Annotated in this window: 45 protein-coding genes, 1 tRNA gene and 1 riboswitch (1 of these 47 running past the window's edge); of the genes, 21 read left to right on the top strand and 25 right to left on the bottom strand. The window is 74.5% G+C overall.

Annotated features, from left to right (window positions below; translation table 11 throughout):
- Both AC6CH9_RS14985 and AC6CH9_RS14980 read right to left on the bottom strand, forming a co-directional pair.
- On the bottom strand, positions 1–2,075 hold the 5' portion of the coding sequence (locus AC6CH9_RS14985; RefSeq protein WP_498155600.1) for a glycoside hydrolase family 94 protein. Its footprint begins 382 nt before the window's first position; only the first 2,075 of its 2,457 coding nucleotides appear in the window; the start codon lies at positions 2,073–2,075; its stop codon lies off the left edge, out of view.
- Between the two features lie 68 nt (positions 2,076–2,143).
- Positions 2,144–4,390: an NTP transferase domain-containing protein gene (locus AC6CH9_RS14980; protein ID WP_498155599.1), complete on the bottom strand. Its 2,247-nt coding sequence runs from the start codon at positions 4,388–4,390 to the stop codon at positions 2,144–2,146.
- Positions 4,391–4,569: 179 nt separating this feature from the next.
- Here AC6CH9_RS14980 and AC6CH9_RS14975 point away from each other — a divergent pair, with 179 nt between their 5' ends.
- Positions 4,570–5,202 carry a 5-formyltetrahydrofolate cyclo-ligase gene (locus tag AC6CH9_RS14975; RefSeq protein ID WP_498155598.1) on the top strand — a complete coding sequence of 211 codons (633 nt, stop codon included), beginning with the start codon at positions 4,570–4,572 and terminating at the stop codon, positions 5,200–5,202.
- A 43-nt stretch (positions 5,203–5,245) separates the two neighbouring features.
- Here the strand turns inward: AC6CH9_RS14975 and AC6CH9_RS14970 are convergent, their stop codons facing one another.
- Positions 5,246–7,789, bottom strand: coding sequence for a penicillin acylase family protein (locus AC6CH9_RS14970; RefSeq protein ID WP_498155710.1), 2,544 nt, complete (start codon positions 7,787–7,789; stop codon positions 5,246–5,248).
- Between the two features lie 285 nt (positions 7,790–8,074).
- On the opposite strand from AC6CH9_RS14970, the gene AC6CH9_RS14965 reads away from it, so the two are divergent.
- From AC6CH9_RS14965 to mscL, 3 genes are all read left to right on the top strand, one after another.
- Entirely contained in the window at positions 8,075–8,377 is a 303-nt protein-coding gene (locus AC6CH9_RS14965; protein WP_498155597.1) for an FmdB family zinc ribbon protein, read from the top strand.
- Between the two features lie 157 nt (positions 8,378–8,534).
- On the top strand, positions 8,535–9,263 hold the full coding sequence (locus AC6CH9_RS14960) for an SAF domain-containing protein (protein ID WP_498155596.1): 729 nt from the start codon (positions 8,535–8,537) through the stop codon (positions 9,261–9,263).
- Between the two features lie 156 nt (positions 9,264–9,419).
- Complete coding sequence (mscL, locus tag AC6CH9_RS14955; RefSeq protein WP_498155595.1) at positions 9,420–9,887, top strand: large conductance mechanosensitive channel protein MscL; 468 nt, start codon at positions 9,420–9,422, stop codon at positions 9,885–9,887.
- A 224-nt stretch (positions 9,888–10,111) separates the two neighbouring features.
- On the opposite strand, the gene AC6CH9_RS14950 is transcribed toward mscL, so the two are convergent.
- Both AC6CH9_RS14950 and AC6CH9_RS14945 read right to left on the bottom strand, forming a co-directional pair.
- Positions 10,112–10,351, bottom strand: coding sequence for a hypothetical protein (locus AC6CH9_RS14950; RefSeq protein WP_498155594.1), 240 nt, complete (start codon positions 10,349–10,351; stop codon positions 10,112–10,114).
- A gap of 353 nt (positions 10,352–10,704) precedes the next feature.
- Positions 10,705–14,829, bottom strand: coding sequence for a PDDEXK-like endonuclease domain-containing protein (locus tag AC6CH9_RS14945; protein WP_498155593.1), 4,125 nt, complete (start codon positions 14,827–14,829; stop codon positions 10,705–10,707).
- Between the two features lie 782 nt (positions 14,830–15,611).
- On the opposite strand from AC6CH9_RS14945, the gene AC6CH9_RS14940 reads away from it, so the two are divergent.
- A complete protein-coding gene (locus AC6CH9_RS14940; protein WP_498155592.1) occupies positions 15,612–16,727 on the top strand; it encodes a hypothetical protein in 1,116 nt (371 codons plus the stop codon).
- Between the two features lie 21 nt (positions 16,728–16,748).
- Here AC6CH9_RS14940 and AC6CH9_RS14935 read toward each other — a convergent pair whose 3' ends face one another.
- Both AC6CH9_RS14935 and AC6CH9_RS14930 read right to left on the bottom strand, forming a co-directional pair.
- Entirely contained in the window at positions 16,749–18,563 is a 1,815-nt protein-coding gene (locus AC6CH9_RS14935) for a glycerophosphoryl diester phosphodiesterase membrane domain-containing protein (RefSeq protein ID WP_498155591.1), read from the bottom strand.
- A 68-nt stretch (positions 18,564–18,631) separates the two neighbouring features.
- Positions 18,632–18,704: transfer RNA gene (locus AC6CH9_RS14930), tRNA-Arg, on the bottom strand.
- Between the two features lie 119 nt (positions 18,705–18,823).
- Between AC6CH9_RS14930 and uriH the strand changes: the two genes are divergently transcribed.
- Positions 18,824–19,786, top strand: coding sequence for a uridine-preferring nucleoside hydrolase UriH (gene uriH / locus AC6CH9_RS14925; RefSeq protein ID WP_498155590.1), 963 nt, complete (start codon positions 18,824–18,826; stop codon positions 19,784–19,786).
- Between the two features lie 4 nt (positions 19,787–19,790).
- On the opposite strand, the gene AC6CH9_RS14920 is transcribed toward uriH, so the two are convergent.
- The 4 genes from AC6CH9_RS14920 to AC6CH9_RS14905 form a co-directional block, all read right to left on the bottom strand.
- Positions 19,791–20,342 carry a dihydrofolate reductase gene (locus AC6CH9_RS14920; protein WP_498155589.1) on the bottom strand — a complete coding sequence of 184 codons (552 nt, stop codon included), beginning with the start codon at positions 20,340–20,342 and terminating at the stop codon, positions 19,791–19,793.
- 5 nt (positions 20,343–20,347) lie between these two features.
- On the bottom strand, positions 20,348–21,187 hold the full coding sequence (locus AC6CH9_RS14915) for a thymidylate synthase (RefSeq protein WP_498155709.1): 840 nt from the start codon (positions 21,185–21,187) through the stop codon (positions 20,348–20,350).
- 104 nt (positions 21,188–21,291) lie between these two features.
- Positions 21,292–22,302 carry an aldo/keto reductase gene (locus AC6CH9_RS14910; RefSeq protein WP_498155708.1) on the bottom strand — a complete coding sequence of 337 codons (1,011 nt, stop codon included), beginning with the start codon at positions 22,300–22,302 and terminating at the stop codon, positions 21,292–21,294.
- 2 nt (positions 22,303–22,304) lie between these two features.
- Positions 22,305–22,748, bottom strand: a complete 444-nt coding sequence (locus AC6CH9_RS14905) for a MerR family transcriptional regulator (RefSeq protein ID WP_426309479.1) — start codon at positions 22,746–22,748, stop codon at positions 22,305–22,307.
- Between the two features lie 153 nt (positions 22,749–22,901).
- On the opposite strand from AC6CH9_RS14905, the gene AC6CH9_RS14900 reads away from it, so the two are divergent.
- The 4 genes from AC6CH9_RS14900 to AC6CH9_RS14885 all read left to right on the top strand — a co-directional run bounded on the left by AC6CH9_RS14900 (position 22,902) and on the right by AC6CH9_RS14885 (position 26,492).
- The gene (locus AC6CH9_RS14900) at positions 22,902–24,326 is read left to right on the top strand and encodes an NAD(P)/FAD-dependent oxidoreductase (RefSeq protein WP_498155588.1); all 1,425 of its coding nucleotides are present in this window, start codon (positions 22,902–22,904) and stop codon (positions 24,324–24,326) included.
- A gap of 161 nt (positions 24,327–24,487) precedes the next feature.
- On the top strand, positions 24,488–25,006 hold the full coding sequence (locus AC6CH9_RS14895) for an OsmC family protein (RefSeq protein WP_498155587.1): 519 nt from the start codon (positions 24,488–24,490) through the stop codon (positions 25,004–25,006).
- Between the two features lie 32 nt (positions 25,007–25,038).
- The gene (locus AC6CH9_RS14890; RefSeq protein ID WP_498155586.1) at positions 25,039–25,959 is read left to right on the top strand and encodes a hypothetical protein; all 921 of its coding nucleotides are present in this window, start codon (positions 25,039–25,041) and stop codon (positions 25,957–25,959) included.
- Positions 25,960–26,009: 50 nt separating this feature from the next.
- A complete protein-coding gene (locus tag AC6CH9_RS14885) occupies positions 26,010–26,492 on the top strand; it encodes an SRPBCC family protein (protein ID WP_498155585.1) in 483 nt (160 codons plus the stop codon).
- A 121-nt stretch (positions 26,493–26,613) separates the two neighbouring features.
- Here AC6CH9_RS14885 and AC6CH9_RS14880 read toward each other — a convergent pair whose 3' ends face one another.
- A complete protein-coding gene (locus tag AC6CH9_RS14880) occupies positions 26,614–27,456 on the bottom strand; it encodes a PadR family transcriptional regulator (protein WP_498155584.1) in 843 nt (280 codons plus the stop codon).
- Positions 27,457–27,760: 304 nt separating this feature from the next.
- Here AC6CH9_RS14880 and ddaH point away from each other — a divergent pair, with 304 nt between their 5' ends.
- The 5 genes from ddaH (at position 27,761) to AC6CH9_RS14855 (ending at position 33,449) form a co-directional block, all read left to right on the top strand.
- The gene (gene ddaH / locus AC6CH9_RS14875; RefSeq protein ID WP_498155583.1) at positions 27,761–28,675 is read left to right on the top strand and encodes a dimethylargininase; all 915 of its coding nucleotides are present in this window, start codon (positions 27,761–27,763) and stop codon (positions 28,673–28,675) included.
- The gene (rocD, locus tag AC6CH9_RS14870; RefSeq protein WP_498155582.1) at positions 28,672–29,931 is read left to right on the top strand and encodes an ornithine--oxo-acid transaminase; all 1,260 of its coding nucleotides are present in this window, start codon (positions 28,672–28,674) and stop codon (positions 29,929–29,931) included. Before ddaH ends, rocD begins: the two co-directional genes overlap by 4 nt.
- 10 nt (positions 29,932–29,941) lie before the next feature.
- Positions 29,942–31,225 carry an aspartate aminotransferase type Ic gene (locus AC6CH9_RS14865; protein ID WP_498155581.1) on the top strand — a complete coding sequence of 428 codons (1,284 nt, stop codon included), beginning with the start codon at positions 29,942–29,944 and terminating at the stop codon, positions 31,223–31,225.
- Positions 31,226–31,596: 371 nt separating this feature from the next.
- A complete protein-coding gene (locus tag AC6CH9_RS14860; RefSeq protein ID WP_498155580.1) occupies positions 31,597–32,598 on the top strand; it encodes an ATP-binding cassette domain-containing protein in 1,002 nt (333 codons plus the stop codon).
- Positions 32,598–33,449 (top strand): ABC transporter permease, encoded by an 852-nt coding sequence (locus AC6CH9_RS14855; protein WP_498155579.1) that lies wholly within the window; start codon positions 32,598–32,600, stop codon positions 33,447–33,449. Before AC6CH9_RS14860 ends, AC6CH9_RS14855 begins: the two co-directional genes overlap by 1 nt.
- Before the next feature lie 12 nt (positions 33,450–33,461).
- On the opposite strand, the gene AC6CH9_RS14850 is transcribed toward AC6CH9_RS14855, so the two are convergent.
- The 3 genes from AC6CH9_RS14850 to AC6CH9_RS14840 form a co-directional block, all read right to left on the bottom strand.
- Positions 33,462–34,409: a universal stress protein gene (locus tag AC6CH9_RS14850; RefSeq protein ID WP_498155578.1), complete on the bottom strand. Its 948-nt coding sequence runs from the start codon at positions 34,407–34,409 to the stop codon at positions 33,462–33,464.
- 186 nt (positions 34,410–34,595) lie between these two features.
- The gene (locus AC6CH9_RS14845; protein WP_498155577.1) at positions 34,596–35,405 is read right to left on the bottom strand and encodes a C40 family peptidase; all 810 of its coding nucleotides are present in this window, start codon (positions 35,403–35,405) and stop codon (positions 34,596–34,598) included.
- A gap of 2 nt (positions 35,406–35,407) precedes the next feature.
- Positions 35,408–35,568, bottom strand: a riboswitch (cyclic di-AMP (ydaO/yuaA leader).
- A 167-nt stretch (positions 35,569–35,735) separates the two neighbouring features.
- Positions 35,736–36,446: an iron-dependent transcriptional repressor DtxR gene (locus AC6CH9_RS14840; protein ID WP_498155707.1), complete on the bottom strand. Its 711-nt coding sequence runs from the start codon at positions 36,444–36,446 to the stop codon at positions 35,736–35,738.
- Positions 36,447–36,693: 247 nt separating this feature from the next.
- Between AC6CH9_RS14840 and serC the strand changes: the two genes are divergently transcribed.
- Positions 36,694–37,836: a phosphoserine transaminase gene (serC, locus tag AC6CH9_RS14835; protein ID WP_498155576.1), complete on the top strand. Its 1,143-nt coding sequence runs from the start codon at positions 36,694–36,696 to the stop codon at positions 37,834–37,836.
- Positions 37,837–37,942: 106 nt separating this feature from the next.
- On the opposite strand, the gene AC6CH9_RS14830 is transcribed toward serC, so the two are convergent.
- The 6 genes from AC6CH9_RS14830 to AC6CH9_RS14805 all read right to left on the bottom strand — a co-directional run bounded on the left by AC6CH9_RS14830 (position 37,943) and on the right by AC6CH9_RS14805 (position 45,063).
- On the bottom strand, positions 37,943–39,289 hold the full coding sequence (locus AC6CH9_RS14830; RefSeq protein WP_498155575.1) for an MFS transporter: 1,347 nt from the start codon (positions 39,287–39,289) through the stop codon (positions 37,943–37,945).
- Positions 39,286–39,744 carry a MarR family winged helix-turn-helix transcriptional regulator gene (locus AC6CH9_RS14825; protein WP_498155574.1) on the bottom strand — a complete coding sequence of 153 codons (459 nt, stop codon included), beginning with the start codon at positions 39,742–39,744 and terminating at the stop codon, positions 39,286–39,288. The genes AC6CH9_RS14830 and AC6CH9_RS14825 overlap by 4 nt, the downstream gene beginning before the upstream one ends.
- An 83-nt stretch (positions 39,745–39,827) precedes the next feature.
- Entirely contained in the window at positions 39,828–41,192 is a 1,365-nt protein-coding gene (manA, locus tag AC6CH9_RS14820) for a mannose-6-phosphate isomerase, class I (protein ID WP_498155573.1), read from the bottom strand.
- Positions 41,193–41,201: 9 nt separating this feature from the next.
- Positions 41,202–42,677: an NCS2 family permease gene (locus AC6CH9_RS14815; protein WP_498155572.1), complete on the bottom strand. Its 1,476-nt coding sequence runs from the start codon at positions 42,675–42,677 to the stop codon at positions 41,202–41,204.
- Between the two features lie 85 nt (positions 42,678–42,762).
- Positions 42,763–43,509 carry a hypothetical protein gene (locus AC6CH9_RS14810; protein ID WP_498155571.1) on the bottom strand — a complete coding sequence of 249 codons (747 nt, stop codon included), beginning with the start codon at positions 43,507–43,509 and terminating at the stop codon, positions 42,763–42,765.
- Positions 43,510–43,548: 39 nt separating this feature from the next.
- Positions 43,549–45,063 (bottom strand): sugar transferase, encoded by a 1,515-nt coding sequence (locus AC6CH9_RS14805; protein WP_498155570.1) that lies wholly within the window; start codon positions 45,061–45,063, stop codon positions 43,549–43,551.
- Between the two features lie 447 nt (positions 45,064–45,510).
- Here AC6CH9_RS14805 and AC6CH9_RS14800 point away from each other — a divergent pair, with 447 nt between their 5' ends.
- A complete protein-coding gene (locus AC6CH9_RS14800; protein ID WP_498155569.1) occupies positions 45,511–45,774 on the top strand; it encodes a DUF2530 domain-containing protein in 264 nt (87 codons plus the stop codon).
- Here the strand turns inward: AC6CH9_RS14800 and AC6CH9_RS14795 are convergent.
- From AC6CH9_RS14795 to AC6CH9_RS14780, 4 genes are all read right to left on the bottom strand, one after another.
- Positions 45,750–48,890, bottom strand: coding sequence for a sacsin N-terminal ATP-binding-like domain-containing protein (locus AC6CH9_RS14795; protein ID WP_498155568.1), 3,141 nt, complete (start codon positions 48,888–48,890; stop codon positions 45,750–45,752). The genes AC6CH9_RS14800 and AC6CH9_RS14795 overlap by 25 nt on opposite strands.
- On the bottom strand, positions 48,887–49,894 hold the full coding sequence (locus AC6CH9_RS14790) for a DUF3027 domain-containing protein (RefSeq protein WP_498155567.1): 1,008 nt from the start codon (positions 49,892–49,894) through the stop codon (positions 48,887–48,889). The genes AC6CH9_RS14795 and AC6CH9_RS14790 overlap by 4 nt, the downstream gene beginning before the upstream one ends.
- A gap of 1 nt (position 49,895) precedes the next feature.
- The gene (locus tag AC6CH9_RS14785; protein ID WP_047232420.1) at positions 49,896–50,279 is read right to left on the bottom strand and encodes a cold-shock protein; all 384 of its coding nucleotides are present in this window, start codon (positions 50,277–50,279) and stop codon (positions 49,896–49,898) included.
- A gap of 123 nt (positions 50,280–50,402) precedes the next feature.
- The gene (locus tag AC6CH9_RS14780) at positions 50,403–51,131 is read right to left on the bottom strand and encodes a TetR/AcrR family transcriptional regulator (RefSeq protein ID WP_498155566.1); all 729 of its coding nucleotides are present in this window, start codon (positions 51,129–51,131) and stop codon (positions 50,403–50,405) included.
- A gap of 121 nt (positions 51,132–51,252) precedes the next feature.
- On the opposite strand from AC6CH9_RS14780, the gene AC6CH9_RS14775 reads away from it, so the two are divergent.
- From AC6CH9_RS14775 to AC6CH9_RS14760, 4 genes are all read left to right on the top strand, one after another.
- Complete coding sequence (locus AC6CH9_RS14775) at positions 51,253–52,191, top strand: NAD-dependent epimerase/dehydratase family protein (RefSeq protein WP_498155565.1); 939 nt, start codon at positions 51,253–51,255, stop codon at positions 52,189–52,191.
- Positions 52,192–52,402: 211 nt separating this feature from the next.
- Positions 52,403–53,356, top strand: coding sequence for a hypothetical protein (locus tag AC6CH9_RS14770; protein WP_498155564.1), 954 nt, complete (start codon positions 52,403–52,405; stop codon positions 53,354–53,356).
- 116 nt (positions 53,357–53,472) lie between these two features.
- Positions 53,473–55,953 carry a helicase-associated domain-containing protein gene (locus AC6CH9_RS14765; RefSeq protein WP_498155563.1) on the top strand — a complete coding sequence of 827 codons (2,481 nt, stop codon included), beginning with the start codon at positions 53,473–53,475 and terminating at the stop codon, positions 55,951–55,953.
- 62 nt (positions 55,954–56,015) lie between these two features.
- Positions 56,016–57,671 (top strand): DNA repair helicase XPB (locus tag AC6CH9_RS14760; protein ID WP_498155562.1); only part of this gene is annotated, 1,656 nt, incomplete at its 3' end.

Here is a 57,671-nt window from a genome sequence, read left to right as displayed (position 1 = left end):
TTGTCGTTCTGGTGGTACGGCAGGATCGCGTCGTAGAACTGCACCGCCTCGTCGCCACGCCCGAGCATCGCCTCGGCGATGATCGGCCACGCGTTGGGGTGCGAGAAGATCGCGGCGTTCTCCTTGATGCCCGGGTAGACGCGCGTGACGAACCCGACCGTGTCGTCGACCTTGGTGAACGCCGGCCAGTTGAGGTGGTTGCCGTACTCGGAGCCGAGCAGCTCGCGCACCGCGTCCATCGACGCCTCGCCGCGCTCCTGGCTCGTGATGCCCGCGATGACGGGCCATGCCTGGTGCTCGAGGAAGATCTTGCCCTCCTCGTTCTCGGCCGAGCCGATCTTCACGCCGTCGCGCGTGTACCCGCGGATCCACCAGCGCCCGTCCCAGAGCTGGGCGTCCGCGACCTTGGCGATGCGCTCGCGCTCGGCCGTGAACCGCGCGACGTCCGCCTCGGCCCGCTCGTCGCCCGCCGCGGCGAGCGGCTCGGCGATCTCGAGGAACGCGCCGATCGCCCACGCGTGCAGGAAGGTCACGAGCGACGTCTCGCCGCCGCCGAGGTTGAGGCAGTCGTTCCAGTCCGCACGCAGGCCGAGCGCGACGCCGTTCTGGCCCACCTGCTGCGCGGAGAACTCCAGCGCCCTGACCAGGTGGTCGTAGACCGTGCCGGGCGTGCCCTCGGCGAACGGGATCTCCAGGTCGAGGAACGAGCGGTCGCCCGTCTCCTTGACGTACTCGACGACCGACGGCACGAGCCACAGGTGGTCGTCCGAGCACGTGTCCTCGAGCCCGTGGATGAGGTCCTTCGGGTCGACCGTGGGCACGATCGTCGGCGACGGGACGTCGGGCAGCTTCTCGGCGTCGGGGTCGAACGCCTTGGGGTCGAACAGGTGCAGGCCGTACCCGGCCTCCGTCTGCGCGCGCAGGAGCTCCACGATGCGCCGGCGCGTCTTCGTCGGGTTCGAGTGGATGACGCTCATGACGTCCTGCGCGGTGTCGCGGTACCCGAGGCCCGCGCGGCCGCCCACCTCGACGAACGAGGCGAAGCGCGACCACTGCACGCACGTCTCCGCCTGGAGGAGGGTCCACGAGTTGATCATCGTGTTCATGCCCTCGTGGGGCGTGCGGATCCGCAGCTTGTCCTGCTTGGTGCGCCAGAACGCGCGGAGCCGTGCGCGCTCGGCGTCGACCGTCGCGACGTCCGAGTACTTCGCCTGGATCGCACGGCCGGCCGCGTCGCGCGAGCCGTAGCCGAGCATGTAGACGAGGCGCTTGGTCTCGCCCGGTGCGAGCGTGATCGTGTGCTGGAGCGAGCCGCAGTGGTTCTGCGTCGTCGCGGACTCGTTCGACCCGTGCCCGCGCTCGATCGCGATCGGGTTGGCCTCGGAGCGGTACGGGCCGATGAAGTTGTCGCGCAGCGAGTCGTACGACGACGGCGTCTCGCTCGACGCGAAGAAGTGGTACGTCCACGGCTCGTAGTAGAAGTCGTACTCGATGATGCCGTCCTCGTAGGACGAGCCGGACGCGTAGAGCGACATCTGGAGGTTCTGGTTGTCGATCGTGATCGTGTGGAAGCTGAACTCCACGTACGACCCGACGGTGAGCTCACGCACCTCGTCCGTCGTGTTCGTCAGCCGGACGTCCCAGACCTCGACGTCGTCGTCCACGGGGATGAAGACCGTCTGCTCGGCGTCGACGCCCTTGTACTCGGCACGGAACGTCGAGTAGCCGAGCCCGTGCCGGGTCGTCCAGCGGCCCGCCCCGCCCGCGGGATCGAGCTCGTCGTCGGGGCCGACGAACGGCTTGCCGACCGGCTGCCACGACACCGACCAGTAGTCGCCGTCCGCGTCGTCGCGCAGGTACACGTAGTGGCCCGGCCGGTCGACCGGGACACCGTTCTGCCGGAAGCGCGTGATCCGGCCGTACTGCGAGCTCTTGTAGTACGAGTACCCCCCGCCGGTGTGCGACAGCACGGTGCACAGGTTCTTGCTGCCGAGGTAGTTCGTCCACGAGACGGGGACGTCGGGGCGCTCGACGACGTACTCGTCGTGCGCGGTGTCGAAGTGGCCGTAGCGCATCGTTGCTCTGGTTCCTGTCGTGGGGGGTGGGGCGAGGGCTTGGGGGGCGAGGGGAAGGTCCGGTGCCGTCAGACGCCGGCGGTGACGAACCCTTGGAGCCACTCGAGGAGCTCGGCGGCCTTCTCGGGGGAGTCCGCCTCGACGAACATGCGCAGGACGGGCTCGGTGCCGGAGAACCGCAGGAGCGCCCAGTTGTCGTTCTCGAGGAGGATCTTGGTGCCGTCGAGGTGGGAGACCGAGACGACAGGGTACGGGCCGACGTGCGTGAGCGGCTCGGCCTCGAGGCGCCGCGGCACCTCGACGCGCATCTCCGGCGTCGCCGGCACGCCCGCCTCGAGCGTGTGGAGGCGACCCGTGATCTCGTAGATCATCGCGCGCAGCTCGGAGATCCGCTTGCCGGTGCGGGCCAGCATCTCGGCCACCAGGGCGCACGCGAAGATGCCGTCCTTGCCGAGGATCCAGCCGCGGATCGTCAGACCGCCGGACGACTCGCCGCCGAGCACGGCGCCGATCGCCTCCATACCCGCGGTGACGTGCTTGAAGCCGACCTTGACCTCGCGGGACTCCTCGCCGAAGTGGGCTGCGAGGCGGTCGAGCAGGTGCGTCGTCGCGAGGTTGCGCACGACGCCGCCCTTCTCGCCACGGACCTCGTGCAGGTACCAGTACAGGAGGAGGAGCAGGTCGTTCGTGGAGATGTACTCGCCGGTCTCGTCGACGATGCCGATGCGGTCGGAGTCGCCGTCCGTGGCCATGCCGAGGTCGTAGCGCCCCCCGCCCTGCTGGATCATCGTCACGAGCGTGCTCAGGCGCTGCAGGTCCGGCGCGGGCGCGACCCCGCCGAACAGCGGGTTGTGGGTCGCGTGGATGAACTCCGAGCGCACGCGCATGTCGGACAGGATCGTGCCGAGCGTGAGCTGGCTCGTGCCGTACATCGGGTCGACGATCACCTGGAGGTCGGAGCCGCGCACGGCGTCCACGTCGATGATCCTCTCGATCGCGTCGACGTACGGGTCGGTGAGCGACCGGTCGACCACGACGCCGGCGCGGCGCGCCACGTCGATGTCGAGCGTGATGACGTCGTCGACCGACAGCGCGTTGGCCTCGTCCTGGTACCGGTCCGTCTCGTCGTCGAGCGGGAGCGAGCCGTCCTGGCGGAACACCTTCATGCCGTTCCACTCGGGCGGGTTGTGGCTCGACGTCACGATGACGCCGTACGCCGCGCCGAGGTAGGGGGCCGCGAACGTCACGAGCGGGGTCGGGACGTCGTCGGGCAGGAGGGTGACGGCGATGTTGTTGCCCGCGAAGACCTCGGCCGCCGCGATGGCCGACTCGCGCGAGAGGAAGCGGCGGTCGCCGCCGATCACGACGCCCTTCGCGTCCAGTCCACGGCGGATCGTCTCGTTCGCGATCGCCTGGCACAGCCGGCGCACGTTCGCGAGCGTGTACCCCTCGCCGATGACCGCGCGCCAACCACCCGTCCCGAAGACGATCTTGGTGTCGGTGTTCTTCTTCGGGACGAAGAGGCGCTTGAGGACGATGTCCGCCGCCTGCGCGAGCTCGTCCGGCGTGTTGATGCCGCGCACCTCGTCGACGTCGACGATCCGGTACGACGAGATCCGCTTCCCCGCACCGATGACGCGGCGGGCGAGCTCCGTGAGGCGGTGCTCGCCGTCGGCCGCCATCCGCTCGAGCTCTCCGAACAGCAGGCCCGGCGCCGCGACGTACGCACCGACGTTGATCTCCGTGCGCGGCTCGGCGACTCCGCCGGCCTCGGAGGACTCGAGGATCGCCGCGATCTCGCCCTCGGCGCGCACCACGCGGCCGTAGCCGTCCGGGTCGTCCACGACGGCGGAGAGGAGCGACAGGTCCGCACCCGTGAGCGTGTGGCGCGTGAGCAGGCCCAGGAGCGACTCCGAGCGCAGCAGGGGCGTGTCCGCGTACGCGACCAGCACCGGTTCCTCGACCCCGAGCCCCAGCACCGAGGCGACGGCCCCCTGCGCCGCGAGGACCGCGTCGCCCGTGCCGAGCGGCGACTCCTGCTCCACGTACACGACGTCCTCGCCGAGCAGCTCGCGCACCGTCGGGTCGTCCGGTGCCACCACGACGACGATGCGGCTCGCGTCGACCACGCGACGCACGTTCGCCACGGCCAGCTCGACGACCGTCGAGCTGCCCAGCGGCCGCGACAGGAGCTCGCGCGACGCGGCGTCGTGCCCCGCGGCGAGCACGACGGCGGTCCTCGCGGTCCGGCTGTGCGCGCCACCGCGCGGTCGCGGGGTCGTGGCGCTGGGCTTCGCGGGCGTCGTCGCGGTCATGGCGTCCTCACTGGTCGACCTCTGCCGGACAACGACTCATTTGTCAGGAGTCCGAACTACTGGCTCTCCCCGATCATAGGCACCCGAGACCCGTCGAAGGAACCCGATCCAGCCCACCAGGGCCGAAGGTCACCCGCGCGGCGTCCGCGGGGAACCCCGAGCCGGGTGACAATAGGGACATGAGTGGCCCGGTCCAGCCGTACCCCCTGCACGGAAGCATCGAAGCCGAGGACGCGAAGGAGATCCTCCGCAAGGCCATCCGCACCAACCGCCAGGCGCGGTCCGAGCGGCTCCGCAAGGAAGCGGCCGCCGCGATCGCCGACGTCGTCGAGACCATCCCCGAGGTCGCCGCCGCCACGTGCGTCGCGACCTACGCGGCGCGCCCCGCCGAGCCCGGTACCACGGAGATGCTCGAACGCCTCTCCGCACGCGGCGTGCGCGTCCTGCTCCCCGTGCTCGGGGCCGGCCTCCAGAGGGACTGGGCCCTGTACGACGGCCCGGCCGACCTCCAGGTCCGCGCCCCCGGCCGACCGCCCGAACCCGGCACCCCGCCGCTCGGCGCCGAGGCCATCGCCCAGGCCGACGTCGTCATCGCCCCCGCGCTCGCCGTCGACTCGCACGGTGTCCGGCTCGGCCAGGGCGGCGGCTGGTACGACCGCGCCCTCGAGCACCTGCGCCCCGGGACCAAGGTCGTCGCCGTCGTCTTCCCCGAGGAGGTCTACGACGCCTCCGACCGCCCGCTCCCGGTCGAGTCCCACGACAAGACCGTCGACGCCGTCGCGACCCCCCTCGGCTGGCGCTGGCTCCCGTAGCGCTCCCGGCTGCGGATCTCTCCCTCGCGCAGTGACGAGAGGTCTACGGGACGAGCGTGAGCTCGTCCTTGCTGGCCTCGGCGACGGCCTGGGTGGAGAACGGCCAGTCGTAGGTCTCGCCGCGGGCCCAGGTCTTGAGCTGGTCGGAGTAGTGCGCGGACGCCGGGTGGCCGGAGGTGCCGGTGACGGTGACCCAGGTGGAGCGGTCGAGGTCGTCGAGGTCGACGACCATCCGCATCGACGGGCCGGCCGTCACGTCGAACGAGCCGGAGGCAGCGTCCCAGGCCGTCGCGTTGACGATCGACGAGCCGCCGGGCATGCCGACGGGGTCGGGGTTGACCCAGTTGCGGACGGGACCGGGAATGGACTCGCCGCCGAGGATCGGGTGCTCGAGCGCGAGCACGTGGAGCGTGCCCCAGGCCCAGTCGGAGGGCTGCTTGCTCTGCTCGACGGTCAGGTCGAGGCGCGCGGAGACGAGCGCCTGGGTGAGGACCTCGTCGCGCGTCTCGACGACGCTGACGGTCTGGCGGTCGTCCCAGAACGGGTCGGTCGGGTTCTCGAGGAGGTTCTGCACGACCGCGAGCCAGCGGCTCCCGCCGTTCGGCCGCGCCGACTCCGGCAGGTCGTCCCAGAAGGTGAGCTGGAGCAGGTTGCGCCAGACCGCGGCGAAGTACGCGGCCGCGGCGGAGTCGGTGTCCGTCCGGTAGTCCCAGTCCGCGAGGAGCGCCTGGCCCTCGGCCTCGAAGCTGTCGTCGATCTCCTGGTCGAGCAGGAGCGGCACGAGCACCTCGGCGTAGGGGCTGCGGTCGTCGGTCTGGATCTCGTTCATCGTGTCGACGTCGACCGGTCGTCCCGCGGAGATCTCGGCCTCGAGGAGCTGGCGGATGCGCTGGGAGCGGTAGCCGTAGTCCCAGTCGGTCGTGAGGAACGGCGCGACGCCGGTCGGCAGGACGGCCTGGTTGGCGGCGACGACGAACCCTTCGGCCGGGTCGACGACGCGAGGCATCTGCTCGCTCGGGACGTAGCCCTGCCAGTCGTAGCGCTCGTCGGAGCCGTCGCGGGGCCATGTGCCGTCCGACGGCACCTCGGCGTCGGGCACGGCTTGGCGGACCGGGATCTTGCCGGGCGCCTGGTAGCCGATGTGGCCGTCCGCCGTCGCGAAGACGATGTTCTGCGCGGGCACCTCGAACAGCGCCGCGGCGGCCTGCATGTCGTCGGCGTCCTGCGCGAGGTTGAACGCGAAGACCGCGTCGGCGGTGCGGCCCGGCTCGAGCGCGGTCCACTGGAGGGAGACGGCGTACTCGCCCAGGCGCGTGTCGAGGGCGGGGGTGTCGACGGCGGACTCGGTCGCGGGGATCGCCTCGGAGACGATCGGCCCGTGCACGGTCGAGCGGATCTCGAGCTCGACGTCCTCTCCCCCGGCGACGCTCAGCGTCTCGGTCCGGGTCTCGAGCGGCACCCACTCGTCGCCGCGCAGGTAGGTGTCGTCCCGCACGCGCTCGACGAAGAAGTCGGTGACGTCGGCGCCCATGTTCGTCAGCCCCCACGCGAGCTGCGCGTTGTGGCCGATGATGACGCCGGGGAAGCCGGCGAACGAGAAGCCTGCGACGTCGAACGCGCACTGCGGCCCGACCTCGTTGCAGTGCAGCCCGACCTGCGCCCAGATCCCGGGGGCACCGAGGGCCAGGTGCGGGTCGTTCGCCAGGATCGGCTTGCCGCTCGCGGTGTGGTCGCCGGAGACGACCCACGAGTTGGAGCCCGTGCCCTCCCCGCGCCCGATGAGCACGGGGACGGCGTCGAGCGCGCGGTCGGCGGCCTCGAGCGCGCCCTGGAGATGGTCCGAGCCGTACGCGGCGCGGGCTTCGGGGCCGAGCTCGAGCGCGACCTGCTGAGGGTTCTCGAGCTCACCGGGGTCGAGGATCGGCGCGTTGACGTCGGACGGGTAGGCGGGGAAGAGCGCGGCGACGCGCCCCGCATCCTGGAGGGTGCTGTACGACAGCGCGCGCTCCAGCTCGTCGTCGTAGTTGCCGCGGAGGTCCCACGCCATCGCCTTCAGCCAGGCGAGCGAGTCGACGGGGTCCCAGGGCTCGGGCTCGGCGACGTCGACCTGGAGCCCGAGCACGGTGTACTCGATCGCGATCTCGGACGGGCTGCGGTTCTCGAGGTAGGCGTTGACGCCCTCGGCGTAGGCCTGGAGGTAGGCCTTCGTCTCGGGCGCGACGACGTCCCACTCCTCCTCGGCGACCTGCCGCCAGCCGAACGTCCGCGTCACGGTGTCGGCGGCGATCGCGTCGGGGTTGTCGCCCACGAGCTCCGCGAGCCGACCCGCGGTGACGTGCCGGCGGTAGTCCATCTCGAAGAAGCGGTCCTGCGCCTGGACGTAGCCCTGCGCGCGGAAGAGGTCCTCGGGCGTGTCCGCGTAGATCTGCGGCACGCCCTGGGCGTCGCGCAGCACCGTGACCTGACCCTCGAGCCCGGGGAGCTCGACCTCGCCGGACGTCTGCGGCAGCGGTCGGCGCACCGTGACGACGACGAAGGCGGCACCGGCGACGATCGCGAGGACCAGGAGCACGGCGACGCCGATCAGGACGCGCCGTCGTGCCGAACGCCGGCGCCGGGGCGGAGCCGGCGCCTCGGCCGGCGTCGCGGGGTCGGCACCGGGGACGGAGTCACCGGCGGGGGCCTCGGCGGGTTCGTGCACAGACACGGATGCGAGACTACCCGGCCCGGGGCGGGCACCGAGCCGCGTATGATTAGCACTCGGAAGTTTCGAGTGCCAGGCGGTGTTGACACCGTACGACCCGGCCGAGACCGACCCGATCCCGACCTGCCGGTGGCCGCCCGACGGCCGTCTCGTGAACGAGGAGAACCCGTGCCCACCTACGCGTACACGTGCACCGCCTGCGGTCACGCCTTCGACATCCACCAGTCGTTCAGCGACGCCGCCCTCACGGTGTGCCCCGAGTGCTCGGGTCGCCTGCGCAAGGTGTTCTCCTCGGTCGGCGTGACGTTCAAGGGCTCGGGCTTCTACCGCACCGACTCGCGATCGGGCGGGAAGTCCTCGACGACGCCCGCCGCCTCGAAGCCGGCCTCCTCCTCCGCCACCTCCGGCGCGAGCGGCACGTCCGGCAGCTCGAGCACGTCATCCTCGTCGGGAAGCTCGACCGCCTCCTGACCTGACGCCCGGGGGCGTGGTCCGCGGCGGGTCTGCCACCGGAGGCCGACCACAGCGTCGTTCCGGACGGCGCGTCCGGGCGCCGACGCCGCGTCCTGTCCACAGGTCCGCACCGGTCGGCGCCGGCTCTCGCCGGCGCGCGGCTACGGTCACGCGCATGCTGCGCTCGCCCCGCCTCCCGGATCCCCAGCCGCGACCCGACCGCTCGCCCGCGCGGCGACGGCTGCTGCGCGGGGTGTGGTGGCGGTCCCGCTTCGTCGTGGCCGCGCTGTGCTGCGGCGCCGCGTCCTCCGTGGTCGTCGGGGCTCTCCGCCCTCCCCCTCCACCGACCGCACCTGCCGTCGTCACCACGCGAGAGGTCCCGGCGGGGGCCGTGCTGACGGAGGCGGACCTCCGCGTGGACCCCGTGTCCGCGGAGGTCGTCCCCGCGGGCGCCGCGGCACTGCCCGAGGACGTCGTCGGGCGCCGCGCGACCGTGACCCTGCCCGCGGGCACCCTGCTCCAGGACGCGCTCGTCGCCGGCGGCGAGCTCGCCGCCGCGGCTCCTGCGGGCACGGTCGTCGCGCCCGTCCGGCTCGACCCCGGCGTCGCGTCCCTCCTCGGCCCGGGAGACCGCGTCGACCTCCTCGCCGCGGGTGACCAGGTGCTGACGACGGCGCTCACGGACCCGCCGGGAGACAGCCAGGACCGGGCGACCGTCGACCCCTACCTTGCCCGCGCGGCCGTCGTCGTCCCGGCACCCGAACCCGAGGGCGGGGGCGGGCTGCTCGGGACGGGCGGGGCGGGCGCGGACGTCGTGACGCTCGTCGCCGTGCTCCCCGAGGAGGCGGTCCGGCTCGCTGCCGTGAGCGGGCAGACGGCCGTGACGGCGGTCCTCGTGCCCTGACGGGCGACCCGAGCGGCGTGACGGGTGAACCCGACGCCGGTGCCCGACCCGCCGGGCCAAGCCGTTGCCCCTCGGTATCTCCGTTGGGAGGATCGCGCGTGCACCTGTCGTGGCACCGCCGCCACGCGGACCACCGACTCGAGAGGGAAGCAGCACATGAAGGGCGTGTTCCAGGGATTCAAGGAGTTCGTGCTCCGAGGCAACGCGATCGACCTGGCGGTCGGCGTCGTCATCGGCGCGGCGTTCTCCTCCGTCGTCGACGCGATCGTCACCTACCTCATCAACCCGATCATCGGCGCTATCTTCGGCAAGCCGGACATCTCGAACCTCTGGGACATCACGCTGCGCCCGGCCCACGGCAACGTCGAGGCCTCGGTCCTCTCCGTCGGCGGCATCCTCAACGCGATCCTCCAGTTCCTCATCATCGCGATCGCGCTCTACTTCGTCATCGTCCTCCCGATGAACAAGCTCGCCGAGCGCCGCAGCCAGGACGTCGAGCCGGAGCCCGAGGCACCGGCAGAGGACGTGCGCGTCCTCCAGGAGATCCGCGACCTCCTCGCCGCCCAGGCGGGCAGCGGCCCCGGCGCGGCACCGGGCGGCCCCACGCCGCCGCGGGGCTTCTGATCCCGAGCCGCCCGACCGCCGCCTGAGATCCCGCGGCACGGCGACCCTCGGACGAACCCGGGGTTGCTCCTCACCTCACGCCGTGAAGGGGGAACGACCCCGGGTTCGGCACCTCAGCGAGCAGCGCGGCGCCGACGACCGCCACGACGGGCCGACCGCGGGACTCGCCCGTGTCAGTGCCGGCAGTGCTGCGCGGTCAGCGCCCCGCCGTCCGTGCCGCGCGGTCAGTGCCGCCCGTAGTGCGGCGGGACGTCCCCGAGCAGCCGGTCGTCGTTCTCGCCGCGGCTGCCACGACCGGGCTGCGCCCCGTCACCCCAGCCTTCGGACCGCTCGTCGGCGCTCACCCCGGACACGACCTCGCTCTCCGTCCCCCGTCGCACGGCCCGCCGCGGCCGCCGACGCCGCCCCGCGCCGTCGGGCACGTCGTGCGGGCGGTCAGGACTCGGGTCGGACGCGGTGCTCACGCCCCCATCGTCGCACCGCGGGAGCGCCCGACGTCAGCCCTCACCCGCCCCAGCCGGCAAGACACGCGAGGACACCCCGCACGAGAGGCGCGCGACAAGCGGACCTGTACGACGACCAGCACGCGCGATCGCCGGCAGCACGGCCCACGGTGAGACGCCGTGGCGGGGTGGGAGGCGGCGCCGGGTCGTGGCGGGCCTGGCGGGAGCCGCGAGGAACGAGCGGCGGATGGTAGACCCGGCGCCGCCTCCCACCCCGCGCCCAGCCCGACCACGCGGGCAGTTCGCCCGGCCCCGCACCCAGCCCGGCCCCCGCACCCAGCCCGACCACGCGGGCAGTGATCACACGCCGACGGCTACAGGTCGTCGGCGCCGTGCTGCTCGTCGTCGTCGATCACCGGCACGACGACGATCCTGTCGCCCCCGCCGGTCTGCGCGACGCCCCCGGTCTCCGGGAGCCGCGCGTCGCGCACCGCCTGCACGACCCGCCGGATGCGCTCGGCCTCCTTGGCGGGGTCGAGGAACGCGGCGGCGGACCACACCTGCGCGACGGTCCACCCGATGCGCTCGAGGCGCTCGGCGACCTGCCGGTCCCGCACGCGCACGCTGCGCTCGGCGACGTACGCGGCGTCGTCCGTGAGGACGGCGACGAGGAGCTCGCCGGGCAGGTCGGGGTGGCCGACGACCAGCGGGATACGGTCGCCGTCGCCGATGCCGTAGTCGGTCTCGACGACGAGGCCGGCGCGCCAGAGGCGCTCGGCGAGGTCGAGCACGAGCCGGTCGGGGCTGCCGCCGAGGTCGACGCCGTTGCCGAGGGTCACCTGGTCGGCGGCGCCGCTGCGCTGCTCCGCGAGGTCGAGGACCTCGGCGAGCAGCCGGGCGCCTGCGCCGCGCAGGCGCTCGGGGTCGAGGTCGCCCGCGGTGAAGCAGGACACGACGTGGAGGCGACGGCGGGTCGCGCCGACGGAGTCGAGCAGCATCGCCTCGGCGCCGGGCGTGTTGAGGATGCCGAACCGGTGCAGCACGCGTCCGTGCGGCGTCCGGCCGAACCCGACGGACAGGACGATGGTGTCGCGCACGAGCCCGGCGACGCCGGACACGTCGGCGACGACGACGGGCTCGGCGCGGGAACCGGAGAAGAAGCCGGCGAGCGCGGGGTTCTGGCGCACCTCGACGAGGAGGGCGTCGCGGATGCGGTCGGCGTGCAGGGGCGTGACGGTGACGATCGCGAGGGACTCGTCGGGCCGCGTGAGAGCGTGCTCGATCGCGACCTCGACGACCCGGTCGACCTCGGCCTGGGTGCTCTCGACCGCGCCGGACGTCGGGTCGGGCATGCCGGCCCCGTCGACGACGTCGAGCTGCACGAGGACCTCGGCGCGCGGCAGGGGCGCGGGGCGCAGGACGCCGTCGTAGCCGTGCTCGGCGAGGAACGTCGTGACGAACGGGTCGCGGCGGGAGCCGTCGGCGAGCAGCTCGACCGACGGCAGGAGCTCGGCGAGGTCGCGCACGGTGTCGGTCGACGCGGCGCGCGGGTCTCCCACCGCGACGACCTGGCGTCCGCGGGCGAGCGCGGAGAGCACGAGCTCGACGGGCGCGTGCTCGATCGCGTCGAGCACCACGAGGTCGACGGTGCGCGTCGCGGGGACGAGGTGCGGCACGAGGGTCGGCGTGGCGACGAGCACGGGGCGGAGGCGTCGCAGCACGGCGGGGTGCTTCTCCGCCGTCTCCCGCAGGCTCACGAGCCGACCCTCGAGCAGCTCGGTGAACAGGTCCTCGGCCTCGTCGCGGTGCTCGCGCATCGCCGTCCCGAGGTGGTCGCGGACCGCTGCGCGCACCGGCGCCGCGAGGGACGCGACGTGCGTGCGGTCCAGGTCGCGGAACCGCCGGGCGAGCGCGTCGAGACCGGCGCCGTCCTGCCCGGCCAGGGCCTGGTCCTGGGCGAGCACCTGCTCGAAGACCGAGCTCCACCACGCGAGATCCAGCTCCGGGCCCACGAAGTCGGGCTCGACGCGGCGCGCTGCGAGGTCGGCGAGGAGCTCGCCGAGGCCGAGGTCGGTGAGCCGGCGCAGGATGGCGGTCCGCGCGGGCAGGGAGTCGAGGGACTCGGCGTCCTCGGCGAGCGCGTCCAGCCGGGTTGCGAGCGCGTCGAGCGGGGCGTCGAGGAGGTCGTTGCCGCCGGGGGTGCCGTCGAGCGTGGGCGTGAGCTCCTCCACGTCGATGCGCACGGCCTCGTGCGTGTCCTCGATCGCGGACAGCCCCTCGGGCAGGACGGGCCAGCCGCCGCGCGGGCACTGCTCCTGCCAGACCGCGCGCTGCGCCTGCACCTCGACGAGCGCGGCGTGCAGATCCGGTACGCGGACGCCGGGGCGGACCATGTCGCGAGCCTGGCGGCGCAGCCGGCGCCGGGCGAACCAACCCATCTCGACGCCGCGCTGCTCGCGCCACTGCTTGGTCGCGGTCGCCTCGACCATGTCCTGGGCGGTGCGCTCGAAGATGAGCGGCTGGAACACGTCGAGCGTTCCCCGCATCCCGCCGAGCATGGCGAGCTGGTCGCCCCACTGGCGCAGCGTCGTCGCGGGCGTGAGCCCCGTGCGCTGCGCGACCTGCTCGACCTGCGCGCGCAGCTGCGGGAGCGTGTGCGTGCGCAGCCGCTCGACGCGCACGAGCGCGTCGTGCGCCTCCTGCGCCGTGGTGAGGGCGGCGCCGTACCAGGGGGTCGACGTCGCGCGCGCCGTGAAGGCGCCGAGCAGCGCTGCCTCGCGCAGCTCGGCCGCGATCCGCTCCCGCTGCGGCCCGACGCCGAGCACGACCTCGGTCGTCAACCGCACCCGGGTGTCGGGGGCCGGGCGCTCGGCGGTCAACCGGGCGAGCGCCTGGAGCGCGTCGTAGGCGGAGACGCCCCACGGGTCGCGCACGAGGTGCAGCGCCTCGATGTACCCGGCGAGCCGGGCGCGCGCGCCGAGCAGCGCGTCGCGCGTGCGCGCGAGGTCCTCGTCCTCGCCCGGCTCAGGCTCGGTCGCCATCGCGGACAGCAGGCGGTGCGACGCCGTCTCGCGCCACGTCGGCTCCGGGACGATGTCGAGCACGAGGCCGCCGAGGCCCAGCTCGTCGAGCCGTGCGAGGAGCGCGTCCGCGGCGCGGCGGTGGCCGGGGACGTACAGCACGTGGCGCCCCGACGCCGCCGCCTCGGCGACGACGGCCGCGAGCGTGCCCGCGACGTCGGAACCGGCCGGCGCGTCGACGAAGAGGTGCGACCCGCTCGCGAGCACGTCGACGACGTGGCGCTGGGACGGGTCGAGGTCGCCGACGCCGCGCTCGTGCACGGGGTCGGCGTCGCCGACGCGTCGGGCGGGCAGCTCGGCGCGCAGCGCGGTGGCGGACCTCTCGTCCCCGGCGAGCGCGGCGACGACCTCGTGGCGCTCCAGTGCGGGCGCGAGCTCGTCGAGGTCGTCGACGAGGACCTGCCCCGGGTGCACGAACGTGCCGACGAGGACGCGGTGGGTCAGGTCGAAGTCGTCGAGGACGGCCTGGCCGAGCGCGGTGATACGACGGGTCGCGTCGCCGGGGTCGAACCCCGCGCCGGTGAACGTGGAGCGCGCGAGCGTCACCGGGTCGAGGAGCGCGCCGTGCGCGCGCAGCGTGCGTGCGAGGAGCGGGTTGATCTCGGCCGTCGGCTCGAGAGTCAGCTCGTAGTCGGTCTCGCCGTCCCCGCGCGGCGTCACGGTCAGGGGTCGTAGGAGCACCGGGGCGCGCACGGTCCGGGACGTCGGTTCCTGCTCGGAGTCCTCGACCGTGCTCCCGGGGCGGTCGGGGACGCGTGCGCCGTCGTGCCCCGCAGGCTCGCCCGGCGCGCTGGGCACCGCGGGACCCTGCTCGTCCCCGTCCGCGGCGTCGCCGGGTCCGGCGGCTCCCGGGGCGGACGCGTCGTCACCCACGCTCGGGACGATCGTCGCGGGCGTGCGGCCCGCGACCCGCGCGAGCGCCGCGACGTCGTCCTCGGCCAGCGGGGCCGCGAGGCTCTGGGTCCAGGTCGCGACGCCGATCGCCAGGTACGTGGGCGCGACGCCGTAGCGCTGCGCGTGCTCGGCGGCGCGGACCACGACGGCGCGCGCGCGGCGCCGCGCGGCGGGCAGCGACCCGCCCTCGCGGAACAGGTTCGAGAGCCGGGTCGGTCGCCCGGCGAAGAGCTGGGCGACGCCGGAGGGGTGGGCCGCCGTCAGGTCGACGACGGCGTCGCCGAGGAGCGAGACGTCGGCGAGCGACGACCCCCCGGCGAGCTCGACCAGGCCGGCGCGCCACCGCGTCACGGCCTCGTCGACGAGGTCGGCGGTGGTGGGGTCGGGGACGAGCACGGGACGGGGCGGCGTCACGTCGTCGTCCGGTGCGTCGGCCTGGTCCGTCCCGTCGGGAGCGGTCGCGGGCAGCCGAGCAGGATCGGCCACGCTCCGGGCGGCTGAGCTGGTGCGGGCTGCGGCATTCACCCTCCGACGCTAACCGTCCGCCTCGCGAGGCCCGGCGCGGCGCGCCGGAGGGTCGGCGACCCGGTCCGCCGGGCGTCGCCGGGCCGAGGTCGTTCGCCGTCGGGTCGAGCGTGGGGCGCGTCGGCGGCGGGACGACGAACGGCCCCGGATCACGAGAATTCGTGTTCCGAGGCCGTCGTTCCGAACAATTCCGGGGTTTCTCCCGGAGAAGTATGAAACAGCGCGCACCGCGCAGGGGGCAGGCGATGCGCGCTGTCGAGGACTATCTTGCACGGCGCGATGCCGGGCGTCAACACGGGTCCACGGTCCTGGACGGGTGAATCGCCCCGGTTCCCCAGAGACGTCTGAGAACCACCTGGACGAGCGTCCACAACATGCGCGGGATTCCGCGAATACGAGGCCCCGGCCGGTCGCCTCCGCACTGTGGCGCACGCCACACCGCGTGCCGCTCGATCAGGCTCCCGCGCCACCCGGCGGCGACCGAGCGACCTCGGCAGGATACGTCGCCGCCGTCGGGCCGACCTCCCCGTCGCCGCCGGTCGCCACCCGCCAGGGCATGACGACAGGGGGTGCGCGCCCGCCGCAGCGCCCCGACCGGCGGCGTCACAAGATCTCTCCCGTTCCTCTGAGCCCCCGGCACGACGCCCCTGAGCGAGGTCCACACGAGCGACCTACCGTGGGAGGACGCCCGTGGCCCGACGCCGGTCCCTGGCGCGCGGTCGTCGTCCACGGCCGGTGGCGGCGGGTGGTCCTGCCCGCCGACGACCGGAAACCCGCACCACGTGACGACACCCCCCGTACCCCGCCCCGACAGCGACGACTCCCCCGCACCCCGCTCCGCGCCTCACGACGCCGGCCGCGAGGCAGGGCGCGCCGCCGCGGAGACCGCGCCCGCGAAGGAGCGCGAGGCGCCGGCCCGGCTCTCCCTCACGCAGGTCGTCGCGAGCGCGCTCGCCGCCGTGAGCACCACGGTGCTGCTGTCGTACTTCGGGACCGCCGGCACGATCATCGGCGCCGGCATCGCGAGCGCCCTCACCGTCGTCGCGAACTACGTCTACACGCGCTCGATCCAGAAGACGCGCGAGCAGCTCGTGCCCGTCGTCGGCAAGGTCGTGCAGGTGACCACCGGCGGGAGCACCCCGCGCGACCGCGCGACGACCACCACCGTCACGACCGCCGTCGCGAGCGTGCCTCGCGGGACGGTCGTCGTGGCGGACACGGCATCGGAAGCCGCGTCGGACACGATGCCGGACAGGGCGCCGGACGCCGAGACGACGGCCGCCGTCGTGCCCGCGGGCGACGATGCCGGAGGCGCCGACGGCGATACCGTGCCCGCGCAGGACACGGAACCGGAGCAGCCGCAGAACGCCTGGCTGCGGCTCGTCGACCGTTACGGCCGCGGCCGGGTGCTGACCGTCTCGGCGCTCGTCCTGTTCGTCGTGGTGATGGGCGTCGTCCTCGTGGTCGAGCTCGTGATCGGCAAGCCCCTCTCCGACGCCGTGCGTGGCGTGGAGGGATCGGGGACGACGATCAGCCGCGAGCGCTCGACCGGCACGGACGATCCCGCGACGCCCGCGCCGTCGAACCCGGCGGTGGACCCGTCGACCGTGCCGACGCAGGAGCCGGACCCGGCGCCGTCGACGACGCCGACCGAGGAGCCCTCCACGACCCCGACGCCGGACCCGACCGAGAGCCCCGCGCCGGAACCGTCCCCCGAGCCGACGACCCCGGACCCGGATCCCTCGACCACGCCCGACCCCGGCACCGGCGAAGGGCCCGCCGAGGACGCGGAGGCCGGGACCGGCGTCGGGACAGGGGCCGACGGGGGCGCCGGGGGTGCCGCCACGGCGCCCACGCCCGCCCCGTCGACCGGAGCGTCGACCGGCGGCTCGGCGTAGCGCCACCGTCGGTCGGTCACGTCACCAGCGGAGCGTCTCCCGGACCCGGTGCTCCAGCCGCGGGGCGACACCCGTCTCGGCCTCGACCTCGCCGCGCACCCGTACGGCGGCCTCCGGGGCGCTGGTGATGACCGCGTCCACGTCGCCCGCGCGCAGGACGGCCCGCAGACCCGCGGCGTCGTTCACGGTCCACACGAGCAGATCGACCCCCGCCGCGCGGGCCACGGCGCGCGTCCGCGGGCCGAGCGAGGACTGCTCCACGGCGAGGAAGTCGACGTCCGGGACCTCGCGCACGCCCCGCACGAGCGGGATGACGTACCCCACCTCGATCTCCGGGGCAGCGGCGCTCACCGCATCGGCGAGCTCCGGGTAGATCGCCTGGACGAGGTACTCGTCGGCGACGCCCTCCTCGCGCAGCAGCGCGACGACGTCGGGCACGTACGACGCCGTCTCCCGACCGTGGAGCTTCAGCTCGACGAGGAGCGGCTGGTCCAGCTCCTTCGCGCGCCGCACGAAGTCCCGCAGCGACGGGATCGTCGCCTCGCGCCCGCCCTGCCGGATCGTCGTCGCGGTGAGCTCGTCGAGCGTGAGGTCCGCGACCGCGCGCCCCGACCCGGCGAGGCGCCGCAGCGTCGTGTCGTGGAAGACCACGAGGCCCCCGTCGGCGGCCTGGAGCACGTCCAGCTCGACGTAGTCCACGCCCAGCGCGGCCGCGGCCTCGAGCGACGGGATCGAGTTCTCGACCGCGGCGGCAGGGTGCCCGCGGTGGGCGACGACGCCGGGCAGGTGCTCCGGGAGCTGAGAGACCGCCAGCGTGTTCGTGGCGACGAGCGCCAAGGCGCCGAGGACCGCCCCCACGGTGAGGACGGCGCGCCCCGGGCCGGGCGAGACGACGGCGTCCCCCACGCCGACAGGTGACGGCACGGGGGGCGTCGCCGCCGCTCCGTCGATCCTCGCAGGCCGCCGTTCCCCCGCCACGGCGACGAGCACGTGGGCCACGGTCGCCGCGACCGCGCCTGCGAGGACGACCGCCAGGACCTGCACGAGGGCGAGCCCGACGCCCGCCACGACCGCCGCCGCACCGGGCGCGTGCGCGTCGGCGACCCGGGTCGGGACCACGACCAACCCCGCCGCCGCGCCCGCGACGACGAGGGCGGCGAGCCCGACGGGCACCAGCAGGACGAGCACGCGCAGCGTGGCCCCGCGTGTGGCGCGCCAGCTCGCCCGCATCGCGGCCGCGACGGTGCCGCGGTCCTCCACCAGGAACGTGGTCGTGAGGACCAGCCGCAGGTTCGTCCACAGCACGGCGGCGAGGAAGGCGACGTAGACCAGGAGCCCGCCCCGGAACTTCAGGAGCTCGGCGACGACGAAGTCCGGGATCGCGATCCCCCGGACGAGGAGCGCCGCCGTCCCGAGACCGCCGAGCGGGACCAGGACGACCGCGTAGACCAGGAACAGGGCGAGCTGCGGGCTGCGCAGACCGCGGGCGGCGCGGCCCAGGTCGTGCAGGACGCCGCGCAGCGTCACCGGGCCGCCCTGGTCGGCCCGCCACGCGACGGCGACGAACGCCCCGTGCTGCACGAGGACGACGACGCCCACGACCACGGCGAGGACCACGAGCAGGACCACCGACCCCGGGGTCGTCAGGACGTGGACGACGTTCTGGTGCGTCAGTGCCTGGGCGCCTGCTGCCGCCGCGCTCGCCCGGGCGAGCCACGACACGACCGGAACGGTCACCGCGGTGAGCGCGACGCCGAGAACGAGCACGCGGACGGTCACGGCGCGCAGCGCGTACGCCCGCCGCGCCGCGTCACGCAGCAGTGCCCACGGGCTCATCGGACCTCGCTCCCTGTCTGGTCGTGCGAGGTGACGGTCGGCCGGGACGGCCCGTGCCGGACTCTCGGTGCGCCTGGCCAGATTCGAACTGGCGACACCCGCTTTAGGAGAGCGGTGCTCTATCCCCTGAGCTACAGGCGCGCGGCCCCGGGGAACGGGCCGGGGGACAGCCTAGCCGTCGGCGCCGGTCGGAGGCGAAGCGCGCCCGCGCCGGCAGTGCCCGTCGGGCCGGAGCCGGGTCGGCGCGCGAGGATGGGCGCATGCCCACCGGACGTGCCGACGCGCCACGCCGCGTCCTGCTCGACTGCGACCCCGGACACGACGACGCGATCGCGATGCTCCTCGCGCACGGCAGCCCCGCCGTCGACCTCGTCGCCGTGACGACGGTCGCGGGGAACCAGACGCTGGAGAAGGTCACGCGCAACGCGCTCGCCGTCGTCGAGCTGGCCGGGATCGACGTCCCGGTCGCGGCGGGGTGCCACCGCCCGCTCGTCCGACCGCGGATCGTCGCACCGGACATCCACGGCGACTCCGGCATGGACGGGCCGGCCCTGCCCGCCCCGCGCCGCGCCGTCGACCGCCGCCACGCGGTGGACCTCATCGTGGACACGGTCATGGGCGCCGAGCCCGGCGAGATCACGCTCGTGCCCACCGGGCCGCTGACGAACGTCGCGATGGCGGCGCGCAGGGAGCCGCGCATCGTGCCGCGCGTGCGGGAGGTCGTGACGATGGGCGGCGGCTACCACGTGGGCAACCGCACGCCGGTCGCGGAGTTCAACGTGCTCGCCGACCCGGAGGCCGCGCACGTGGTGCTGAACGAGCCGTGGCCGGTGACGATGGTCGGGCTGGACCTCACGCACCAGGCAGTGGCGACGCCCGACGTGCACGACCGGCTCGCGGCGCTCGACACCGCCCCGGCCCGGCTCGTCGGGGAGCTGCTCGACTTCTACGGGGCGACCTACCGCTCGGTGCAGGGCTTCCTCTACCCGCCCGTCCACGACCCGTGCGCCGTCGCGTACGTCATCGACCCCGAGGTCATGACGACGCGCCGCGCACCGCTGGACGTCGAGCTCCACGGCGCGCTGACCACGGGCATGACGGTCGCAGACCTGCGCGGCGACGAGCCGAGCCCCGACGAGTGCCGCACCCAGGTCGCGGTGACCCTCGACCACGCCCGCTTCTGGGACCTGGTCCTCGACGCCCTCCGCGACGTCCCCGCCTGACTGGTCAGGGGCGCATCGCCGTGACGAAGCGGTAGCGCAGGCCGGTGGACGACGTCGCCCAGTCGGCCTCGTGCGCAGCCCACCCGTCGGGGATCTCGGGCGCGAACGTGTCGCCCTCGACGACGGCGTCGATCTCCGTGACGACGCACCGGTCCGCGAGCGCGACCGTCGCGGCGTAGAGCTGCGCGCCGCCCATGACCCACACCTCGCCCGACCCGGTGTCGCCCGCCGCCTCGCGGGCGACCGCGAGCGCCTCGGCGACCGACCCGGCCACGCGCACGGGCGCGTCGGCCTGCTCGGGCGTCCACCCGGGCTGCCGCGTCACGACGACGTTCACGCGCCCGGGCAGGGGCCGGAACCGGGGCGGGAGCGAGTCCCACGTGCGGCGTCCCATGACGACGGGGTGGCCCGACGTGATGCGCCTGAAGTGCGCGAGGTCCTCGGGCAGGTGCCAGGGCATGGTGCCGCCCGCGCCGATGACGGAGCGCCCCGCGGCGTCGCGCGCCTGGGCCCAGACCAGCCCGAGCGTCGGCTCGCCGGGCGTCTCCTCCCCCACCGCCGTCAGACCGCGATCGGGGCCTTGATCGTCGGGTGGTGCTGGTACCCGACGACCTCGATGTCCTCGTACTCGTACGCGTCGATCGAGTCGCGCGGCGCGAGGCGCAGGGTCGGGTACGGGTAGGGCTCGCGCGTGAGCTGCTCGCGCACCTGCTCGACGTGGTTGTCGTAGATGTGCACGTCGCCGCCGGTCCACACGAAGTCGCCGACCTCGAGCCCGGTCTGGGCGGCGACCATGTGGACGAGCAGCGCGTACGACGCGATGTTGAACGGCACGCCGAGGAAGAGGTCGGCAGAGCGCTGGTAAAGCTGGCACGACAGCTTCCCGTCGGCCACGTAGAACTGGAAGAACGCGTGACAGGGCGGCAGGGCCATGTTCTCGATCTCCGCGACGTTCCACGCCGAGACGACGTGCCGGCGCGAGTCGGGGTTCGCCTTGATCTGCTCGATCACCTGCGCGACCTGGTCCACGTGCCGCCCGTCCGGCGTCGGCCAGGAGCGCCACTGGACGCCGTAGACCGGGCCGAGCTCGCCGTCGGCGTCCGCCCACTCGTCCCAGATGCTCACGCCGCGCTCCTGGAGCCAGCGCACGTTCGAGTCGCCGCGCAGGAACCACAGCAGCTCGTACGCGATCGACCTGAGGTGGACGCGCTTGGTCGTGATGAGCGGGAAGCCCTGGGAGAGGTCGAAGCGGAGCTGGCGCCCGAACACGCTGTGCGTGCCCGTCCCGGTGCGGTCGCCCTTGTGCGTGCCGTGGGCGAGGACGTCGCGCAGGAGGTCCTCGTACGGGGTCGGGACGGGCCCGGGAGCGGTGCCCGACGGCGCAGGCTCGCCGGTGCTCACGGGTGCGGTCGGGGCGTCGGTCGCGTCGAGTGCCACACCCGTCAGTGTGTAGCTTTGCCGGGGCCGTGTCGAACCTACACACCGCGGCGTTCGTCACCCCTCGCTCAGCGGTCCTGGCCGTCCGGCGTCGGGGCGTAGTCGCGGTGGCCCGCGACCTGCGCCTGCGGCACGGCGTCGGCGAGACGACGCAGGTCGTCGGCGGTGAGCTCGAGGCGCGCCGCCGCGGCGTTCTCGTCGAGGCGCTCCGGACGGCGCGTGCCGGGGATGGGCACAGCGCCCTGCGCGACGACCCACGCGAGCGCGACCTGCGCCTCCGTCGCGCCCCGCTCCGCGGCGATCTCGCGCACCCTGTTCACGAGCCGCAGGTTGGCGGCGAACGCGTCGGGCTGGAACCGGGGCAGGCCGCGACGCGCGTCGTCGGGCGCGAGGTCGTCGAGGCTGCGCACGCTGCTCGTGAGCACGCCGCGCCCGAGCGGGGAGAACGCGACGAACCCGATGCCGAGCTCGTCCATGACGGCCTTCTCGCCGTTGCGCAGCACGTCCGGGGAGAAGAGCGAGAGCTCCGACTGCACGGCCGCGAGCGGGTGGACGGCGTGCGCGCGCCGGATCGTCTCGACCGACACCTCCGACAGCCCGAGGTGACGGACCTTGCCGGCGGCGACGAGCTCGGACATCGCGCCCACGGACTCCTCGATCGGCACGGCCGGGTCGGCCCGGTGCAGGTAGTAGAGGTCGATCACGTCGGTGCCGAGGTGACGCAGCGAGCGGTCGGCCGCGCGGCGGATGTACTCGGGCCTGCCGTTGCGCCCGTGGACCGTGCCGTCGTCGTCCGTCTCCGCCGAGGCCTTGGTCGCGAGCACGACCTCGTCGCGCCGGTCGCCGAGCGCGCGCCCGAGGAGCTTCTCGTTCTCGAACGGCCCGTACGCCTCGGCGGTGTCGAGGAACGTCACGCCGACGTCGACGGCATGGCGGAGCGTCGCGACCGCCTCCGCCTCGTCCGTGGGCCCGTAGAACGCGCTCATGCCCATCGCGCCGAGGCCGATCGCGGAGACGTGCAGGCCGTCGCCGAGCGCGACGACGGGCGGTCGGGTCGTGGCGGGGTGGTGGGTGCTCATGGTCATCGGGAGACCTCCTGGTCGTGATCGGTCCGGTCGTGGTCGGTGGTGGCGCGGCGGTACGACGCGATCTTGGCGTCGAGGGCCGCGAGGTGGCGGCGCGTGCGCTCGAGCTCGGCGAGCACGCGCTCGCGGTGGCCTTCGAGGACGACGAGGCGCTCGGCCTCGGTGCCCGCCCGGCGGCTGAGGTCCGCCATGACGCGCACGTCCGCGATCGACATGCCCGTCTCGCGGAGCATGACGAGCCCGGCGAGCCACGCGACGTCGTGCGGGCCGTAGCGGCGCCGCCCGCCGCCGTCGCGCGGCGCGGGATCGAGCAGCAGCCCTTCCTTCTCGTAGTACCGGAGCGTGTCGACGCTCAGCCCGACGGCGCGCGCCGCGTCGCCGATGGACAGGCCCTCGGGCGGCACCTCGACGGGTGGGACGGGGATCAGCAGCTCGGACATGCCTCGAGCATGCGACCTGGAGCGCGCTCCAGGTCAAGGGGAGCCGGCGTGACGCACGTCATGTCACGGAACGGTTCTCCGCCCGGTCGACAGGGTGAGCGCGCCGGAAGGGCGCACCAGGCGCCCGGCACGCTCACGTCACAGGAGGCAGTGATGGAACGCATCGTCGTCGTCGGTGGGGGCTACGCCGGGTTCACGGCGGCCCGGGAGCTCGAGAAGCGCCTGCGGCGCGAGCTGCGCCGCGGCGAGGTCGAGCTGGTCCTCGTCGACCCTCGCCCGTACATGACCTACCAGCCGTTCCTGCCCGAGGTCGTCGCGGGCTCGGTCGAGGCGCGGCACGCCGCGGTCGCGCACCGCAGCCACCTGCACCGCACGCGCCTCGTCGACGGGAAGGTCGAGCGCGTCGACCACGCGCGCCGCGCGGTCGTCGTGCGGCCGCGCTCGGGCGAGCCGTACGACCTCGCGTACGACACGGTCGTCGTCACGGCCGGCGCGGTGACGCGCGTGTTCCCCGTGCCGGGCGTCGCCGAGCACGCGATCGGCATGAAGCACGTCGAGGAGGCCGTCGCGATCCGCGACCGGCTGCTCACGTCGTTCGACCGCGCGGCGAGCCTGCCCGCCGGACCCGAGCGGGAGCGGCTGCTCACGGTGACGTTCGTGGGCGGCGGGTTCTCGGGCGTCGAGGGGTTCGCCGAGCTCCTGTCGCTCGCGCACGACCTCACGCGCGTCTACCCCGAGATCGACCCGGCGGAGCTGCGGTTCCACCTGGTCGAGCGCAACGCGCGCATCCTGCCGGAGGTCACCGAGCGTCCGGGGCGGTGGGTCGTGCGCGAGCTCGAGCGCCGCGGCGCGCACGTGCACCTGGAGGCCGGCCTGGTGTCCGCGGAGGGAGGCGTCGTGACGCTGTCGACGGGCGAGTCGTTCGCCACGGGGCTGCTCGTGTGGACCGCAGGCAACGCGGCGAACCCCGTCGTCGCGACGCACACGGACCTGCCCGTGGACCCGCGCGGCTACCTCGTCACCCGGCCCGACCTGCGGGTCGGCACCGTGGACGACACGGTCCCTGACGCGTGGGCCGCGGGCGACGGCGCCGCCGTCCCCGACCTCGCGGTCCCGCGACCGGGCGCGCTCACCGTCCCCAACGCGCAGCACGCGGTGCGGCAGGGGCGGCGTCTCGCCCGCAACCTCGTCGCCGCCCGCCGTGGCCGCCCGACGCGGCCGTACGTGCACGGGAGCCTCGGCGTCGTCGCGACGCTCGGCCTCGGCTCGGGCGTGTTCGAGTACCGCCGCCTCGTCGTGCGCGGGCGCCTCGCGTGGCTCATGCACCGCGGCTACCACGTGCTCGCGATCCCGACGTGGGAGCGCACGGCCCGCGTGGTCGCCGTGTGGGCGACGGGCGCGCTGTTCGGGCGCGACGTCGTCTCCCTCGCTGCGGTGCAGCACCCCCGGGAGGCGTTCGTGGCGGCCGCCCCGACCCCGCGCGCCACGACCGCGCGATCGGCCGAGCGTCCGGCCGAGGAGGACACCGCCACGCCGGCCGAACCGGTCCCCGCGCCGGAGCCCGTCCGGGCGGCCTGAGACCGCCGTCCGGGTCGCGTCGGCCCGCCCCGACCGACGCGACCCGGGCGGCTCGACCGACCTCGCCCGGGCAGGACGGGGGAATCGCCCGCGCCCGCCGCGCGTTCACCGGAGGGCGGACCTCCCGGACGCCGCGACCCGACGAGTGCGAGGATTCACGCATGACGACGCAGCCTTCCGACACCAGCCTGAGCCCCGCCGACGAGGCGGAGCACGACGTGCCCGCACCGTCCCCCGCGCCGGCCGACGCGCTGTGGGTCGAGCGCACCGGCACCCGCACGTACACGGGGCGCTCGGCGCGCGGCGCGCAGGTGTCGATCGGCCCGGCGAGCGAGGGCGCGGTGTTCACCCCCGGGGAGCTGCTGAAGATCGCCCTCGCCGCGTGCGCGGGCATGAGCACGGACCGGACGTTCGCGCGGCGGCTCGGCGACGACTACGCGGTGACGATCCACGTCGAGGGCGCGAAGCTCCTCGAGGAGGAGCGGTACCCCAAGATCACCGGTACGTACGACATCGACCTGACCTCGCTCGACGACGACGCGCGCGACCGTCTCGTCACCGTCGCCGCGCGAGCGATCGACAAGGCGTGCACGGTAGGGAGGACGGTCAAGGCCGGGGCCGAGGTCGAGTACCTCTTCCAGCCGGAGGGTGCCGGCCGGGAGGTCGAGACACCCGCCTGACGCGGGACCGGCACGCGATGACGGGAGGCGCCATGGCGCAGCAGCAGGACCCCTCGAGAACTCCAGTGCCGCGCGGCGGCACGCCTGTGTACGGCACGGCGCCCCCGGAGGGCACGCGCGCGGACGTCTCGACGCAGGACGCCGTCGACTGGGCCGCCTACCGGCCCACCCCGCTGCTCGACGCGGCGCTCGACAAGGCCGTGACGATCCCGTCGCACGTCATCCGGGCGCACGTCGACGGGGTCCGCCGTCGGAACCCGGAGGCGAGCCCCGCCCAGATCGTGCGGATCCTCGAGCGCGAGTACCTGCTCGTCATCCAGGCCGCGGGCGGCGCCGTCGGTGCGGTGGCGGCGTTCCCGGCGGTCGGGACGGGGGTCGGGATCGCGCTGACGTCCAGCGACATCGCGACGTTCTTCGCGTCCTCGGCGGCGTTCGCGCTCGCCGTGGCGGACGTGCACGGGATCGCCGTGGACGACGTCGCGCGCCGCCGCGCCCTGCTCCTCGCCACGGTGCTCGGCGAGAAGGGCGCGCGCGACGTCGAGCGCGCGACCCAGGGCTCCGGTCTCGCGTGGGGCAAGGTCCTGCTGACGAGCATGCCCGCCGGGACGCTCGTCAAGGTGAACAAGGCGCTCGGCAACCGCTTCCTGCGCACGCAGCTCGCCAAGCAGTCCGGCCTCGCGATCGGGAGGCTCGTCCCGTTCGGCGTCGGCGCCGTGGTGGGCGTCGCGGGGGCGCGCGCGCTCGGGCACGGCGTGATCGGCCAGTCCCGGCGCGCGTTCGGTCCGCCGCCGTCGGTGTTCGGGCGGCTCCTGGAGGTCGTGGAGTCACCGGTCGAGGACGCGCCGCCGCGGCTCGTCCCCGTGCCCGACGACGCGACGGCACCCGGGCGGCGCCGTCGCCTCCTGCCGGGGCGCGCGCGGCGGGACCGCTCCTCCGCGCGCGACGCGGAGTGACGGGCGGCGACGCGGCGCCCCGCCCGGGTCGGCCCGTCCGGCGGGTCGCCGTGGCGCGCGACCTCGGCGTCGACGCGTCCGTCGCGTTCGCGTGGGTGGCCGACCCGCGCACGCACCCGCGCTGGATCCCGCTCACCGTGATGGCGACCCCCGCCGCCCGCGGGCCCGAGGTCGGCGACCGCTTCACGATGGTGAGCGGACCGCGCGTCGGGCGCACGGGCCGCGGGTTCACCGACCGCATGGTCGTCGAGTCGCTCGACCGTCCGTCCGTCGCGGCCGAGCGCACGGGGACCACGCGCGTGCGCAAGCTCGGGCCGGTGCTGCTCGGGGACGCCGGGTTCGACGTCGTGCCGCACGGCCGCGACCGCTGCCGTGTCGTGTGGTGGGAGGAGGCGTACCTCGCCGGCCCGATACCCCGGGCGGTGACCGCACCGCTCGTCGGCGTCGCGCTGCGCGTGATGATGCACGTGTCGCTGCGCCGCCTCGAGGCCCGTCTGTCCGCCCGCCGCTCGGGACCGGCAGCCGCGCGGTGACCGCGGAGACGGTCGGGCTGCCCACGAGTCCAGCCGACGCAGAGACGTCGAACCCGGGGTTGCCGGCCACCCATGGCTGCGGGTGGCCGGCAACCCCGGGTTCGACGGGGTGCGGCGAGGGTCAGGCCGTGGACTCGTCCTCGTCCGAGGCGCCCGCCGGGCCGGCGAGGATCAGGTAGAGCTCGCGGCGGGTGCGCTCGAGGAGCTCCGCCGCGGCCTTCGCCTGCTCGTCGGTGCCCGTGCGGGCGACCTGGTGGACCGCCGCGGCGACGGCCTCGACGGCCGCGCGCAGCTCGCGCCGCGAGCGCCCGCCGCGACCGGCGGCGTCGGCGAACGGGTCGCCGAGCTCGGCGGCGTGCTCCGCGACGTACGCGGTGCCCGCCTCGGTGAGCGTCGCCAGGCGGCGCCCGCCGTCGGCCGAGAGCTCGACGAGCCCTTCGTCCTGGAGCAGGTTCAGCGCCGGGTAGACCGCGCCGGGGCTCGGGCGCCACTGGCCCTCGCTCCGCTCGGCGATCTCCTGGATGACCTGGTAGCCGTGCATGGGCTGCTCGGCGAGGAGCAGCAGGACGGCGGCGCGGACGTCGCCGCGACCGGCGCGCCCGGGGCCGCGACCACGGCCCCCGTGACGACGCCCGCCGTGGCCCGGGCCGAACCCGGGACCGCCGGGGCCGCCCGGTCCGAAGCCCGGGCCGAACCCTCGCCGGTCGTCGGCCGGCCCGCCGGGGCCGAAGCCCCGTCCGCCGTCGGCCGGGCCGCCGAACCCGCGGCCACCGCCGCGGCGCGCGCCACCCCGACCACGGCCGGAGGGGCCGTCGCCGCGGAACCAGGCCGCGTCGTCGGGCACGGGCGGGAAGCCGTCGCGACGACGACGGCCGGGCCGCGGCCCGGGACGCTCGCCGAACGGCTGGGACATGTTCTGGACGTTCTCCGGGGTCCTGCCCCGGTGCTGGTGTGCGTAGCTCATGAGATGTGTCTCCTGTGTTCGTGGGGCTCCGGGTGATCCGCGGAGCGGTGGCGGGCCGGTGCGGCCTCGCGGTGGTCGCGAGCCGCATCTCGGGCTCAGCGATACGGTAACGATATATCGATAGAATATCGCTGTCAACACCTCGTGCGAGAGCGCGTCGTCCCAGGACGCGCCCGGGCAGCGGACGTACGCTGGCATCCAGCAGCCAACCGGCAGCCCACCAGCAGCACCGGACGCATCCCCCGTCCGGCCACCACCCGGGCCGCACCACCCCGGCAGGCCCGGCTCCCGCGAGGAGGCGGCGATGCGCCCAGGCCAGCCCCGGCACTACCTCATGTGCCGGCCCACGTACTTCACCGTGAGCTACGAGATCAACCCGTGGATGGACCGGCGCACCCCGGTCGACACCCCGCTCGCGGTCGCCCAGTGGGAGCGCCTGCGCGACGCCTACCGCGACCTCGGCCACACCGTCGAGACGATCGACCCCGTCCCGGGCCTGCCCGACATGGTCTACGCCGCCAACGGCGCGACCGTCGTCGACGGCCTCGTCTACTCCGCGCGCTTCACGCACCCCGAGCGCGGGCCCGAGGGCCCCGCCTACCTCAAGTGGTTCGCCGACCACGGCTACGTCACCCACCTCGCCGAGCACGTCAACGAGGGCGAGGGCGACCTCCTCCTGGCGGGCGACGTCGTGCTCGCCGGCACCGGCTTCCGCACCGACCGCGCCGCGCACGCCGAGGCCGCGGCGCTGTGGGGTCGCGAGGTCGTGACGCTCGAGCTCGTCGACCCGCGCTTCTACCATCTCGACACCGCGCTCACCGTGCTGCGCGGGGGCTCCGGTGAGTCGCCGGGCGTCCGGGGGCCCGACGGCGGCGCGCACCCCGGCCTCACCGGTCCGCCTTCCGTGGACGTCGTCTACTACCCGCCCGCGTTCTCGCCCGCGGCGCAGGAGGTGCTGCGCGAGCGGTTCCCCGACGCGCTGCTCGCGACCGAGGAGGACGCCGTCGTGCTGGGCCTCAACGCGGTGAGCGACGGCATGCACGTCGTGCACGCGCCGCGTGCCGAGCGGCTCGCCGCCGCGCTGCGCGAGCGCGGCTACGAGACCCTCCCGGTCGACACGTCCGAGCTGCTGCGCGGGGGCGGCGGCGCCAAGTGCTGCACCCTCGAGATCCGCAAGATGGCCGCAGGGTCGGCCACGGCCTCCGGGAGCGCGTCGTGACCGCGCAGGACGTCCGCCCGGTCGCCGGGCCGGCGGACGACACCCCGCGCGACGCGCTCGCGCACAACTACCACCCGCTGCCCGTGACGGTCGCGACGGCCGAGGGGTCGTGGGTCACGGACGTCGACGGGCGCCGCTACCTCGACTTCCTCGCGGGCTACTCCGCACTCAACTTCGGGCATCGCCACCCCGCGCTCGTCGCGGCCGCGACCGCGCAGCTCGGGCGCGTCACGCTCACGTCCCGCGCGTTCGACCACGACCTCCTGCACCCCTTCGCCGCGGCGCTCGCCGCGCTCGTCGGGCCGCTCACCACCGGCGGGCCCGACTCCCTCGTGCTCCCGATGAACACCGGCGCCGAGGCGGTCGAGACCGCGATCAAGACCGCGCGCAAGTGGGGGTACGACGCCAAGGGGGTGCGCCCGGGCGAGGCGACGATCGTCGTCGGCTCCGGGAACTTCCACGGCCGCACGACGACGATCGTGTCGTTCTCCGACGACGAGGACGCACGCCGCGGGTTCGACCCGTACACCCCCGGCTTCCGGCTCGTGCCGTACGGGGACGTCGACGCCGTCGCCGCCGCGATCGACGAGACCACCGTCGCGGTGCTGCTCGAACCCGTGCAGGGCGAGTCCGGCGTCGTCGTGCCGCCCGCCGACTACTGGCCGCGCCTGCGTACCCTCACCGCCGAGCGCGACGTGCTGCTGGTCGCGGACGAGATCCAGTCCGGCCTCGGCCGCGCGGGCACGACGCTCGCGACCGAGACGTGGGGCGTGCGCCCCGACCTCGTGACGCTCGGCAAGGCGCTCGGCGGCGGGATCCTGCCGGTGTCCGCCGTCGTGGGTCGTCGCGACGTGCTGGGGGTGCTCACCCCGGGCACGCACGGCAGCACGTTCGGCGGCAACCCGCTCGCGTGCGCGGTCGGCCTCGCCGTCGTCGACCTCCTGGCCTCCGGCGAGCCGCAGCGCCGGGCGCGCGAGCTCGGCGCGCGGTTCCAGGACCGGCTCGGCGGGTTCGTCGACGCCGGGCTGCTCGACGGCGTCCGCGGCCTCGGGCTGTGGGCGGGGCTCGACCTCGACCCCGCGCGCGGGACCGGTCGCGACCTGTGCGAGGCGCTGCTCGCCCGCGGCGTCCTCGCCAAGGACACGCACGGCTCGACCATCCGCCTCGCTCCCCCGCTGACCATCTCGGCCGACGACCTCGAGACCGGGCTGTCCGCCCTGGAGGACGCGCTCACGGTCCTTGCGCGGGATCGGTAGAGTCCGGAGGGTGACCACGCCCGAGCACACCGCACCCGGTACCACCACCCTCGCGTCGTCCCTGGACGACCTGCGTCGCGCGTACGCCGACCTGCAGGCCCTGGGGCTGAAGCTGGACCTCACGCGCGGCAAGCCCTCGGCCGAGCAGCTCGACCTCTCCGAGGCCCTGCTCGCGCTCCCGGGCGAGGGCGTGCACACCGATGCCGACGGCACCGACGTCCGCAACTACGGCGGCCTCGACGGCCTCCGGCAGCTCCGGGAGATCTTCGCCGAGCTGCTCGGCGTCCCCGTCGAGCAGCTCCTCGCGGGCGGCAACGCGAGCCTCACGCTCATGTACGACACGCTCGCGTACGCGGCCCTCTTCGGCGTCCCCGGCTCCGAGCGCCCGTGGGGCCGCGAGGAGAAGGTCCGCTGGATCTGCCCCGTGCCCGGCTACGACCGCCACTTCTCCGTGTGCGAGGCGCTCGGCATCGAGATGGTCACCGTGCCCATGACCGCCGACGGCCCCGACGCCGCCGCGGTCGCCGAGCTCGTCGCGAACGACCCCACCATCAAGGGCATGTGGGTCGTGCCGACCTACGCGAACCCCGACGGGTCGGTCGTCACCGAGGAGGTGGCACGCGCGCTCGTGTCCGTGCCCGCCGCGGCGCCGGACTTCCGCATCCTGTGGGACAACGCGTACGCGCTGCACCACCTCACCGACGACGAGGTACGCAGCGCCGACGCGATCGCGCTCGCCGCCGAGGCCGGGCACCCCGACCGTGTGATCCTCTATGCCTCGACGTCCAAGATCACGTTCGCCGGCGCCGGTGTCGCCTTCCTCGCGTCGTCCCCCGCGAACGTCGCCTGGTACAAGAAGCACCTGTCCGCCCAGTCCATCGGCCCGGACAAGGTCAACCAGCTCCGCCACGCGCTGTTCTTCGGCGACGCCGACGGCGTGCGCGCCCACATGCGCAAGCACCGCGACATCATCGCCCCCAAGTTCGACGCCGTCACGAGCATCCTCGCCGAGCGCCTCGGCGACACGGGCGTCGCCTCGTGGACCGAGCCGAAGGGCGGCTACTTCGTCAGCCTCGAGGTCGTGCCCGGCACCGCGTCGCGCGTCGTCGAGCTCGCGAAGGCCGCCGGTATCGCGCTCACGCCCGCTGGCGCACCGTTCCCCTACGGCAAGGACCCCGAGGACAAGGTCCTCCGCCTCGCCCCGACCCTCCCCCCGATCGAGGAGGTCCGCGTCGCGATGGACGGCGTCGCGACCTGCGTCCTCCTCGCCGCCGCGGAGGCCGCCGCGCAGTAGAGGGTCTCTCTCCCCCCGCGCGAGACGGAGCCTGCGGTCACGCGAAGGAGAACCGTGGCTGCGCGAGGTAGAGCCGTGGTCCGGCGAGGTAGAGCCGTGGTCGCGCGAGGTAGAGCCGTGGTCATGCCCGACGGCGTGTGGTCGCCCTGGGTGGTTCTACCTCGGGCGACCACGGTTCTAGCTCGCGCGGCCCCGGTTCTCCCTCGCCGCGAGAACTGACGAATCGCACTGGTCCTCGGGCACCAGCCCGACGCAGGATGGAAGACGTGCGCGACCGATGAGTTCTGCCGGCCCCGACGGTCGGTGGGTGGGTGGCCCGGGAAGCCGGGCGGCTCGTCGGCAACGGCGAACGACCATCCCGCGGAGGGGACATGACCGACACTGCACGCGGCGACCTCGCCGTCGAGGCACGCGGCCTCGTCAAGCACTTCACGACCGGGAAGTCCGTGACCAGGGCGGTCGACGGCATCGACCTGCTCATCCCCGAGGGCACGGTGTTCGGCGTGCTCGGGCCGAACGGCGCGGGCAAGACGACGGCCGTGCGCATGCTCGCGACGCTCCTCCGTCCTGACGCGGGGACGGCGCGCGTGCTGGGCCACGACGTGGTGCACGACGCCGACAAGGTGCGCTCCGTCGTCGGGCTCACCGGGCAGTACGCGTCGGTGGACGAGGACCTCACGGGGACGGAGAACCTCGTGATGCTCGCGCGGCTCTACGGGTTCCTGGGCGGCACGGCGCGCGGGCGCTCGGCCGAGCTCCTGGAGGCGTTCGGCCTCGGCGACGCGGGCGACCGCCAGGTCAAGACGTACTCGGGCGGCATGCGGCGCCGTATCGACCTCGCGGCGAGCCTCGTGATGAGCCCGCGCGTCATCTTCCTCGACGAGCCGACGACGGGCCTCGACCCGCGCAGCCGCAACCAGGTGTGGGACATCGTGCGCGTGCTGGTCGCGGACGGTGCGACGGTCCTGCTGACCACGCAGTACCTGGAGGAGGCGGACCAGCTCGCCGACCGGATCGCCGTGATCGACCACGGCAAGGTCATCGCGGAGGGCACCGCGACGGAGCTCAAGCGCTCCGTGGGCGAGGGGGCTGTCCACGTGCGCCTCGCGGACTCGACCCAGCGCGGCCGTGCGGCGGAGGTCGTGGGTGCGCTGCTCGGCACGGAGATCACGCTCGCGAACGACCCGTACGCGTTCACGGCACGCGTGCCCGACGACGGCGCGGCCGACGTCGCGCGCATCCTGCCCGCGCTCGGCGACGAGGGCATCGTCGTGCCCGAGTTCACGCTCGGCCAGCCGAGCCTCGACGAGGTGTTTCTCGCCCTGACGGGTCAGCCCATGGAGGACGACGAGACGATCGAGGAGGTGGCCTGATGGCCGTCGATCCCACCATCACCGCCGCGGAGCTGCGCGCGCCGGAGGCGAACGCGCTGCGGGCCGCGGTCGCGCTCGAGCAACGACCTTCGCGCCCGTCAGCGGTGTCGGCGACCTTCACGTACACGTGGCGCGCGCTGCTCAAGATCAAGCACGTCCCCGAGCAGCTCTTCGACGTCACGGTCTCGCCGATCATCTTCACGCTCATGTTCACGTACCTGTTCGGCGGCGCGCTCGCCGGGGACGTGCAGAGCTACCTGCAGTTCCTCCTGCCGGGGATCCTCGTGCAGGCGGTGCTCTTCACGACGATCTACACCGGCTACACGATGAACACGGACATCAGCAAGGGCGTGTTCGACCGGTTCCGCTCGCTGCCGGTGTGGCGGCCAGCGCCGATCGTGGGGGCGCTGCTCGGCGACACCGTCCGCTACACGATCGCGTCGGCCGTGACCCTCGCGCTCGGCCTCGTCCTCGGCTTCCGGCCGCCGGGCGGCGTCGTGGGGGTGGTCCTCGGGATCGTGCTGCTGCTCGTGTTCGCCTTCGCCCTGAGCTGGGTGTTCACCGCGCTCGGGCTCGTGCTGCGCTCCCCCAACGCCGTCATGGGCACGTCGATGCTCGTGCTCATGCCCCTGACGTTCGCGTCGAACATCTTCGTCGACCCGTCGACGATGCCAGTCGTGCTCCAGCGGTTCGTCGACGTCAACCCCGTCACGCACCTCGTGACCGCAGTCCGTGGACTCATGGCGGGAGAGCCTGCGACGGAGGGGATCGTGTGGGTCCTCGTCGCGTCGGTCGTCCTGACGGCGGTGCTCGCCCCGATCACGATGCGGCTCTACCGCAACCGCAGCTGACCGGCCATCGGCTCAGCCGTCCTCGGCCGCCGGCGCGTCGTCCTCGCACTTCTTCGTCACGACCATGACCGGGCACGCCGAGTGGTGCAGGACCGCCTGGCTCGTGGAGCCGAGGAGCAGACCTCGGAAGCCCCCGCGGCCGCGTGACCCGACCACGATGAGGTCGGAGGCGGTCGAGAACTCCGTGAGCAGCTCCGCGCCCGTGCCGTCGAGGACGATGCGTTTGATCGTGAGCCCCGGGTGCTCCGCCTCGTGGCGGTCGATGATGACGTTCAGACCCTCGGTGATGTCCGCGAGGACCTGCTCGTGGTCGATCGACGCGGGCAGCCACGCGAGGAGACCGGCGCCGGCACCCACCGGCACGCCCGCGACCGCGACGAGCTCCGCGTCCCAGGCCTTGGCCTGACGGATCGCGTGGCGCAAGGCGATCTCCGCCGAGGGCGACCCGTCGACGCCGACGACGATGCGTCGGAGCGGCTTCACGGCGGGCAGCTCCTGCGGCGCGCCCTCGTCGTCCTTCGCGTCGGAGCGGTACGGCACGACGACGGTCGGGCAGTGGGCGTGCGCGGGCAGCGCCGAGGACACGGTGCCCAGCAGGCGCTCGGTGAATCCACCCCGACCCCGGGTGCCGACGACGACGAGCGAGTGCTCGCGCGACATCTCGACGAGCACGCCCGCCGCGTCACCCGTCGTCACCGTGGCCGTGGTCCGGACACCGGCGCCCTCGGACCGCGCACGCGCCTCCTCGAGGACGGCGCGGGCGCCCTCCTGGATGGCCGAGTCGTCGAGCGCCGCGTAGCCGCCGTCCAGCGAGGCCGCCGTGAACGACGGCAAGGAGTAGGTGCAGACGATGTGGAGCGGCCAGCCCACCTGGAGCGCATACGCCGCGGCCCAGTCCAGGGCGTGCAGGCTCGGGGCCGAGCCGTCGACACCGACGAGGACGGATTCCGTGCGGGTCATGAGCGACTCTCCTCTCGACGGCCCGGTGCCATCGGACGACCAACCTAGCCGAGACCAGCGCGCCCGTCCGTCTGCCACGAGTCACGAACACGTCAAGAATGCCACGAACCCCGCCTCCTCGCGACGATGCGCGAGGTGACGGGGTTCGTCAGGCCAGTGGCCGCAGGGGCCCTGAGGCGTGGGCGATCAGGCCACGCGGATGAACGTGGGGTTGGACTGCCAGATCTGACGGAACTGGACGGTCTTACCGGGGCGCGGGGCGTCGATCATCATGTTGTCGCCCGCGTAGATCGCGATGTGGCCCGGCGTCCAGATGAGGTCGCCCGGCTGCGCCTGGTCGCGCGACACCTTGGTGCCGACCGAGCCCTGCGCGCTCGACGTGCGCGGCAGGCTGATGCCGACCTGCGCGTAGACGTAGCTGGTGAAGCCCGAGCAGTCGAAGCCGTCGGGGGTGGTGCCGCCGTAGACGTAGGGGACGCCCACGTAGCGCGCGGCGATCGAGACGATGGTCGAGCCGTAGGCCGAGGCCGGGACGTCGACGGACGCCTCCTGCTGGGCAGGCGCCTCGGACTGCGACTGACGCTCCTGCGAGCGGCTCGTCTGCGTGGTGCGCTCCGGCTGCGGCTCGGGCTCGGGCTCCGGCTCCGGCTCCGGAGCGGGCGTCACGGTGACGGGGGCGGCAGCCTGCTCGATCGTGAACGCCGCGTCGGCCGCGACGGTCACCGCGGGCGCGGCCTCGAGCGCCTGACGCGCCTGCGCGGTGAGGGCGCTGAGGTCGACGGCGTTGAGCTTGCCGGACTCGTTGTCGACGGGGGCCGCGGTCGCGGGGGCGGCGGCACCGATCATCGAGACGATGAGGCCCGAGGACGCGGCGACGACGGCGGTGCGGCGACCGACGGTCGACATCTGGTCCGACGCGGCCTGGGCGATAGAGCTGAGTGGCGTCACGGGACGCCGCGCCGCGCGGTGGCGGGCGCGAGTCGTGCTCACGGTCACTTTGTGCCTCTCCAAGACGCCTGCGAGGTCAGCTGTCGGGTTCGGGTGGAAGAGTCACCCGGCCCGGCGGACCGGAGTCCGTCGGGCTTCACCCCAAGGGCGCTGTCTCCAGCACCCGGAAGTGGGTCCCCCGTCCCTGTCATCGGGTCGTCGTTGGCCTCATGCGGTGACAGGGTTAGGCGTTCCGCGCGAGGACTCCGTCGAATGGGTATTCCGATGGAGCAGCACCGACCGTACAGGACGCTCCGGCAAAAGTCACGTTCCCATTACGAATCGATGCGGACGATCACGTCGTCGCAGGTCAGCACTCATTTGCGGGTGAACGGACGGCTATCCCCGGGCGACGAAGAGGTGGCGCGCGACGTCGTCGGGCAGGTCCAGCACGACCTCCGCGCCCTCCCCCTGCACCGTCACGCCGCCGTCCCCGGCCCACCGCACCACGAGCGTCCGTCGGGGCAGCACCTGGGCCTCTGCCAGCCGCGCGAGCAGCTCCACGTCGACCTGGATGGGCTCCGCGATCCGCTGGAGCACGACGCGCGCCTCCGCGCCGTCCCGACCGTGCTCCGCGAGGAACACCGGGAGCGAGACGACGCCGTCGAGGAAGTCGATCTCCTCGAACTGCTCCCCCAGCTCCGGCAGTCCCGGGATCGGGTTCCCGTACGGGTCGAAGTGCGGGTGGTCGAGCAGCCCGATGAGGCGCTCCTCGACGAGCTCGCTCATGACGTGCTCCCAGCGGCACGCCTCGGTGTGCACGTACTCCCAGTCGAGCTTGATCACGTCGGTGAGCAGCCGCTCCGCGAGCCGGTGCTTGCGCATGACGCGCGTGGCCTTGTCGTGGCCCACGGACGTGAGCTCCAGGTGGCGGTCGCCCGTGACGACCACCAGACCGTCGCGCTCCATGCGCGCGACCGTCTGCGACACCGTGGGGCCCGAGTGCCCGAGGCGCTCCGCGATGCGCGCGCGCAGCGGGACGATGCCCTCTTCCACGAGCTCGTAGATCGTCTTCAGATACATCTCGGTGGTATCGATCAGATCGGTCACGTCACGCTCCCAGTCGCTCGTCGGCTCGGGGCGCCCGGTCGTCGTCGCCACGGGGCGCCTGCCCGCACCGGCGGGCCGCTGGGGACAGTCTATGGCGAGCCCGTGACCCGGCCCGGGGGCCGCGCGGGAGAACCCGTGGTGCCGGACCGGACCGGACGCTCGAGCGCCACCCACGAGCCGACGACACCACGGCGCGCGTCCGCGGACGCCGCTCCCGGCCGACGCGGCACGCGCGTAGGGTGACGGCGTGCCTGATCCCGCCACCGCCCCGATCACGATCCCCTCGGACCTCCTGCCGACCGACGGCCGCTTCGGCTCCGGGCCGAGCAAGGTCCGCGCCGCGCAGGTCCGCGCGCTGTCCGACGCCGGGGCGTCCCTGCTCGGGACGTCCCACCGCCAGGCGCCGGTCCGCTCGGTCGTGCGCCGGACGCGCGAGGGCCTCGCCGAGCTCTTCGCGCTGCCCGAGGGCTACGAGGTCGTGCTCGGGAACGGCGGCTCCACGACGTTCTGGGACGTCGCCACGGCCTGCCTCGTGCGCTCCAAGGCGCAGCACGCCGCGTTCGGCGAGTTCGGCGCCAAGTTCGCCGCCGCGACGACGGCGGCGCCCTTCCTCGAAACGTCGCAGGTGATCTCGGCTCCCGCCGGGTCCGTCGCGCTGCCCGCGCCCGCCGACGACGTCGACGTGCACGCGTGGCCGCACAACGAGACCTCGACCGGCGCCATGGCCCCGGTCCGCCGGGTCCCCGGCTCACGCGAGCGCGGCGCGCTCACGCTCGTCGACGCCACCTCGGGCGCGGGCGCGCTCCCCGTCGACGTCGCGGAGACCGACGTCTACTACTTCGCGCCGCAGAAGGTCTTCGGGTCCGACGGCGGCCTGTGGCTCGCGCTGTGCTCGCCCGACGCGCTCGCGCGCGCTGACGAGGTCGAGTCGAGCGGCACGCGCTGGGTGCCGGAGTCCCTCTCGCTGCGCACGGCGGCGGCCAACTCGCGCCTGGACCAGACGCTCAACACGCCCGCCATCGCGACGCTCGTCATGCTCGCGGAGCAGGTCGAGTGGATCCTCGGCAACGGCGGGCTCCCGTGGGCCGCGGCCCGGTCGGCGGAGTCCGCCGCCCACCTGTACGGCTGGGCCGAGGCCCGCGACTGGGCGACGCCGTTCGTCGCCGACCCTGCGCAGCGGTCCACCGTCGTCGGCACGATCGACCTCGACGACGCGATCGACGCGACCGCCGTCGTGGGCGCGCTCCGCGCGAACGGGATCCTCGACGTCTTCCCGTACCGCAAGCTGGGCCGCAACCAGCTCCGCGTGGCGATGTTCCCGGCGATCGAGCCCGACGACGTCCGCGCGCTCACCGCGTGCGTCGACCACGTCGTGTCCCACCTCGCCTGACCGACGCGACGACCACGCCACCACCCCGCGTCGAGCACGACATGAGGGTCGCTGTGAGCTCCATAGCGACCCTCATGTCGTGCTCGGCGTCCGGGGCGAGCTGGTGTCAGGCGGCGCGGGCCGCCTCCTCCGCGTCCTCGACGCCGAGGCGACGGCGCGTCTCGGCGCGGGCCGACCGGTCCGCCGGAGTGCCCGCGTCGAGGTAGCGCACGACGAGGTGCGGGCGCTGCAGGACGCGGTAGCGGACCTCGAGGTGCCAGTTGCGCACCGCCCAGGCGGCGGCACCCACGGCGACGAGGCCGGCGGTGATCGACCCGACGCCGATGGCCCAGCGCGGGCCCCACGCCTCGGCGATCCAGCCGACGAGCGGCGACCCGACCGGCGTGGCGCCGAGGAACACGATCATGTAGAGCGACATGACGCGGCCACGCATGACGGGGTCGACCGACATCTGGATCGTGGAGTTCGCAGCGGTCATCATCGTGAGCGACGCGAGGCCCACCGGGATGCAGGCGATCGCGTAGCTCGGGTACGTCGGCATGAGGGCCATGACGCCCGTCGCGACGGCGAACCCGAACGCGGACCCGATGACGAGCCGGACGCGCGGGCGCTCGCGCCGCGCGGCGAGCAGCGCCCCGGTCAGCGACCCGATCGCGAGGATCGAGCCGAGGATCCCGTACTCCCCCGGGCCCTTGCCGAACTCGACCTTCGCCATCATCGCGGACGTGAGCTGGAAGTTGAGACCGAACGTCGACACGACGCCGACGACGACCATGATGACGATGATGTCCGTCCGCCGCCGCACGTACCGGATGCCCTCGCGGATCTGGCCCTTCTCGCGCGGCGCGCTGGGCAGCACGTGGAGCTCGCGCGTGCGCATGTACATCAGCGCGAGGATCGTCGCCCCGAACGTCACGCCGTTGATGATGAACAGCCACCCGGAGCCGACGGCCGCGATGAGCAGCCCGGCGACTCCCGGCCCCACGAGGCGCGCGGCGTTGAACGACGCGCTGTTGAGCCCGACCGCGTTGGACAGCTTGTCGGCGGGGACCATCTCCGCGACGAAGGTCTGGCGCACGGGGTTGTCGAACGCCGAGACGACGCCGAGCAGGCCGGCGAACACGTAGACGTGCCACAGCTCGACGTGACCGGACAGGACGAGAGCGCCCAGACCGAGCGCGAGCAGACCCATCGCGCCCTGGGTGGCCATGAGGAGCCGGCGGCGCGGGAGCCGGTCGGCGAGCAGCCCCGCCCACGCGGACAGCGCGAGCACGGGGGCGAACTGGAGCGCCGTCACGACGCCGACGGCGATGCCCGAGTTGTCGGTGAGGTCGGTGAGGACGAGCCAGTCCTGCGCGACGCGCTGCATCCAGGTGCCGACGTTCGCGACGAGCGCGGCGCCGAACCAGACGCGGTAGTTGTGGTACTTCAGGGAGGAGAACGTCGCGCTCATCGGGCGGCGATCCGGGTCAACAGCTCACTGGCGCGGGCCAAGGTCTCTCTTTCGTCGGGTGTGAGGGAGGACAGCTGCTGCGTGAGCCACGCGTCCCGGCGGCGGCGGGTCTCCTTGACCTCGCGCACACCGGCGTCCGTGAGCCGCACGACGACCTGGCGGCGGTCGCTCGCGTGCTCGCCCTTCTCGACCAGCCCCATATCGACGAGGGCGTTGACGGCCCGGGTCATCGACGGCGGCTTGACGCGCTCGTGCTCGGCGAGCTCGCTCGGCGACATCGCGCCGTGCTTGTGCAGGACGGTGAGCACGCCGAACCGGCCCTCGGGCAGGTCGGCCTCGCCGCGCTGGGCGCGCAGCCGGCGCGAGATGCGCGTGAGCGCCACGCGGAGCTCACCGCCGAGGGTGGCGGGCCGGCACTGGCTCCGGGAAGGGGCAGTGGGGTCCGCAGCAGGCATGATAGTTACCTTAACTCATTACCTAGAGTAAGGAAAGAGGCGCACGTCACCGCCGGACGGGAGGACGGGGGTGCGCGCCCTGGTCAGGGCACGTAGGCGACGACGACGCGCCCGTCGCCACGCACGACGACCGACCCGGTCGCATGGGGCACGAAGACCGACTCGCCGCGCGCCAGGCGCGTCTCGACGGCCCCCACCTGGAGGCCCTCGGCGAGCGTCACGACACCGTCGAGGCACAGCACCACGCGCGGGCCGGCGACGGGCAGGGGTACGGCACCCGTGACCCGGCCTGCCCGGAGCGCGAACTCCGCGACCGGGGGACGGTAGGTGACGAGTCCGGACCCGTCGTCGACCAGGCGCGGGCGCGCGGCGGGCCCGGGCGTGCACGTGGCGCACTCGAGCAGCGCGTCGACGTCGACGAGCTTGCTCGTGAGACCGGCGCGCAGGACGTTGTCGGAGCTCGCCATGACCTCGACCGCGCAGCCGGACAGGTAGGCGTGCACGTGCCCGGACGGCACGAACATGGACTCCCCGGGTGCGAGCGTGACCCGGTTGAGCATGAGGGAGACGACGGCGCCGGGGTCGCCCGGGTGCTGCTCGGCGAGCGCGAGCACCGTGGTGTCGGCACGCCGCGACGTGCGCCGAGGCGCACCGGGCGTCGCGACGGCACCCGACCCGGTCGGAGCGCCGGCCCGGGCCCGCACCGAGGCGACGGTCAGAGCGAGGTCCGCCGCGACGTCGGGCTCGGAACGGGCATGGAGCGCGAGCGTGAACGCCTCGCGGACGCCGGCCTCGGTCGGGCGGGCGAGGAGCACGGCGCGCATGCGGGCGACGAGGTCGCCGTCGAGCCCGTCGAGGAGCTCGAGGATGCGCGCCGGCCGCCGGAACCCCGACAGGCCCTCGAAGCGCGACACCGCCACGACCATCTCGGGCTTGTGCTGGTCGTCGTGGAAGCTGCGCAGCGGCGAGTCGCGCGCCACGCCCTCCCGGTTCTCGCGGTTGAACCCCGCGCGTGCGAGGTGCGGGCGCGGGTGGACCTGGAGCGAGAGCGCGCGCTCGGCCGCGAGCACCTTGAGGAGGTACGGCAGGCGCGGCCCGTACTGGTCGAGGACCCGCTGGCCCAGCACCCCCACCGGGTCCGCGCGCACCAGGTCCGCCAGCGTCGTGCCCGACGCCGACGCCGCCGCAACGGCTGGGCGAGGCGCCTCGTCCGGGCGCCCCGCGCCGTCGGGCACGACGCGCGACGGCGCGAGCGGGTGCGCACCCATCCACAGCTCGGCCGCCGGACGACCGTCCGGTTCCACCCCCAGGAGATCCTGGATCGCCGACGTCGAGCCCCAGTCGTACGGCTGGACGGTGTTCTCCAGCCGGTAGAACGCGGGCGGACGAGCGGCGGGGAGGGCGTCCACCGACATCTTCCCCGACCGCTCGTCCGCCGCGCTCGTCATGGGCCGAGCCTAAAGGCCCAGCGCCTCCCGGATCGGGCCGAGGAGGAAGTACACGAGGAACATCGCCGACGCGACCCACATGAGCGGGTGGATCGCGCGGACCTTGCCGAGCGCCAGCTTGATGACGACGAACGCGAGGAAGCCCGCGCCGATGCCGTCCGCGATCGAGTACGTGAACGGCATGACGATGATCGTGAGGAAGGCCGGGATCGCGATCTCCACGTTCTTCCAGGAGATGCCGGCGATCTGCGTCATCATGAGGAACCCGACGAACACGAGCGCGGGCGCGGCCGCCTCGTAGGGCACGAGCGCGACGAGCGGCGAGAGGAACGTCGCGAGCAGGAACGCGACGCCCGTGACGACGGACGCGAGGCCGGTGCGCGCACCCTCGCCGGCACCCGTCGTGGACTCGACGAAGCTCGTGTTCGACGACACCGAGCCCGCGCCGCCCGCGGCCGCGGCGAGCGAGTCGACGACGAGGATCGCGCGCGAGCGCGGCGGGGTGCCGTCCTCGTCGAGGAGGCGCGCCTCGGCGCCGACGGCGACCATCGTGCCCATCGTGTCGAAAAAGTCGGCGAGCAGGAGCGAGAACACCAGCAGGACGACCGTGACGGTCGCGATGTTCTGGAACGAGCCCAGGAGCGAGAACTGGCCGAGGAGGCCGAAGTCGGGGACCTGCGCGACGCCGTCGAACGTGGGCGCGTTGAGGTTGAAGCCGTTCGGGTTGGAGCCGTCGGGCGCCTTGGCCCCGATGTGCAGGGTGTTCTCCAGCACGACGGCGAGCGCGGTCGCGGTGAGGATCGCGACGAGCAGGGCGCCCTTGACCTTGCGGACCCACAGCACGATCGTCAGCACGAGGCCGACGACGAACACGAGGATCGGCCACGTACCGAGGTTGCCGAGCGCGAGGAGCGTGCCGCTGCCGGCGGTGACGAAGCCCGCGTTGACGAGACCGATGAGCGCGATGAAGAGACCGATGCCCACGCTGATGGCCGTCTTCAGCTCGACCGGGACCGCGCGGAAGACCGCCTCGCGGAACCCGGTGAGCACGAGGACGAGGATGATGAGGCCCTCGATGACGACGAGGCCCATCGCGTCCGCCCACGTCACCCCCGGCAGCGACGCGATCGAGTACGCCACGACGGCGTTGAGGCCCAGCCCGGCGGCGAGACCGAGGGGGAAGTTCGCGAAGACGCCCATGGCGATCGTCATGACGCCCGCGACGAGCGCGGTCGCCGCGGCGATCTTGCCGAAGTCGGGCGCGTCGCCGCCGCCGAGGAACTGGCCCGTGCCGTCCTGGACCGTCCCGATGATCAGCGGGTTCAGCACGATGATGTAGGCCATCGCGAAGAACGTGACGAGACCACCACGGATCTCGGTGCCGACCGTCGATCCGCGCTCGGTGATCTTGAAGAAGCGGTCGATCGCGCCGGACGCGGGGGCAGGCGCCTGCTCGTCCTCGTGGACGGAGGTGGGTGTGGACATGGTGAGAATGCTGCCAGAACCCTGTGACCGCGCGGTAACACGGGGGACACGGTCCGGCATCGCCCCCGGGAGGTGTCCGCGCACGTCAGGCGGCGCCCACCGCGGCGAGCGCCGCGGCGGGTGTGCTCGACGCCACGTCGACGTCGTCGCGCCTGCCCCCGCGGAGACCGTCGAGGGCCGCGAGGCGCGGCGTGCCCGCGCCGTGCCCGAGCCGCTCCGCCGTCGCGAGGTCGGTGACGGTCCGGGGAGCGTCGGTCGCGAGCTGCACCGCGTGGAGCGCGTCGAGGATCACGCCCGCCCGCTCGCCGTCCGGGCCCGCGGGCACCCCGTGGACGAGCCGCGCCGGGTGCAGCAGGTCGACGACGGCGTGGCCCGGTCGGTGCTCGTCGGGCACCCACGCGACGGTCGCCTTGACGCCGTCGGCGAGCAGGGAGGCCGCGAGCCACTCGGCCGTACCGGCCGGTACCCGGGCGCGCCCGACGACCAGGTCCCCGGGGCCGAGGTGCGGGGCGAGGTCGTCGAGCGCGTCGCGGAGCGTCGCCACGCGCGAGACGCCGTCGGGGTCGGGGTCGGGGCCAGCACCGACGCACAGGACGTGCACGCGCGCACCGGCGACCGCGGTGCGGTCCGTGGTGGGGCGAAGCCGACCGCTCACCAGGCCGAGCGCGAGGAGGCGGTGGAGCCGCGGCTCAGCCGCGCTGCCCGGTCCCGTGCGGAGCACGTCGAGAGCGCGGGGATCCGTGTCGTGGAGCACGACCTCGTGGCCCGCCGCGGCGAGGCAGGCCGCGTGCAGGACGCCGCGGCGACCGCATCCCGAGACCGAGACCCGCACGACGCACCTCCCCGTGCCCGACCGTGCACCCCGCCGGCCTCAGTAGGCCCCGGAGCCGGAGAACACCGCGCGCGCCGTGCGCGCGAGGATGAGGAAGTCACCGAACATCGTCCAGTTCTCGACGTAGTAGACGTCGAGGCGGACGCTCTCCTCCCACGACAGGTCCGACCTGCCGCCGACCTGCCACAGGCCCGTGAGACCGGGCTTGACCAGGAGGCGACGGCGCACCTTCTTCTCGTACTTCTGGACCTCGCGCGGCAGCGGCGGACGCGGCCCGACGAGGCTCATGTCGCCACGCAGCACGTTGAACAGCTGCGGGAGCTCGTCGAGGGAGTAGCGACGCAGCACACGGCCGACGCGCGTGACGCGCGGGTCGTCGCGCATCTTGAACAGCGGGCCCGCACCGTCGTTCTGCTCCTCGAGGTGCTGGACCTCGCGGTCGGCGCCGACGCGCATCGACCGGAACTTGAACATGAAGAACGACCGCCCGTTGCGGCCGACGCGCTCCTGACGGAAGAGCACCGGGCCGCGGCTCGTGACCCGGACGGCGAGCGCGACGAGGACGAGCACCGGCAGCGCGGCGAGCGTGATGAGCGCGGCGCCGGTCCAGTCGATGACCGACTTCACGGCGAACTTGGGCCCCGTGAACCGGGGTGCGTCCACGTGCAGGAGCGAGACGCTCTCCGCGGGCGTGATGGTGATGCGGGGTCCGGCGACGTCCGCGAGCTCGGCCGTGAGCATGAGGTCGACTCCGTACGGCTCGAGCTCCCAGCCCAGCCGTCGCACGACCTCGGCCGTGATGGCGTCCGAACCCGACACGGCGACGACGTCCGCGCCGACCCGCGTGGCGACCTCGCCCGCGTGCCGCAGCTCCCCGAGGACCGGGACGCCGCGGATCTCCTCGCCGGCACCGAACCCGCCCGACGGGACGCACACGCCGACGACGCGGTACCCCGACTCGTCCCGGCCGTTGAGGTCGCGGATGAGGCGCTCGGCCTGGTCGCGGTGGCCGATCGCGAGCACCGCCGAGCGCATGCGCCCGTGGGCCCGCTGGCCGTGCAGCCACTGCCGCCAGGCGTAGCGGCCGAGGAGCAGCCCGCCGAGGCCGATCGGGAACGCGAACGCGAGGTACCCGCGCGCCTCGGGGAAGCGCAGCAGGAACGCGAGCACCGCGAGGACGGCGAAGAGCCGCCACGACGCGTCGAAGATCCGGTGGTACTCGGTGGGGCCGCTGCCCATGACCCGCGGGTCGCGCGTCCGGCTCGCGGAGAGCGAGAGGGACCAGGCGACACCGACGAGGAGGCTGAGCACGACGTACGGCACGCGTGTCTCGCGGACGGGCTCGTTGATGAACTGGTCCCAGCGCAGGAAGTAGGCGACGAGCACGGCGACGACGATCACCGCCGTGTCGGTGAGCAGGAGCCGACGCCGGTAGGCGACCTCCCAGCCCTGCGCGGCGAACGCGGCGCGCGCGGCGCGGATCCGAGCCGCGGGAGTCGTGGCGAGAAGGGTGCGCAGGCTCCGCCTGGCGTCCTCGGTGACGCTGTGGGACATGCGTCCACCTCCGGTCGGTTCCACACCCTGCATGGCGACTCATCCTAGGGTTCAGAAACTGCGGGAACGAGAGTTGTCAGGGGGTTTCACCCGGGTGAGAAGACGTTCCGTACCGTCGTGGTCGGAGGCGTCCTGAGGGGCAGGATCCTGCGGATCTCGCGCTGCGCTAGTCGCTCGGCGAAATAGATTGGACGGGTGTCCAGATTCCATGTTCTGCCGAAGGTCCGGATACATCGGACGACGGTCCCGAAGCGATGTGCGGCCCCGCGCCGGCCAGATCCACCTGGACAGGTGACCACCTGTGGAGGCCGTAGCGCGGCGCATGCATCCTAGCGTGCCGTTGCGAGTGCTCCCGACGTGTGCTCACACCAGAAGGGGACGTGGCGCAGGTCACGGTTGTGACATCCGGGTACGGGTGAAAAACCGCGCCGTGGCTACGATGCCCCTGTGCCCTCGTTCGTCACGCTGCTGCTCCACCCCGACCGCCGACGCCCCGACCCGGGGCCCTGGCGCGTCGACCTGCGCGTCGTGATACTCGTCGGGATGGGCCTCTGGGCGGTCGCGCTCGTCGTGTGCGCCGTCCTCCTCGCCCTCGGCACGATCTCCGCGCGCGCGGTCGCCACGTGCGGGGCCGGCCTCGTCCTCGGCCTCCTCGGGCTCGCGTGGGAGCGCCGCAACCGGACCCGCTACCGCACGTCGTCGGACGCCTGAGGGTCGTCCCAGGCCGTCCGCGCCAGCGCCCCCTGCGCCGCTCCCGGGTCGCGGAGCACCTCCTCGAGCACGAACCTCGCGCCGTACCGTCCCGCCGCGACCGCGAGCCCCGCGGCGAGCCCGGCCGGCCCGGTCGCGTGCACGACGACGTCCGCTCCCCCGCCGCGCTCCACCCACCACGAGACCTCGACCCCGCCCACGCGGAGGTCGTCGTGGCGCTCCCAGGTGCGCGGCACCGGCCCGTCGAGGACCGCGTGCACCACCTCGGGGACGTCGGCACGACGGCCGGCGGCGTCGGGGGCGGGCGCGTCGCGCGGGACGGTCGCGACGTCCAGGAGGTCCGCGACCTCGTCGACGAGCCCCGCCGGCGCGGGAAGGACAGCGCGGACGGGCGACCACATCGGGTCGGGCGCGACGGCGACGCCGTCCGCGCCGATCACGAGCACCGCACCGGCGCGCAGCGCGGGCACCCGGTCCGGCGGCGGGTCCAGCCGCTCGCCCCGGCCCGCGAGGACGCCGAGCGCGCGCCAGAGCGTCAGCGCGGCCTGCGCGTCGACGGGCTTCCCGACGTCGGGCAGGTCGTCCAGCAGCTCGACCCACTCGTCCGGCTCGAGCTCCGCGAGGTCCCGCACGCCGCCCAGCGCGACCAGCGCCTCGTCGTCGAGCCCCGCCACCTCCGGCGGTGCCGGGCGCAGGAACGGGACCCGCACGGGGCCGGTCCCGAGCGCGAACGCCCCACCGAGCTCCTCGCGCAGCCACCACGCGGTGTAGGAGCGCGCCGCCGCCGTGCGGCCGCCCTCCGCCCGCACGGGGGCGAGCAGCGCCTCGCGCGCGGCCGGGTCCGCGGCGAGGCGCGAGAGGGCGTCGGGCCACGCGTCGTCGGCGACGGCGTCCAGGTCGGCGACCGCGACGACGTCGCCCACGTACGCCTCGGGGCCGAGGGTCGCCGTGAGGTACGCGAGGTACCCGCCCCAGTCGGACAGCCACCCCTCCGGCCCGTGCGGGTCCAGGTCCGGCTCGTCGTCGGCCGAGGCCGGCGTGAGCACGTCGCGGACGCGCAGCACCCCGAGACCCGCGGCCGCCCCCACCGCGCGCAGCACCGGCTCGCCCCAGCGGTCGACGACCGCGGGATCGACGAGGTCGAGCGTGCCGAGCGCGTCCGCGGCCCAGGTGCCAGGCAGCGCGCAGCCCCGCACGGGCGCACGGTCGCCGTCGGCCGTCGGGACGGGCAGCTCGCCCCACCAGAACGGCAGCCCCGCCCGCGCCGCGTCCGTCACGTCCCGTAGCGCCGTCGCGACCAGCGCGAGCAGCCGCTCCACGTCGGCCGTCGGGTCGTCGCCCGCCTCCGCCGCGTCCGACGCCGCGAGGACGCGCTCGCGGACGGCTCCGTCGGAGAGCACCGTCCGCAGGTCGGTCGCGCGTGCCCCGAGACGTTCCAGCAGCGGGTGCGCCGCGCGCGGGTCGACGACGCGCAGCCCGAGGTCGGCCGCGTCGCGGGCGTCCAGCACCCCACCGCCGGCGTCCGACGGCTCGCCCGACCCGGCGTCCAGGAGGAGCAGACCGCGGGCGCCGCGCACGACCTGTCCGCCGAGCAGGGGCACGGGGAGCGCGCCCAGCGCCTCGAGCACCGACCGGTCGGCGGCGTGCGGCGCGAGAGCGTCGTACAACGCCCGCCAGCGCGCCGGGTCGGCGACGAGCGGGAGGTCGTCCACCACGTCCGCGAGGTCCACGACCTGCACCCCGAGCGACCGCGCGACCGCGCGGAGCGGACCCGGGACGTCCACCAGGTGCGCGACCCCGAGCTCGGCCCGCACGCGCACGTCGCCCACGTCTCCCGCGAGGACGCGCGCCTCGGCGGGCGCGACCAGGAAGTGCCGGCCGGTGTCCTCCGCGTCGTCGTCGGCCACCCTGAGCGGCTCCTCGGCGCCCCGTGCGGACGCCGCGTCGAGCGGGAGGAGCGGGGTCCGGGCAAGCTCCGCCTCGGCCGACGCCCGCACCTCCGCGTCGACCGGGCTCGCCGGCAGCCCGGTCGGGACCAGGGCCAGCACGTCGGCGCCGCGCGACGGCGCGAGCTCGCCGAGCAGCTCCGCGTACGCCCGCCCCGCCGCGCGCGCGACGTACGCGGTGACCGGCCCGGGCGGGACGTGCCGGCGCGACGGGTCCAGCGGGAAGGTCGCCAGGAGGAGCGCGGGGAACGTGACGCGCTCGTCGGTGGGGGTCGGCGCGTGCAGGACGTCGGTCCGCGCATCATCACGGGGCAGCGCCCACGCGACCGCCCACCGCGTCGTCGCACGCTCCTCGACCGGGCGGTCCGCGAGGAGAGCCGGGTCGATCGCCCCCTCCCGACGCAGGACGGTCCACCGGTCGGCGACGTCGGCGACCCGGCGTTCCTGGAGACCGTCCCCGGCGACGACGACCTCGGTGAGCGCGGGCAGCGCGAGCAGCAGCGGGTCGTCCACCGCGGCGAGCTCTGCGCGGACGGCGGCGAGGGCGTCGGCGTCCCGCAGCTCGATCTCGACGACCGTGTCATAGCCCGACGGCACCTCGACACGGGTCGGGAACGGGAGCCGCAGGACCGGGAGCCGGTCGCCGCGGCGCGCCACCTCGGCGGCGAGGTCGGGGCGGTCGGCGACCACGTCGTCGAGCGCGGCGCGCGTGCGCGCGAGCGACAGCTCGACGGCGCGCTCGCCCGCGCCGACCCGCACCCGGTCGGAGACCGACCGGACGGCCGCGAAGCCGACTCCGAACCGGCCGACCGTGGCCGCCCGACCGTCGGTGTCGCGTGCACCCCGCCCCGTCGCGGACGCACGCAGCGCCACGAGCGACGCGACGCCCGGCGCGTCCAGCGGCTCCCCGGTGTTCGCCGCGCGCAGCGCCCAGGTCCCGTCAGGTCCCGACGGCGCGTGCAGGCTCAGGCGCAACCGCCCCGGGACCCTGGCACGGGCCGCGGCGTCTGCGGCGTTCTGCGCGAGCTCGACGACGACCCGCCCCCGGTACGACCCGTGGGCGTGGTCCTCCTCGGTGTTCGCGTCCTCGCGCAGACGCGTCGGCGACGACCGCCACGCCTCCAGGACCGCACGGCGCAGCGCGGCCGTCCCGAAGACGTCGTCCGTCACTCCTGCGGCTCGTCCGCCGCCGGCTCGGCGGTCGGCTCAGAGTCCGGCTGCGCGTCGAACGAGGCCTCGTCGACCGGTGCCGGCTCACCCGGCGCGTCGTCGTCCGGCTCGGCCGCGAGCCCGGGCTCCGGGCCGTCGAGCACGGGCGCGGGGTCCGCGTCCGCCGACGCGACCGCCGCGGTCGCGGGCCCCGCCGTCGTGGCGACCGACTCGAGCAGCGAGACGATCTCGACGTGCAGCTCGTCGACCAGGGGGTCGGCGTCCGGCCAGTCGCTGCGCTGCGGCTCGACGTCGGTCTCCGAGTGCGCGCCGCAGCCGTGGTCGAGGCTCACGACCTTGCCGTCGTCGGGCGACCACTCGTTCGCGCACACGCCGAACACCTGGCCGAGGCTGCCCTGGAGGGTCACGAGGAACCCGCACGACCCGCACTCCGCGGCCGACGCGACGGCGCCGCGCGCCGTCGGGCCGCGCGAGCCGCGGTACCAGCGCTCGGCGGCCTCGTCCTTGCCCTGCGGGGACAGGACCCGGGCGCGCGCGAGGGCGAGCTCGTCGATCGCGACGGCGTCCTGCTCCTCGTCGCCCGTCGGCACGTAGCCGGGCTCGAGGCGCGGGTCGTCGGCGCGGAACGGGAGCACGTCGCCGGGCCCCACGTCGCCCGGACGCAGGCGCTCGGACCACGGCAGCCACGACGGCGCGAGCAGCGCGCCGTCACCGGGCAGCAGCTCGACCTCGCACACCGTGGCCGTCCGGCCGCGCGGCACGCGCGCGAGGGTGACGGTCCAGTGCCAGCCGCGGTAGCCGCGCATCGTGCACGCGAACCGGTGGGAGATGAGGCGGTCCGCCTCCGCGTACGTGCCGAGGTGCTCCCCGACGTCCTCGGGGCTCTCGGCGACCTCCTGGGCCGCGGCGCGCGCGAGCTCGACCGCGCCCGTGAGCACGGCGTCGCGCGCGGCACGCGCGGACACTCCCCGGGAACGCTCCTCGGCGGCAGCCACGGCGACCATGTCAGCCCTCGATCTCGTCGGCGACCACGCGCAGGACCTTGGCGACCATCGTGGCCTTGCCCTTCTCCGGGTAGCGGCCCTTGCCGAGCCCGTCACGGATCCGGTCGAGCTCCTTGATGAGGTCCTCCACGATCACCGCCATCTCGTCCGCCGAGCGCCGCTTCGCCTTGACCACGGACGGGGCCGGGTCGAGGAGCTTGACCGCGAGCGCCTGCGGGCCGCGTCGACCGTCCGCGACGCCGAAGTCGACGCGCGCGCCCGGCTTGGGCGCGGGCGCGTCCGCGGGCAGCGCGGAGGCGTGCAGGAAGACCTCGCCGCCGTCGTCGTTGGCGATGAAGCCGAACCCGCGTTCGGTGTCGAACCACTTGACCTTGCCGGTGGGCACGTGAACCTCGTTCGTGCTCGTAGGAACCAGAACCCCCAGGCTACCGGGCACGCGGCGGCAAAGCCGCATCCGTACCGCGCGTGCGCCTCGCACCCGGCCCGCGCGACGTGGCGGCGGGGCGGCTCAGGGCGTCGCGGACCGCGGGACCACGCCCGCGTCGGCCCCCACCCGCAGGGCGACGGCGTCGAACCAGTCGGTGTAGTCGGCCACCGTGCGGTGGAGATGGCCGAACAGCTCGAAGGACACGGTGCCGAACAGGGCGGTCCAGGCCATGAGGGTGCGCACGACGGCCTCCGGCGGGGCGTCGGGCGCGACGAGACCCCGTGCGCTCACGTACGCGACGGCCGGGGCGACGAGCGCGGCCGCGTCGCCACCGTCCCGCGGGGCGGGAACGGGGCCCTCGCCGCTCTCCCAGGAGTCGGCGACGATCCCCACGAGCGCCCGCACGACCCGGGTCGCGGGCTCGACGGTGTCCTGCGGTGCCGCGTAGCCGGGCACGGGCGTGCCGTAGAGCAGGGCGAAGTCACCGGGCCGCTGGACGCACCAGGACCGCAGCGCCCGGCAGGCGGCGAGCCACCGGCCGGTCAGGTCGCCACGGGCGACGGCGGACTCGGCGTCCTCGACGGCCGCGCCGAGCTCGTCGTAGCACTCGACGAGGAGGGCGGTGAGGAGAGCGTCGCGGCTCGGGAAGTAGCGGTAGACGGCCGACGACACCATGCCGACGTCGCGCGCGACGGCGCGCAGCGAGAGCGCGGCGGGGCCGTCGGCGACGAGCCGCGCGCGGGCGGCGTCGAGGATGTCGCGCGTCAGGGTCTCGCGCGCCAGGGCACGTGCAGTGCGGGGTGCGGTCACCTCGCCAGGGTGGCAGACGAGAGCGCCGCCCACAAACGAGAGCACCGCTCTTGCTCTGGAGCCCTCGCCGTGCCATGCTCCTCGATGAAGCGAGAGCACTGCTCTCGGAAAGGAGACCTCCATGTCCAGCACCCCGTCCTCCTCCGACCGGCACGTCGTCGTGGGCGCCGGTCCGGTCGGCCGGCACGTCGCCGCGGAGCTCGCCGCCCGCGGGTCGCACGTCACCGTCGTCACCCGCAGCGGCCGGGACACCGGCGTGGCCGGCGTCACCCACCGCGCCCTCGACGCGTCCGACGCCGACGCCCTGACCCGGGTCGCGCAGGGCGCCGACGTGCTCTACAACTGCGCCAACCCTGGCGACTACACGCAGTGGGAGCGCGTGTGGCCGCCCCTCGCGACCGCGATGCTCACCGCCGTCGAGCGCACCGGCGCCGTCTACGCGATCACGGGCAACCTCTACCCGTACGGTCCCGTCGACGGGCCGATGACCGAGGACCTGCCCGACGCGGCGGCCGACCACAAGGGCGTCCTGCGCGCCCGGCTCTGGGCCGACGCGCTCGCCGCACACCGCGCCGGTCGCGCGCGCGTCGTCGAGGTGCGCAGCTCCGACTTCGTCGGGCCCGGCGTCGGGAGCAACGGGCACGTCTCGCGCGTCGTCCCGGCCGCGCTGCGCGGGCGTTCCGTGACGATGATCGGGCGCACCGACCTGCCGCACTCGTTCACCGACGTGCGCGACGCCGCGCGCACTCTCGTCGCGGCGGCGGCGGACCCCGACGCGCACGGCCGCACGTGGCACACGCCGAGCAACCCGCCGCGCACCCAGCGCGAGGCACTGACCGACGTCCTCGCGAGCGTCGGGCACCCGCCCGTCCGCGTCCGCTCCCTGCGCGGCGCCGGCCTCGCCGCCGCCGGCCTCTTCTCGCCCCTCCTGCGCGAGCTGCGCGACCTCGCCTACCAGTGGGAGCGCCCCTACGTGCTCGACGACACGGCGGCACGCGCCCGCTTCGGGATCGAGCCGACGCCCTGGGACGAGGTCTGCCGACGCACCGCCCGCGGCTGAGCACGGGATCCGCCGAGGTCGGCGGTCGGAGTCGAGATCGGCGGTCGCACCTGCCGATGCCGACAGAACCTGCCGAACAGGTGCGCCGGGCCTGAGCGGCACGGGGACGCGTCACGGGCGCCGTCCACAACCGCTGCACCGCGCGGGCGCCGTCCACAGCACTGGCGCCGCCCGACCTGCGGCGGTCTCAGGTCCGGCACGATCCCTTCCCATGCCGAGTCGAGAGCCCCAGACCCCTGTGCACCTCGCGCACGAGCACCTCCCGGAAGAGGCTCGGCGCCGCCTCGCCGCCGGCGAGTGGGAACGCGTGCGGCGCGGCGCGTACCGGGACACGCCCCCGCCCGGCGTCCCGCCCCTCGTGGCGGAGCGCACGCTCGCGGTCGCCCGAGCCCGTGCCGTCGCCCACGCCCTGCGCGCCGACCCGGTCGTGAGCCACGCGTCCGCAGCGCTCCTGCACGGTCTGCCCGTGCGGGAGCTCCCCACGACGACCCACGTGTTCCAGCCGTACCGCAGGTCGGGCTCCGCGGCGCGCGACGTGACGCGGCACGTCGGGGAGGTCGGTGCCGAGGACCGGGTGACGACCCTCGGAGTCACCGCGACCTCGCTCGCGCGCACCGCCGCCGACTGCCTGCGCACGATGCCCGCGCTCGACGGTCTGGTCGTGGCGGACGCGGCGCTCGCGCGGGGAGTCCGGCGGTCCGACGTCGCGGCCGTCCTCGACCGACTGCCGCGAGGGCGCGGTTCACGTCAGGGCCGGCACGTGCTCGAGCTCGCGGACCCGGGCGCGGAATCGGCTCGCGAGACCTGGCTGCGGTACGTCCTCCTGCGGACCGGGTTGCCGCGCCCGGACACCCAGGTGCCGCTCCGGACCGAGGTCGGCCCGGTGCGGGTCGACCTGGGCTGGACGCGATGGCGGCTGCTGCTGGAGTTCGACGGCCTCGTGAAGTACCGCACCGGTCCGTCCGGTCTGGCGCCCCGCGAGGACCCGGGCCGCGTGCTCGTCCAGGAGAAGCTGCGACAGGAGGCGATCGAGCGCTCGGGGAACCGCCTGCTGCGCGTCACGTCCAGGGACCGGCCGTCGCACGTCGTGGCGCGGGTCCTGCGGCACGTCCCGCCCGACGTCGTCCGCGGCCTCCGCCCCGACCCGTTCCTCCCGCCTCTCTGAGCGCGGCGGTCCGGCACGACGTCGGCACGTTCCGTCGAGATCGGCGGTCCCGACTGCCGATCTCGACCGCGACCACCGATCTCGTGGGACCGAGCCCGGCGCGTAACATCGAACGGATGGCCATCTCCCGGCCCGAGCGGGCTCCGACGTACAGCGAGTCGCTGCGCCAGCGCGACGACGACGCCCTGGTCGCGCTGCTCCGGCGGCGGCCCGACCTCGCGACGCCGTCGCCCTCGACGCTCCTCTCGCTCGCCGCGCGCGCGATGAACCGGACGAGCCTGGAGCGCGCGCTCGCGGGGCTGGACGAGCTCACGCTCCACGTCCTGGAGTCGGTGCTGGTCCTCGACTCCGTGGGGTCCCCCGCGACGGCGTCGGCGGTCGCCCGGGCGACGGGCGTCGACCGGCCCCGCGTCACCGCCGCGCTCGCCCTCCTCGACGAGCTCGCGCTCGTCTGGACCCCCGGCACCCGGTCGGCCGGGTCCCGCCCGGCGCCGGGCGTCGCGGAGGTCCTCGGCCCGCACCCCGCCGGCCTCGGCCCCGTCGCCGCTCTCGCCGCAGGCGACGCGAGCGCGGCCCGGACCAGCGCGCCGCCCGCCGACCTGCCCGACGACGCCCCGCCGGGCGCTCGGGCGATCCTCGACGCCCTGACCTGGGGACCGCCCGTCGGGGTCGCACCCCGCGCGGACGCGTCGGCCCGGCGCACGACTAGCTGGCTCGTCGAGCACGGCTACCTGCGTGCGACGGACGAGCGGCACGTCGTGCTGCCGCGCGAGGTCGGGCTCGCCCTGCGCGGCGGTCGAACGCACCGCGACGTCCGGACCGCACCGCCCGTCGCTGAGGTCCGCGAGCTCCCGACGACGACGGTCGACGCGGAGTCCGCGAGCGCCGGGCTCGAGGCCGTGCGGCTCGTCGCGCGGCTCGTGACGCACTGGACCGAGCACCCGCCGGGAGTGCTGCGCGCCGGGGGGCTCGGGGTGCGCGACCTGCGGCGGGCCGCGCTCGCCCTCGAGGTGGACGACCCGACGGCGGCCGCGGTGGTCGAGCTCGCGGCGGCGTCCGGGCTCGTGGCCGACGACGGCGACGATCCGCCGACGTTCGCCCCGACCCTCGCCGCGGAGGACTGGCTCGACGACGACCTGGGCGACCGCTGGGCGACGCTCGCCCGCGGCTGGTGGCGCTCGCGCCGGACCCCCTGGCTCGTGGGCAGCCGCGACGAGAAGGGCGCTCTGCGTGCCGCGCTCGACCCGGAGCTGTGGCGCCCGTGGGTGCCCCGGCTGCGGCGGTCCGTCCTGGACGTCCTCGACCTCGCCCCCGGGCGCCCGCTCGCGGCGGCCGACGTCGTCGCGGTGCTGCGGTGGCGCACGCCGCGAGCGGTGCCGCCGGAGCAGGCCGTCGCGGGGCTGTTGCGCGAGGCCGCGCTGCTGGGGGTCACCGGTGCGGGCGCGCTCGCGCCCCCGGGCCAGGTCCTCCTCGGGTCCGACGACCCTGCGTCGTCGTCCGGGACCGGTCCGGCCGACCTCGGCGCCGCCTTCGAGGCGGTGCTCCCGACCGAGGTCGACGACCTGCTGCTCCAGGGCGACCTCACCGGCATCGTGCCGGGTCGGCCGTCGCGCACGCTCGAGCGGCTCGTGGAGGTCGCGGCCGACGTCGAGTCGCGTGGCGCCGCGACGACGGTCCGGTTCACCCCGGACTCCGTCCTGCGCGCGCTCGACCGCGGCGCGACGGCCGACGAGCTCCTCGCCGAGCTCGCGGCGCACTCGCGCACGCCCGTCCCCCAGCCGCTCGAGTACCTGGTGCGGGACACGGCCCGCCGCCACGGTCGGGTGCGCGTGGGGACCGCGTCGTCGTACGTGCGCGCCGAGGACCCGGTCCTGCTGGCCGGGATCGCGGAGGACCCGGCTCTGCGCGGGCTGGGCCTCGTGCTCCTCGCGCCGACCGTGCTCGCGTCGGCCGCGCCCGCCGGAGAGCTCCAGGAAGCGCTGCGCGCCCGCGGTGTGCCGGCCGTCGTCGAGGGCCCGGACGGGCGTGTGCTCGTCGCGGACCGGGCCGGGCGGCGTGGCGCGCCCGACGGCGTCGCGCCGTCTCGACGCGGTCGGGTCGTCCCCGCCGGTCGACGCGGTCGCGTTCGGACCGGCGTCGTCCCCGGTTCCGGGGCGCGCGTCGACGAGCCGAGCGGCGCCACCGAGCGGAGTCAGCGGTTCGCGGACCTCGTCGCACGTCTGCGCGCGGCGGACGCGCGCTCCGCCGAGCGCGGGGGTGACGGAGCGGGCGGGCGGACGGCCCGCGCGGAGGGCGACGCGACGGGCGCGAGCGAGCGGACGCCGTCGGGCACGCACGGACGCCCCGACGGGTACGCCCCCGCGGAGGGAACATCCGACCCGGTGGCCGCGTTGGGTCTGCTGCGCGAGGCGATCGCGGACGGGGCGTCGGTCTGGCTCGAGGTGGTCGGCCCGACGGGCTCGCAGGACCGCCGCCGCGTGCGACCCCTCACGCTCGATGCCGGACGGCTGCGCGCGCAGGACCCGGCGCGCGACGCGGAGCTCACGGTCGCGGTGCACCGCATCGCCTCCGTCGCCCCCGACACCCCGTCGACGTAGAACCCTGGTGGCACCACGGTTCTACCTCGCGAGACCACGGTTCTACCTCGGCAAGGAGACACATGACCGACGGACCCCTCATCGTCCAGAGCGACAAGTCGCTGCTGCTCGAGGTCGACCACCCGCGCGCCGACGACGCGCGCCGTGCGATCGCGCCGTTCGCCGAGCTCGAGCGCGCCCCCGAGCACGTCCACACGTACCGGCTCACGCCGCTCGGGCTGTGGAACGCGCGCGCGGCCGGCCACGACGCGGAGCAGGTCGTCAACACGCTCATCGAGTACTCGCGCTACCCGGTGCCGCACGCGCTCCTCATCGACGTCGCGGAGACGATGTCGCGCTACGGGCGGCTCACGCTCGCGCAGCATCCGACGCACGGGCTCGTGCTCGAGGCGACCGACCGCGCCGTCCTCGCCGAGGTCCTCAAGTCCAAGCGCACCGCCGGACTGGTGGGCGAGCGGATCGACGACACGACCGTCGTCGTCCACCCCTCCGAGCGCGGCCACCTCAAGCAGGTGCTCGTCAAGCTCGGCTGGCCCGCGGAGGACCTCGCGGGGTACGTCGACGGCGAGAAGCACGCCATCGCGCTCAGCCCGACGACGCCCCCGCGCGCCGAGGGCGAGGAGCCGAAGCCGTGGGAGATGCGCCCGTACCAGGCACAGGCGGTGGACGGGTTCTGGCACGGCGGGAGCGGCGTCGTCGTGCTGCCGTGCGGCGCCGGCAAGACGATCGTCGGGGCGGGCGCGATGGCGAGGTCCGGGACGACGACGCTCATCCTCGTGACGAACACCGTGAGCGCGCGCCAGTGGCGCGACGAGCTCGTGCGCCGCACGACGCTCACCGAGGACGAGATCGGCGAGTACTCCGGCGCACGCAAGGAGATCAAGCCCGTCACGATCGCGACCTACCAGGTGCTGACGACCAAGCGGAAGGGCGTGTACACGCACCTCGAGCTGCTCGACGCGCGCGACTGGGGGCTCGTGGTCTACGACGAGGTCCACCTGCTGCCCGCGCCGATCTTCCGCATGACGGCGGACCTCCAGGCGCGCCGCCGCCTCGGGCTCACCGCGACGCTCGTGCGCGAGGACGGCCGGGAGGACGAGGTGTTCTCGCTCATCGGGCCCAAGCGGTACGACGCCCCGTGGAAGGACATCGAGGCCCAGGGGTACATCGCACCCGCGGACTGCGTCGAGGTGCGCCTCACGCTGCCCGAGTCCGACCGCATGACGTACGCCGTCGCCGAGCCCGAGGACAAGTACCGGCTCGCCGCGACCGCCACCGGCAAGAACCGGGTCGTGGAGCAGATCGTCGCGCAGCACCCGGACGACCAGGTGCTGGTGATCGGCCAGTACCTCGACCAGCTCGAGGAGCTGTCGCAGCACCTCGACGCGCCGCTCATCACGGGCGCGACGACGGTCCGCGAGCGCCAGCGCCTGTTCGACGCGTTCCGCACAGGCGAGATCTCGCGGCTCGTCGTGTCGAAGGTCGCGAACTTCTCCATCGACCTGCCCGAGGCGTCCGTCGCGATCCAGGTCTCCGGGTCGTTCGGGTCCCGCCAGGAGGAGGCGCAGCGCCTCGGTCGCGTCATGCGCCCCAAGTCCGACGGCCGCACCGCGCACTTCTACGCCGTCGTCGCGCGCGACACGGTCGACCAGGACTTCGCGGCCCACCGCCAGCGGTTCCTGGCGGAGCAGGGGTACGCCTACCGCATCGTCGACGCG

The sequence above is a fragment of the Cellulosimicrobium sp. GQ32 genome (genome assembly GCF_059758455.1).
The sequence above is the reverse complement of the archived record's forward strand: the minus strand, read 5'-3'. Positions and strand labels throughout refer to the sequence as shown.

Excerpts from the sequence above, each read along its gene's own strand:
- AC6CH9_RS14980 (WP_498155599.1), bottom strand. The coding sequence starts at position 4,390 with ATGACCGCGACGACGCCCGCGAAGCCCAGCGCCACGACCCCGCGACCG.
- AC6CH9_RS14975 (WP_498155598.1), top strand. The coding sequence starts at position 4,570 with ATGAGTGGCCCGGTCCAGCCGTACCCCCTGCACGGAAGCATCGAAGCC.
- AC6CH9_RS14960 (WP_498155596.1), top strand. The coding sequence starts at position 8,535 with ATGCTGCGCTCGCCCCGCCTCCCGGATCCCCAGCCGCGACCCGACCGC.
- mscL (WP_498155595.1), top strand. The coding sequence starts at position 9,420 with ATGAAGGGCGTGTTCCAGGGATTCAAGGAGTTCGTGCTCCGAGGCAAC.
- AC6CH9_RS14935 (WP_498155591.1), bottom strand. The coding sequence starts at position 18,563 with ATGAGCCCGTGGGCACTGCTGCGTGACGCGGCGCGGCGGGCGTACGCG.
- uriH (WP_498155590.1), top strand. The coding sequence starts at position 18,824 with ATGCCCACCGGACGTGCCGACGCGCCACGCCGCGTCCTGCTCGACTGC.
- AC6CH9_RS14910 (WP_498155708.1), bottom strand. The coding sequence starts at position 22,302 with ATGAGCACCCACCACCCCGCCACGACCCGACCGCCCGTCGTCGCGCTC.
- AC6CH9_RS14905 (WP_426309479.1), bottom strand. The coding sequence starts at position 22,748 with ATGTCCGAGCTGCTGATCCCCGTCCCACCCGTCGAGGTGCCGCCCGAG.
- AC6CH9_RS14900 (WP_498155588.1), top strand. The coding sequence starts at position 22,902 with ATGGAACGCATCGTCGTCGTCGGTGGGGGCTACGCCGGGTTCACGGCG.
- AC6CH9_RS14895 (WP_498155587.1), top strand. The coding sequence starts at position 24,488 with ATGACGACGCAGCCTTCCGACACCAGCCTGAGCCCCGCCGACGAGGCG.
- AC6CH9_RS14890 (WP_498155586.1), top strand. The coding sequence starts at position 25,039 with ATGGCGCAGCAGCAGGACCCCTCGAGAACTCCAGTGCCGCGCGGCGGC.
- AC6CH9_RS14880 (WP_498155584.1), bottom strand. The coding sequence starts at position 27,456 with ATGAGCTACGCACACCAGCACCGGGGCAGGACCCCGGAGAACGTCCAG.
- ddaH (WP_498155583.1), top strand. The coding sequence starts at position 27,761 with ATGCGCCCAGGCCAGCCCCGGCACTACCTCATGTGCCGGCCCACGTAC.
- AC6CH9_RS14860 (WP_498155580.1), top strand. The coding sequence starts at position 31,597 with ATGACCGACACTGCACGCGGCGACCTCGCCGTCGAGGCACGCGGCCTC.
- AC6CH9_RS14855 (WP_498155579.1), top strand. The coding sequence starts at position 32,598 with ATGGCCGTCGATCCCACCATCACCGCCGCGGAGCTGCGCGCGCCGGAG.
- AC6CH9_RS14850 (WP_498155578.1), bottom strand. The coding sequence starts at position 34,409 with ATGACCCGCACGGAATCCGTCCTCGTCGGTGTCGACGGCTCGGCCCCG.
- AC6CH9_RS14830 (WP_498155575.1), bottom strand. The coding sequence starts at position 39,289 with ATGAGCGCGACGTTCTCCTCCCTGAAGTACCACAACTACCGCGTCTGG.
- AC6CH9_RS14825 (WP_498155574.1), bottom strand. The coding sequence starts at position 39,744 with ATGCCTGCTGCGGACCCCACTGCCCCTTCCCGGAGCCAGTGCCGGCCC.
- manA (WP_498155573.1), bottom strand. The coding sequence starts at position 41,192 with ATGACGAGCGCGGCGGACGAGCGGTCGGGGAAGATGTCGGTGGACGCC.
- AC6CH9_RS14815 (WP_498155572.1), bottom strand. The coding sequence starts at position 42,677 with ATGTCCACACCCACCTCCGTCCACGAGGACGAGCAGGCGCCTGCCCCC.
- AC6CH9_RS14805 (WP_498155570.1), bottom strand. The coding sequence starts at position 45,063 with ATGTCCCACAGCGTCACCGAGGACGCCAGGCGGAGCCTGCGCACCCTT.
- AC6CH9_RS14790 (WP_498155567.1), bottom strand. The coding sequence starts at position 49,894 with ATGGTCGCCGTGGCTGCCGCCGAGGAGCGTTCCCGGGGAGTGTCCGCG.
- AC6CH9_RS14775 (WP_498155565.1), top strand. The coding sequence starts at position 51,253 with ATGTCCAGCACCCCGTCCTCCTCCGACCGGCACGTCGTCGTGGGCGCC.
- AC6CH9_RS14770 (WP_498155564.1), top strand. The coding sequence starts at position 52,403 with ATGCCGAGTCGAGAGCCCCAGACCCCTGTGCACCTCGCGCACGAGCAC.
- AC6CH9_RS14765 (WP_498155563.1), top strand. The coding sequence starts at position 53,473 with ATGGCCATCTCCCGGCCCGAGCGGGCTCCGACGTACAGCGAGTCGCTG.